Source organism: Rhodococcus sp. WY5 (assembly GCF_018588185.1).
GTDB classification, from domain to species: Bacteria; Actinomycetota; Actinomycetes; order Mycobacteriales; family Mycobacteriaceae; genus Rhodococcus_F; species Rhodococcus_F qingshengii.
Window position 1 is genome coordinate 4,715,311 of the sequence record NZ_JAAMPR010000001.1, and the last position, 57,671, is coordinate 4,772,981.

The following is a 57,671-nucleotide window of genomic DNA, read 5'->3' on the forward strand; positions in this document are numbered from 1 at the left end:
AACGAATCGACTGCCCGTCGTCGATCACCGGCACGGCTTCCCGTGAGCCGGAGTCACGACTGCTGGTGATCTCCTGCCATTGAGCGGTGAAGTTCGGAGTCCCCGACCACAACGCCCCATCCACCCGCGTCGCCATGTCCTGTGCTCCCGCGAACGCGGCCTGTCCCCCGTACGATCCGAGGCTCTCGCCGAAAACGACAAGCTTGGGGCGCTTGTCGAGCGGCAGATCGATCCACTTCGCATAGACAGAGTTGAACAGCGCCCGGCCTGCGGCCATCGGGGTTTCGCGATCGGCGATGAATGCCAAAGGGCTGGGAAGGAACGAGTACTGCATCGCCGCGATGGCGGTGTCGCCGCCCTGGACGTATTCGAAAGCGGACGCCACGTCGTCGTTCACCCAGCCGCGGCCGGTGGTGGTCACTACTGCCAGGACGGCACGGTCGAAGCCGCCGGTGCGCTCGAGTTCGTTGACGACCCGCTGCGCGACACCGTCGACGGAATCCGACGACTCACGGCCGGCGTACACGCGGATGGGTTGCTTCGCGTCCCGGCCGGTCAGCGCGGAAATCCGCACCGCAGACGGCCCGCTACCCATGAAAGTGCGACCCTCCTTGCCCAGCGAATCCCATGCCTCCGCAGACATGGGTGAACCACTGCGTTCGGCGATCAGAGGCTGGCCGATACCATCGGGCGTGTCGTTGTCCGCGCCGGAGAAACTCCAGTTCGCAAAAGCGATGAGCCCGTTGTAGAGGGCACCGTTGACGACGAAGATCGCCAACGCGAAGACGACGACCAAGCTCGCGACTTTCGCTGCTTCCTTGGGAACAAACCGCAGAGCAACGGCAGCGAGTCCTCTGGTGAGATGCCGCAGACCGCGACCCGCCTCCAGCAAGATCAACCACACCACTAGCGAAACCAGCAGCACCAGAAGATAGTTCGCCCGGTTCACGCGAGGCGCCTCGACCAGATCACGGACGATCTGCTGCCACCACGAACCCAAGATCAGAAAAAGAGGCACCAATATCACTGCCAGTACGGCGAGTACGGCCCAACCGATCCGCTTGGTCCGGTCCGACCATGTCGGTTCGACTCCGCATTTGCGGATCATCCACGCCACGCTCACACCGATGCCGTACCCGGTGGCGACGGAAATACCGGTTGCCACGCCCTGCAGGTACCACGCGCGCGGTAAGAGGGACGGGCTCATCGAGAGGACGAAAAACACCAGACCGAACGACAACCCGACCGAGTGCAGCGTTTTGCCGTAGCGCCGCACACCTTCCCACACACGTTTCATGCCCGAATCGTAAGTGCGCCAGAAAGATGAAATGCGCCTCTCATCCCTTTCGAATGAGGCGCGAACTACGTCGGTGGAAAGTGTTCGCTATTCCGCGTCATGCACCGAAAAGCTTCGGCCCAACGGCAATCACGGGCGAACACCGGTGGTGCCTTGACAGATTTCGCACACGCGATTCCGCGTACACTGTGTGGGGTCAATCCACTCAGCACGTACAAATTCGGCGCGATTCTCATGGCGGCAAAACGAGGAAACCTACCGATCGAACTGAGCAGTTTCGTCGGTCGTCGGTCCGAGGCCAAAGAAGTCCGACGCCTGCTGTCGGACTAGCGGCTTGTGACCCTTACGGGCCTGGGTGGGGTCGGCAAAACCCGCTTGGCGCTCCGTGCCGCCGATGATTCCTCCCGTGCGTTCCCCGGGGGCGTCTGGTTCGTCGACTTCAGCGAACTGCGGGAGCCGGCACTTCTCGATCAGACGATTCTTGCCGCACTCGGAGTACAAGACCGATCTACGCGGTCACCGCGATCGGTACTGATCGGCCGTCTCGTCGACGAACGTGTCCTGCTTGTTCTGGACAATTGCGAACACCTCATCGGCTGGGTTGCCGACACCGCCGCCGAACTTCTCCGGTGCTGTGCCCGATTGGCACTTCTGGCGACCAGCCGAGAACCGCTCGACATTCCCGGCGAGATGGTATTACGGGTACCGCCTCTGCGATTTCCCAACGAGGCGCCGTCGCCAACCGACACCCGCGATGGTGATGCGATGATGCTGTTCGAGCAGCGGGCACGTTCCTCCGTGACGGACTTCCGCATCACCAGCGAGAACAGCGCGGCTGTGGAGAAGATCGTCCGCCGGTTGGAAGGACTACCGCTGCCGATCGAGTTGGCGGCTGCCCGACTGAGGGCGATGTCGGTCGATCAGATCCTGCAAAAACTCGACGACCGCTTCCAACTGCTGACGCGGGGCAGCCGGAACGCTCCAGCGCGTCAACAAACGCTTGCACAGAGTATCGACTGGAGCTTCGATCTGTGTACGCCGCCGGAGAAGTCGTTGTGGGCGAACTCGAGCGTATTTGCGGGTAGCTTCGATCTCGGGTCCGTCGAAGGAATTCTCGCCGACGAAGCACAGAACGACGACTTGGGCGATCTCGTGATGTCCCTTGTCGACAAGTCGATCCTCATCCGTGAACAAAACGGCTCGTACGTCCGCTACCGCCTACTCGAGACTCTTCGCGACTACGGGCGTGAACTGGTGTCAGTCGACGAGTGGGTCTCGCTGCAGCGCAGGCACAGTGAGTGGTTCAGGCAACTCGTCTTCCGCGCCGGAGTCGACTGGACGGGGCCGCACCAAATCGATTGGATGACGCGGATCGACCGCGACTTACCCAACGTGCGCACCGCGTTGGAATTCGGTCTGACCGAACCCGACTCGGTCGAAGCCACATTGCGTACCGCAAGTGCCTTGCATGATTACTGGCTTGCACGTGGTCGATTCAACGAAGGTCGCTACTGGTTGGGTCGCGCCCTGGCCGAGGTGCCCGAACTGACCGAGGGCACTCTCGGTGAGGCGGTAGTCGAGGCCGCCGCGACAGGCGCACTGCTGGCAGCCCTCCAACGAGATATCGCTTCGGCGACAAGCATTGCCGAAGAGGCTCGGCGACAGGCCGAGATGCAGCGGAACGACGACGGTCGCATACTGGCGCGGTACACGCTCGGATTCGTCGCGGTCGCCGACGGCGATCTCGTGCGCGGCGCCGAGTACCTGGAGCAGGCTGTCGCAGCATTCCGGGCAAACGACGACATCGCCCGTCTGGTACCCGCGCTCTACTGGTTCGCCTTCGTCGTCGACGCACTCGGCGAAACCGACCGGGCTGCAAGCATTTACGAGGAGGAGTTGGCCCTCACCGAATCGCGCGGCGAAATCTTGTGGCGGTCGATGACGATGTCGGACTACGGATCCGCCCTGTGGCGTCATGGCAACCACGCTCGCGGTATCGAGCTACTCGAAGATTCTCTCCGATTGCTGCGAGGGCTGGGTAACCAGTTCGGATGTGCATGGTGCCTCGAGGAAATCGCGTGGACGCTTGTCGACCGGGACGCAAAGCTGGCAGCCACACTGATGGGAGCTGCCGACACGCTGTTCACCGCCACGGGCAGCCCGATGGACACCTTCAGGAGCATGGTCCCGTACCACGAAAACAGCGTAACCGAGGCTCGTAACCGGATCGGAGACAGGGTTTTTCAAACAGCATTCGATCATGGACGAGCTCTGACTCTCGACGACGCAGCGGCCCGCGCGCTGAGAGAGCAACCGCCAGGTGGATCACCGAAATCGGCGGCTGACGAAGTGCTGACTCCGCGGGAGCAGCAGGTGGCCGAACTCGTCGCACAGGGCCTGACCAATCGAGCAATCGCGGACAAGCTGGTCATTTCTCAGCGCACTGTCGACGGCCACGTCGATCACATACTGAACAAACTGGGGTACGGCTCGCGCACCAGGATTGCGGCCTGGGTGCTCCAGCACACAAACGACTTCCGCAACCCTTCGACCTCGTGACGGTCGGTGTCTTCGATCGATCGCGGCGCGGCGGGTAACCCGGCCGAATCCTGTCGCAAGAATCCGGCCGTCGAAAGTTTTCTCAGCCTTCGTGATCAGCGAGAGTCCAGTGTCCCGCACCGCGCAGTTCGAGTTGTCGATTGTGAAAAACGTCGAGGGTGCTGCGATGCCCGACGCTGACAATGATGCTGTCGGGCAGTTCACGGCGAAGGATGTCGTAGAGCGTGTACTCGAGGCCTTCGTCGATTCCGGATGTCGCCTCGTCGAGAAATGCGGTTCGCGGTCGGATCAGGAGGACTCGGGCGAACGCCAACCGTTGTTGTTCGCCCGGCGACAGAATTCGAGTCCAATCAGCCGGCTCGTCGAGCCGACCGATCAAATGTGCGAGATGCACCTCGGCGAGCGCGTCGTGGAGCCTGCGGTCGTCGAAGTTCGAACGCCCAGTGTTCGGCTGACCTGAGGGCAACTGGTCCGGATATGCCAAACCCGCGCGCAGAGAACCCAATGGTAGGTATGGCCGTTGTGAGAGGAACAGGACGTCTCCGACCGGGGTGATCACGGAACCGTTTGTGTACGGCCACAACTGCGCGATGCTGCGGAGCAGCGTGGTTTTGCCGCTACCCGACGGACCCTTCACCAGCAGTGCATCGCCGGGCCCCAGTGACATGTCGAGTTCGGAGATCAACGCCTCACCAACCGGCGTGCGCACGTCGAGTCCCCGAACAACCAAATGACTGCCAGCGGAGAACGCGTCGAGCACGGGAAGTGCGCGGGCACGTCGATTGGCATCGGCGAGCCCGGTCAAACGGATCAGTGTGGCCCGGAAACTTGCAAAATCGGCATAGGACTCTCGAAAGAACGACAACGAATTGTGCACCTGGCCGAATGCTTGAGCAGTTTGCATCACGTCGCCGAAAGTGATCTGCCCGCTGAACAATCGAGATCCCTGGACCAGAAACGGAAACACCACCGCTGTCTGATCCACTGCCAGATTGAAGCCACTGAACTTGAGCGTCCGGAAGACGATCGCCCACATATTGCGGATCACTGCAGCAAAACGTAGTCCGAGCGTGCGTCGTTCGACGTTCTCTCCGCGATAGAAGGCGATGCTTTCGCCGTACTCCCGTAGTCGAACCAACGCGTACCGGAAGCTGGCGCCGAGTTTCTCGTTCAAGAAGTTCAGCATGATCAAAGGCCGGCCGATCCAGAATGCGAGTGCCGTGGTCACCAACACGTAGATGTAGACGAGAAAGATCATCGCTCGCGGAATCTCGGCACCGAAAACAGTCAAGGGACCGGACAGATCCCACAGGATCTTGGTGAAGCTGACGATCGAGACCATTGCGGCGACGGCGCCCATGGACAACGTGCGGGACGACGTCGCGAATGCGGTGATGTCTGCCTGAATACGTTGGTCCGGATTGTCGACCGGGTTCTCCAGGAAGTTTCCGCGATAGTAGGCGCGGCCGTCGAGCCAATCGTCGGTCAATGTGTCATTGAGCCAACTGCGCCAATTGATATCGAGTGTTTGGCCTACCAGGTAGACGACGAGTGAGCTAGCGACGTGGACTGCGGCCAATATCGCGAACACTCGCAGGTAGTGCCAGAAAGCGGTTTCGTCAAGGTTCTGAATGGCGTCGTAGAAATCCTTGTACCAGTACGAGAACAACACCGTCACGCGGACACCGAATATCGTGAGCAGCAGCAGTAACGCGAGAATCGACAGCGGAATGACGGTGCGCCGGGGATCGAAGTAGGGCCAAGCCATTCGCCGAAACTGGTTGCCCCAGACGGTATACCGAGCAAGCAGCAGCGCGGTGACGACGAGAACCACTACCGTGATCGCATATGCCTCTGCCAACCACAGTGCGCTGTCCGTTACCGCGCTACCCCAATTCACCGTAGCCTCCGCCCTGGAGGGGAACTGACGATCACATATCGGTCGACAGCATTCGGTTCGCGATCCGCAATCCCGAGTCTTCCGCGGCATCCAATGCACGTGATTGCTCTGCCGTTATCCTGTCGCACACCCAATCCCAGTGCATCGTCACCACAGCGCCGGGGACGGGCATCGCCGCAAGCGCGTTGCCCTCGACCCTCCACCGCACTCTCTGCGTTGCCGGTCGGCCGCGTGCGAGTTGCTCACCGTCGAACTCGAGCGGGGACGAAACCACCAATGCATGCTCCTCGCCGACGTCCTCGACCACTCCCCATCTGATCCGGCAGTTCTGGAGGACGGACAGTGGGACCGCACCGCGCTTCCGAAGAAGCTTGACCCACGGATACACCAGAAATACGTGAAAGCTGTGGTGCGCGAGCGCGCGGTCCATATCCCCGAGGACGGGGAGGAACCCGGTGTTCTCGCGTTCACCGAATGCCCCCCTCAAGTGCTGTAACAACTTCCCCGAATCGAGAGAGTCGAGGAGATCACCTCCCACCCAATAGGCTTCGATCACTCGCGAATCCAGGGGGTCGTCGATGCCCGCTCCTACAGCCAATGCCTCGAGGTACGGCCACGCACCGTCGAATTGACGAGCGTGATCACGGTCGCCGCTGCCCGAGTTGCCGCTGGCCAGACGAAGCAGCACTGAAGGATCGTCGGGTCCGCAGTAACCCAACTCGTTCGGCGGATACGCGTAGCGGGCAAACAATGCCGGCCCGTTCATACCGACGGCAGTCATCAGCAGATCCGAGGAAGTTGTTCACCTGCCGGCAAATCCACTACCCGATTGCCTCCCAATGCCGTACGCGCCACCACCATTGTGCGATGTTCGGCCACGCACTCCCCGATCACGGCGGCTCCCACACTCAGTGGATTGCCGTGCATCGCTTCCAGAACCAGGGCGGCATCTTCGCGTGGAACGAAAGCGATCAACTTGCCCTCGTTTGCGACGTACAACGGATCCAAGCCGAGTAGCCCACAGGCGTCGCGCACGTCAGCGGGAATCGGCAGATCTCGCTCCACCAGCGCAACCCCGATGTTCGACGCCTGAGCGATCTCGTTGAGGGTCGCGGCGACTCCGCCCCGCGTAGGGTCGCGCAGGACGTGGATGTCGACGCCGGTGGCAATCACGTCGGCCACCACGCCGTTCAGGGCCGCACAATCACTGCGCACTTCGGTCCCGAATTCGAGACCTTCGCGACAACTCATCACGGCCACGCCGTGAACGCCGATGTCGCCGCTGACGATCACGACGTCACCCACTTGTGCGCGAGTGGGGCTGATGTCCACCCCGTCTGCGACAATCCCGATTCCTGCGGTGTTGATGAAGACTCCGTCGCCGTGACCGGCATCGACGACCTTGGTATCACCTGTCACCAGCCGAACGCCGGCAACGTGCGCGGCCTCACCGAGCGCCTTCGCGATTCCCGCGATGTCGGTCAGTGCCGTCCCTTCTTCCAGAATGAATGCCGTCGACATCACCAATGGCTGCGCTCCCACCATCGCCAGGTCGTTCACCGTTCCGTTGACAGCGAGATCGCCGATCGTTCCGCCGGGAAACACCATGGGTTTGACGACATACGAGTCGGTCGAGAACGCGAGCCGCACCCCGCCGACGTCGAATACGGCCGAGTCACCGAGTTCTGCATCGGCAGCGCTTCCGAACGAGGGCAGGAACAGGTGCTCGATGAGCTCGGCGGACATCGCTCCTCCACCGCCGTGCCCCATGACGATGTTCGGCGAATCACGCAGCGGCAGTGGGCAGACCCACGCCGACAAGTCCACTACAGCGGTCTCCTCAGCCGGCATGACCCGCCTCCTGAAGTTCCAGGCGCCGGTACAGGTAGTACGCGGCGCACGCCCCCTCGGACGACACCATCGTGGCACCGAGCGGATTCCGCGGAGTGCATTCCTTCCCGAAGGCACTGCACTCGTGTGGCTTGATCAAACCTTGCAACACTTCTCCGGAACGGCAGACGCTCGACTCGTCGGTATGGATATCGGTCACCGAAAAACGCTCTTCGGCATCAAAATACGCATACTTCGGTGCCAGCTGCCAACCGCTGTCCGGGATCGATCCGATGCCGCGCCACGTCCGGTCCGACACGGCGAACACATCCTCGAGCATCGCTTTCGCTGCGGTGTTGCCCTGCGCGGTGACGGCACGGGCGTAAGCATTTTCGACCTCGTATCGACCCGATTCCAACTGCAGCACCGTCTTTCTGATGCCCTCCAGCAGATCCAGCGGCTCGAATCCGGTGACGACGATCGGGACCTTGTACTTCTCGGCCAGCGCCGGGTACTCCGACGTTCCCATCACACTGCATACATGCCCGGCCGCCAGAAATGCCTGCACGCGGCACTCTGGCGAATCCATGATCGCGGCCATCGCCGGCGGGACCAGAACGTGCGAGACGAGTAGCGAGAAGTTCTCGATACCCAGGCGATTGGCCTGATAGACGGTCATGGCGTTGGCCGGCGCGGTGGTCTCGAATCCGATCCCGAAGAACACCACTTGCCGGTCCGGATTCTCCTTGGCGATAGTCAGTGCATCCAACGGTGAGTACACCACCCGCACGTCACCGCCGGCGCTCTTGATGCGGAACAGATCCGACGAACTCCCCGGAACTCGCAACATGTCCCCGAAGGAGCAGAAAATGACATCGGGTCTTGCCGCGATTTCGAGAGCTTTGTCGATGATCTCGAGCGGGGTGACACAGACCGGGCATCCGGGTCCGTGGATCATCTCGATCTGTTGGGGAAGTAATTGATCGATGCCGTGTCTGATGATCGAATGTGTCTGACCACCACACACTTCCATGATCGCCCATCGCCGTGTGGCCAGCGCACGGATCTGATCCAGCAGTTTGCCGGCCAGTTCCGGATCGGAGAACTCGTCCAGATATTTCATGATTCCGTCTCCTTCGGTTCGATCCCCGCGGCCCGGGCAGCCCTTTCGAACCCGTCACCGAATTCCTCTTCGAGTACGCCGAGGTGCTCGAATTCCGCCAGCGTGCTGCGAGCGGATTCCTCGTCGAGTCGCTGGATGGCAAATCCGACGTGCACCACGACGTACTCGCCGACTTGGGCGCCCGGAATGTACTCGAGGCACACTTCTTTTCGGACGCCACCGAAGTTCACCACCGACATCGTCGTTCCGTCGCGTTCCTCCAGGGACTCGATACGTCCCGGTACGGCTAGGCACATGACACAACTCCTGACCTCATGACGAACTCCCCACCAGCACTTGGCCGTAGGCGAGACCGCCGTCGTTCGGCGGCAACTCCAGTCCTGTCAACGGCGTGAATCCAGCGTCTGAGAGCAGAGCACACGCCCGAACGAGCAGTAGAGGGTTCTGAAAGACACCTCCGGTGAGTACTACCTCGTCCACTCCCGCCAGTTCCCGGCCACGAATTGCCCACTCGAGCACCAGGTGCGCTACGGATTCGTGGAAACGGGCGCCGATCACTTCAGCGGGCAACTTCTCCCGGAGATCGCGGACAACAGCCCGAATGACCGACCGCGGATCTGCTGTCCACGAATCGTCGTCCGACTGCGTCCAATCGAAGGTGTACCGCGAACCGGCGCTGTCGACTCCCCTCGACACCCCCTCCAACTCGATGGCGGCCTGCGCTTCGTAGTCGACCCTCTGTCGGACCCCGGTCAGCGAGGAGACTGCGTCGAACAACCGTCCCATGCTGGAGGTGTCAACGCACCCGAAACCGGTTTCCATCTGGTGAAGTAGGACCGACTGCTCTCGGGGCGGACAGGCTGCCACGGGCGCGAGGTCGGATTCCCAGTCCAACCCGGCATGCCACAGGTGGGCGAGCGCCATTCGGTACGGCCGTTCCACTCCGGCATCGCCCCCGGGCAGCAGTACGTATCCAAGATGCGCGAGACGGCGATAACCCTTGTACGTCGCCAGCAGTAGTTCCCCTCCCCACACTGCGCCGTCCGCCCCGTAGCCGGTGCCGTCGAACGCTATTCCGAGAACTGGTTCGCTCCCGTCCCGGCCGTTCTCCCCCATCACGGAAGCCACATGTGCGTGGTGATGCCCGACGATGCGCACCGGTCGGTCACCACTACGACTGCGAGCCCACGAGGACGAGCGATACCGCGGATGCTCGTCACAGGCGATCTGGTGCGGCACCACCCCCGTGATCGATTCGAAGTGACTCTCCGACGCAGCAAAACTGTCGATGACAGCGAGGTCGCCCATGTCTCCGATGTGCTGACTCGGCCACACATATCCGTCCTCGGCAAGACAGAAGGTGTTCTTCAGGTCGGCCCCGACCGCCAAGGTAGGCGGTACGTCGAACGGCGCGGTGACAGGCAGCGGAGCATATCCGCGCGAGCGACGAAGCAACTGTCTTCCACTGCCGACTATTCGCATCACCGAGTCGTCACACGGCACCAAGATCGGACGGTTGTGGGTCAATACCCCGTCGGCCAGGTCACCCAATCGTTCGAGATCGTTGTCGGAGTACAGAATCGGCTCACCGCCGATGTTCGCCGATGTCATGACCAACACCGCTGGGCCCGCCTCTTCTCCGGCCAAACCCAGAAGAAGATGCTGAATCGGGTTGTAGGCCAGCATGATTCCGATATCCGGAATGCCGGGGGCAATCAAGGGGGAAAGCGCGTATCCAGACGCTTTGGCAACCAGCATAATCGGGCGCTCGCGCGAGGACATGGCATCAGCCTCGGCATCACCGACCACACCCAACTCTCTGGCTTCTGGCACATCGCGCACCATCACCGCCAACGGCTTGCTTGCTCGATGCTTGCGTTCACGCAACTCGTGAACCGCGCGGTCGTCGCGGGCATCACAAGCCAGGTGAAATCCTCCGATTCCCTTGACAGCAAGAATCTTCCCGTCTCGCAGTAGGGATCGGGCTCGTAGCAGTGCACCCTCACCGGTCACGGCGGGCGCGTCCCCTTCCACGAACGATAGCGTTGGACCGCACTGCGGGCAGGCAATCGGTTGCGCATGAAACCGGCGGTCGGCGGGATCCACGTACTCCGCCGCACAGTTCGCGCACAACGGGAATCGCTTCATCGTCGTAGCGGCCCGGTCGTAGGGTAGCGATTCGATGATCGTGAATCGCGGACCGCAGTTGGTGCAGGTGATGAATGGATGACGATATCGCCGATCGCTCGGATCAGTCAGTTCCCGGAGGCAGTCGTCGCAGATCCCGACATCCGCCGGCGCCAAGGTTCGCCCGACCGACCCCGCATCCGTCTCGACTATGCGAAACCCCTCACGACCAACCGGCCGCGAGTCCTCGCGCTCTACCGACTCCACCCGTGCCAGCGGTGGGGGGCGGTTTCGCACCCGAGCGACAAATGCATCGATTGTCTCTCCGTCGCCTTCGACGTCGATCACGACACCGAGAGCAGAATTTCCCACCGAACCCGACAGTCCCAGTTCGGTGGCGGTCGCATGGACGAACGGCCGGAAGCCCACCCCCTGGACTACGCCACGAACGATGACACGGCAGGCGATCTTCATGTCCCGACCTCACCGTTACCAGTATCGGAGTCGACTACCTCACCGTCGTGGCCACCACGGCCCATCAGTTCGAGGCCGGCCCGAGCGTGGCGAGCTCCCTGCTCGTCGACCTTCTCGACTGCAAAGCCCATGTGGATCACCACCCAGTCACCTGCCGTGACGGTGCCTTCGTCGAGCATTCCGATGTTGACCTTGCGTGGTGCCCCCTCCACGTCGACGAGAGCGAGTTGACCTCCGTATCCGTCCAGTAGTTCGCGTACCCGTCCCGGAATCCCCAGACACATGACTCACACCTCCGGCCCCAGTGTGGTGGCATCACAGTCCACGTCGATGGACCGGACGAGTGCCAGCACCGCAGAAGCGGCTTGCCTTACCGAATCACGCATCTCCGCACTCAATCCGATTCCGTCGCCGATCGATTTCGCATGTGCCCCCACCACGAACGTCCGCGGGAGTGTTCCGCCGAGGGCCTGCAGGCTGGCAAACACCGAACTCGGATGCATCGAGTGCGCGTCGAAACCTCCTTGCGGGCCTTCACTTTCGGGTTCCACTTCGATGATCGCGAGCTTGCCCGGGACTCCGGTCGCCGGTAAGGCATCGATCAGGACCAGGGCGTCCCACGACTCCAACAAGTCGTACGCCAGATGCACGCCCCGAATCCCGTAGTCGACCAGGTGAGCTCCCGATGGGAGATTCTCATGCTGCAGCGCCCGAACAACTTCGGGGCCGAATCCGTCGTCTTCGAGAAAAAGGTTTCCGACACCTGCAATCAGCACGCGCACAGCGCTTTACATCTTTCGCATTCGCAGATAGCGCTGGATGTCCGGCATCGACACCACCAGGACGATCGCGGCTGCGATCGCGGTGGCGCCGAGAAGTGCCGTCGACAGCAATCCCATGCTCCTCATGGCGAGTTCTCCTCTCGATAGCTGTGAAGTTCGATAGCTGTGAGTACGTCACGCGCTGTCGCGCGGCATCGGCTCTATCTCGTCCGGCGCGAAGTACAGGTAGCGGCCGTACCAGTTGTGCAGATCGGCGGCCGGATCGTCCAACAGTGTCACCCCAACATGAATGTCGCCGTCCACGTCTTCATGAATGGTGGCGACGTGGGCGATCCGGCCGTCGAAGAACAGGTCCTGAGCATCAGCGCGGCGTGAGGGGTGGAGCCGAACTGTACTTCCACCAGAGACACGGACGCCGTTGATCAGAACTGCGTCGGTGCGTGGTTGGACACTGGTGTCGGCTTCCGGGGTCCACCAGTCCACACCGTCAGGCACCTCGGGTATCAGATCAGAACCGGCGTGCGGATTTCGCAGCACACCGTGCAGGCCGGCTAGATCGTCGTCCGTCAATCGCTCACATCGGTCGATGATGTCGGCAGCTCTGGAGTCGGTAGCTCGCGCCCGCGCCTTTTCCTCGTCGGTCATGGCAAGGATTCTCAGGGTGAGAATTTCGTCGATCTCGGTCGAGTCGAAGAGAGATCCCTCGCTCTGCGGCGCAATCTCGGGAAAGTCGTACAGGATGATCGGTGACACCAGAACGGTGGGAGATGTGCCAGGGTGAGTGGGGTCCTCGGTCCCCGCAAGCACCGGATAACAGCGATTTTGCCGCAACTGCTCCGAGTGATCTGCTTCTTCGAACAACGACAGGAACCTCGAGCCTGTGCAGTTCACAATGACGTGAGTCCCCAGCATCGATTGCGCGGTGGCCGTGCCCTTGTCCCGTGCGTCGACGCTCGTGGCGTTCATGATCGTCACGGAAATCACCGTGCGTCCGTCCCCGGCGGAGGCGCTCACTGCCAAGAGGCCATTCACCGGAAGCCGTGTCCGAACGATCCGTCCGACCACCCTGCCCCGAGAGTCCGACAAAGTCTCTCCTTCGACAACTCCGGCCGCACAGAAGGTTTCTTCGACGCCGGCCTCGAGTTCGTCCAGACCCCACGGACCCAACACGATCTCGGACTCGGTGGCTTCGTCCCACGAGATCGACTCCCGCTCGCCGACTACCAACCGATCGACCGGGATCCACGCCCCGCCGGCGCCGAGTCGTTCAACCGTCCGCGACTGGTGGTGCAGAAATCTCACAGTCGCAGAAACTTCGACGCCGTTCCGCTCGAATTCGCCGAGCAGACATTGCGCGGACATCGACGGTTCCTCGCCGACTCCGACCTCGGCGGCGCCGGGCGGTCCGAGAACCCCGAACTGCCAACGGGATTGATTCTTCGCCGAGCCGGCCCGGTAGGGATAGAGAAGATATCCCTCGTACAGGACGGCGTCGGCCACGGCCCGAACGTCGTGATCCATCCCCGTTCGAGTCATCGCGGCACCTGGCTCGCCGTCAGCAACTGCCGCACGGCTGAATCGAGGTCCGTGAGGCCGTGCGCTGCCTTGAACCGCACGAGATCGGCAATCGTCTCATGGTCGAGGCGTACCCAACCAGACGCCGGATAATGCGCAGCCATCAGCTGTTTCCACACGTCGACCGGCAATTCGTAGGCAGCAGATCTGTCCCACGGGATCTGCTGCACGGAGAAACCACGCGGTCCGTCGGTGAATACCGTGCCGCTCAGTAGAACCACGATCGGAATCGTTCCGTCTCCGAGTGCGTGCATGTACTTCGACGCCGTCACCGAGAAGTCGTACGTACACGCCATGGGCAAGGCCGCGACCGTTGTTCCGGTGAATCCTTGAACGACCGTGGAACATTCCATCCACAGGAAGGTGCGCAGCGTACTCGACCAACGCTCCCGCGGACCGAAGAGATCGCGCAGACCTTCGCCTTCGGCGTCGGAGTACGGTCGGCGGTGTGGTTCGATTCGTACCTGCGCGCGCAGAGCCACCGCACGGACGGTCGTGCCGGTGGATTCCGACATTCTCAATCTCACCGTCAGATTCGGCGTAACCGCGTACGGTTCCACCTCCATGTTGTCGATCGAGAAGTCGAGAACAGTCATGCCGACCTGCTTCGCGCCTCGACGCGCCCGAAGAACTCGTCCACTGCGCGTGCGGCATCCTGGCCACCGTCGAATCCGCGCCACACGGTGCGCAATCGTCCCACCAGTTCGTAACAGGCGTCGATGGGAACAACGAAGCATCTCGGCGATTGTCCTGACGTGGGCACCGACACGATCAACGCCTCGACGTCGGCCCGCATCTGCGTGAGCCCCGGATTCTCCTCGAGCACAGTCTCGAACGAGTCGATGGGCAACTCGGATTCGGTAGCTCCGGCCGGTCCCGGATAGAAGACTATGTACTTGTCGAGGAGTGAGTTGCGGAAGAAGAATGCCAGGCCGACGGGGATTTCCAGAGACTCCCACCGGCCAGGGCCGAGGTCGAAGTCCGGAAACTCGAGGTACCGATCGGGAACCGCTTTGTATCGAAGGTCCGCGTCGACCGGTGCAAAGAGTAGATAGCACGGTCGGCACACGCACATCAGGCTCCGGACCTGTACGTCCACGACGTGCTGGTGTTCGTCGCCTATGCCCGCCGCACACATCTCACACCTCGGTCCGGTCGGAACGACACGCGACGAGGCGATTCGTGTGAGCACCTCTCCCACAGTGACTTTCATGACGGGGCTGCGTTCACGGCTAGGTCACCGGTATCACAGACTCGTCAGCAAGCGCGACCGAGAGCACTCCGTCGCGAATCAGCACCGGCACAGGCGCCAGGTGCTCGGAGCCGGTGCCCACCCGCGCTCCCGCCCCGTACACACTGAAGTGGGCAGAGCACGTCGGACAGGTGAGGACAGCGGCGTCTCGGGCAGGACGGCCCATCATGCGTTCGAGCACAGCCCCCGCCATCGAGTGCTCACACACCGGGCAATGGTCGCGATACGCGTACAGATCGTCACCGGAGCGGCAGACCAACAGATCGGTGCCCGACACGCGGAAGCCCGCGACCTCTCCCACCTCGACTTCGGCGAATTCGGGGACCTCCACCCAGTGCGTACCTCCCCCGTCGGCGTGAACGTGCGAGAACAGGGACTCGACCGAAATCACACCCGACTTCAGCTCGTGCGAATCCGGTGTTTCGACGTCGATTCCGGTGGTCTCGGGTGCCGCCGCCTGCACCGCGTCCTGGACCGCGGTTTCGAGGGTCACCGAGGACGAAGGGCAACTGTTACAGCTTCCGAGAAGCCGTAGTCGCACCACGCCGTCCGCCACCTCGATCAGTTCGACGTCGCCTCCGTGCGAACCGAGGTACGGACGCACGCTGTCGAGCGCAGTGCGGACGCGGGTCTCCACGTCGTGCGGGTGAAGTCCGTGCACCAGTAGCAGGCTGGACACCAGATCGTCGCGAACCATCGCATCCATCGTGGCCGGATCTGCCAGAGCGACGGTGCGTTCGAGTGCTGCGCCGTACAACTGCACGACCTCACGCACCAGTTGCTCGGCGCGATCTCTCGCCACCGGGCCTGCGCCGGCGTTGGCCTGCAACAACGTCTCGATGCGCTCACCTGCTCCGCGCCAGTAGTCGGCCGATTGCTCCATCGATCACTCCCCGGTCACGGACTGCGTCGGAGAGTGCAACTTCTCCAGGGTCTTGCCACCGCCGAGATACATGTGAACACCACACGGCAGGCAGGGATCGAAACTACGCACGGTCCGCATGATGTCGATGCCCTTGAAGTGGTCTCGATCGTTCTCCTCGAAGATCGGCTGACCCTGCACGGCATCCTCGTACGGACCGGGGGTTCCGTAGCTGTCGCGCGGGCTCGCATTCCACGGTGTCGGTGGGTACGGGTGATAGTTCGCGATTTTTCCGTCACGAATCACCATGTGGTGTGAGAGAACTCCGCGGACGGCTTCGGTGAATCCGCAACCGATACCCTCGTCCGGGACCTCGAACGACTCCCACGTCTTGGTCCGGCCGGCCCGGATCTCGACAAGCGCCTTCTCGGCGAAATGAAGGGCAGCCGCGGCTGCGTATGCCTGGAAATACGTTCGCGCGCGGTTTCTTTCGAGGGTATTGCTGCCATGTTCGGGAATCTTCCACTCGAGCGAGACAGGACCCTTCAGTGCTGTTTTCGGAAGATTGATCTTCACACTGTGTCCGGTCGACTCCAGGTATCCGATGTCGACCAGGCCGGCCAGAGCGGTGCTCCACAGACGAGCCAATGCTCCCCCGCCCGTGTCCAGAGCAAGGTTGTCTTTTCCGTCGAACCATCGCGGTGACATGACCCAGCTGTACTTGTCCTCGAGGTTCCGCTTCTGCGGGTGGGGGTTGGTGTGCTGATTCCACGGGTGCCTGCGATCGACCGGGTTACCCAGCGGATCGGTTTTGACGAACATCTCCTGATCACTCCAGTCCTCGTAATACGAGGAGCCCAGCATGATTCGGATACCGAGGTTGATGTCCACCAGATCCGTGGTGACCAACTTTCCGTCGACAACCACACCGGGAGTGACAAACATCTTCCGGCCCCAGTCGGTCATGTCCTTGTAGGAGAAATTGCAGTACTCGGGGTCTTGGAACGATCCCCAACAACCCAGCAGGGTCCGCCGCAGGCCAACCTTTTCGTAACCAGGCATCGCCTGGTAGAAGAAGTCGAACAGGTCGTCGTGCATCGGCACGACCTTCTTCATGAATTCGACGTACCGCATCAGCCGCGACATGTAGTCCGTCATCAGTTCGATCGTCGCGACGGTGCCGACGCCGCCGGGATAGAGCGTCGACGGGTGAACGTGCCTGCCCTCCATCAAGCAGAACATTTCGCGAGTCGAACGCGAGACTTGCAACGCTTCGCGATAGAACTCACCCGTGAACGGATTGAGAGTCCGCATGATGTCCGCGATCGTGCGATACCCGTGCTGCTCCTCGTGCGGGCAGCGCGTGTTCTCTGCCTGCGCCAGCACACCGGGATTCGTCTCGGAGACCATCTTCTCGCAGTAGTCGACGGCGACAAGATTCTCTTGAAAGATGTTGTGGTCGAACATGTACTCGGCGGCCTCGCCGAGATTGACGATCCACTCGCCCAGATGCGGCGGCTTGACGCCGTACGCCATGTTCTGTGCGTAGCACGAGCATGTGGCGTGATTGTCACCGCAGATGCCGCAGATACGACTGGTGATGAAATGCGCGTCGCGCGGGTCCTTCCCCTTCATGAACAGGGAATACCCGCGAAAGATCGACGACGTGCTGTGACACTCCACCACTTCGCGATTGGCGAAGTCGATCTTGGTGTAGATACCCAGACTGCCGACGATTCGGGTGATGGGGTCCCACGCCATCTCGACAAGACCGTCGCGGTCTGCAGTCGAGGTGGGTTCGGGAACGATGGCCGTCATTGCAGTGCCTCCCAGAGACGTTGCTCACGAACTGATTTGAATGTATCCGGTCGGTCACCACGTACGCGTCGCACCGGTGAGTAATTTCGACCCGCGCTCGCGCCAGTGCGGTTCCTTGTCCAACGTGTTTCCGGTGATCCGGCGGAGACTGTGGATCACGGACCCGTACATTCCCACCGCATTGGTGGAGAGTTTGCCGCCAGGTGGTTCATCCATGAACGGCATGAACTTGTCGGGGAATCCCGGCATCGTGCACCCGATGCAGATCCCGCCGACATTAGGACACCCGCCGACTCCGTTGATCCAACCACGTTTGGGGACATTGCATTTCACGACCGGTCCCCAACATCCGAGTTTGACGATGCACTTCGGTGACCCGTACTCCGTCGCGAACTCACCCTGCTCGTAGTACCCACCACGGTCACAGCCCTCGTGTACGGTGGCACCGAAAAGCCACTGCGGGCGCAGGGATTCGTCCAAGGGAATCATCGGCGCCTGATCAGTGGCCATGTACAGAAGGTAGGTCAGGGTCTCGGAGAGGTTGTCCGGCTGAATGGGACACCCGGGAACGCAGACGATCGGGATGCCCGCCTTCGATTTCCAGGTCCACCCGAGATAGTCCGGCACGCCCATCGCACCGGTCGGATTGCCGGCCATCGCATGTATGCCGCCGTAGGTCGCGCACGTACCGACCGCAACTACCGCAGTGGCTTTCGGTGCCAGCTTGTCGAGCCATTCGCTCGTGGTGACCGGTTGGCCGGTTTCGCGATTGTTCCCGAAGCCGCACCAATACCCCTCGTCGTGAAGTTTCTCGTTCGGTATCGATCCTTCGACGACAAGAACAAAGGGTTCCAGTTCTCCGCGGTCGGCTTTCCAAAACCACTCCAGGAAATCGTCAGCGCCACCCTGCGGTCCGCATTCGAAGTCGATGAGCGGCCAATGAACCGCTACCTGCGGCAGGCCGGGCAAGGCGCCGAGCGCGATCTCCTCGATACTGGGTTGCGTGGCTGCAGTGAGCGCCACCGAATCTCCGTCGCAACTGAGACCGGCATTGATCCACAGCACGTGGATCAGAGTTTCTTCCGCTTTGGCCGCTGCGCTTGCGGGGGTAGCTGCGCTTTCGGAGGCAGGTTCCGCCGTGGTGCCAGCAGTCGATTTTTGTGTGTCCATGTCAGCCGCTTTCACGGGTGCACTTGCGCCTTGACTCTCAGCGCCGCGACTGGCCTGACACGCTATGGCCTCAAGACTCTGTGGCCTCGAATTGCCGCGGCACCGAAACGCTGACGCCACCGGAGTCGAACCTCGGCCCACTTGCGTGGCACCCACTCATTTCATTAACTACCCGAGCAGATCAGTTGTCAACGGCCACCGGAGAAATCGCCGAACGACTACCGATCCACTCGTACCACTCGTCCATGCCCTCACCTGCCGTGGCAGACAAAACAACAACGCGCACAGCAGGATTGAGTATTCTCGCCTGCTCGACGCAGGCATCGACGTCGAACTCGACGTACGGGAGCAAGTCGATCTTGTTGATCACCACGAGGTCCGCGACAGCGAAGATGTGTGGGTACTTTTTCGGTTTGTCTGCCCCCTCCGGCGTAGAAATTAGGACAACCTTGCCTTCCTCGCCGAGGTCGAAGAGCGCGGGGCACACCAGGTTTCCGACGTTTTCGATCAGAAGCAGCGATTCTTCAGCGGGATCCAAGGCGCGCAGTGCGCGGTCGATCATCGCGGCATCGAGGTGACATCCGGCCCCGGTATTCACCTGCACCACCGACGCGCCGGTCTCTCGGATCCGCTCGGCGTCGAGCCGGGTTTCCTGGTCACCTTCGATCACGGCTATCGGTCGCTGACATCCGAGCTCCCGGATAGTTCGCGCCAGCAATGTCGTCTTCCCCGCGCCGGGGGAACTCATGATGTTGAGCGCCGTGATTCGGCGGTTCCGCATCCACTGACGATTGTGAACCGCAATGCCGTCGTTCTTGGCGAGCACCTGCTGCTCGAGAATCACGGTGTGGTCGGGGTGGCCGCGCTCATGGTCATGCTCGTGACCGTGCCCATGATCGTCGTGTTCCTGCTCGTGTTCTCCGTCTGCGACAACCGACACCCGAGGTCCTGTGGTGTCCCCGCACCCACACGTCGCGCACATGCTCAGCTCACTTCCATCGACAGGATCCGTAACTCTCGGCCGGCAAGCACCTCGACATCAGCACTGCCGCATTCACACAGCAAGAACATGTCGGGCGGCGAGAACATCACGCCGCAGCTTTTGCATCGCGCGCTGGTTGCAATCTCATCGATGTGCAAGCTGGCACCTTCGGCGTGAGTACCCGCGGTGACGACGTCGAAGCAGAACAGCAGAGAGTGTGGAACCACCGCGCAGAGTTGCCCTACTTCAAGCCGCACGCTCGATACTCGTCGCTCGCCGGCACGCTCACACACGGCTTCGACCACACTCTGCGCAATGGACAGCTCGTGCACGGTGAAACCCACGATTCGTGATCCGGAAACCTCCCTTCCACGATAAGCACCAACGGTCGCTGTGCGTAACCCGTACACGAAAACAGGCTGCGATCCGCAACTAATTGCGGATCGCAGCCTGTGACAGCGTTATTCGTGTGACGAACGCCGGCGAGAAGGATTACGGGTTCGGAACCGGCACCTTCGTCGTCGTGGTCGTCGACGTCACTGTCGTAGTCGGGGGCGCCGTCGTTGCATCCGTTCCCGCTACCGGTGTGGTCGGAACTGTCGACGTCGGCGTCACTGCCGCCGAACCCGTCGGAGTGGCAACCGCTCCCGATGTGACCGACGCCGATCCTGCCGCAGGCACCTGTGACGTGGTTGCGGGCGCTCCAGCAGATCCCGTGGAGCCAGTGGTCCCGGCCGGTGCCTGACCGGTTCCGGTGCCTTCAGCCACCGCGGCGTCGCCCTCAGCATTGCCGTCAGCCATGTAGGCATCGACAGCAGCACTGATCTGTTCCGGGGTCGGCTTCGCAGTTGTGTCGACGGGCTTTCCTTCCTTCGCCTGCTGGGCGAGGTAGGTGAGCCAGGCCGCTGCGTACTCAGCTGAAGTCAACGGCTTGCCGTTGGCCGCATCCGCATCTCGCCAGTAATCGAAGTGGTGTCCGACGTCTGGAGCGAGTGTCTGCTGGTAGGGGTCGCTCAAGATCACGGGAATCGTGTTCTGGTTGGTAGCAATCAGACCGACAATCTCCTTGAAAAGCTTCTGCGGCAGATATGCCAGCGGAGACACCTTGTCGGTGGACACCGTCTCGCCCTCGGCTACCGGCGCCGGCGCGGGTGTTTTTCCGGGCTTGTACTCCGGATCCGAGACCTTGAGCATCACCTGAAGGAATGTCTCGTCACTCTGCATCCAGTTGGGATTGGACGAAATGTCTGCGAACGCCTCGAAGACGATCTGGCCGAACACCACCGCGACGTCTTGACCGGTGGCCGGGTTCAGACCCTGCGCTTCGAGTTGGTCGATGTTCAACTGCCGACCGACATTTGCCGCCAAGATCAACAGAGAGATGTTGCTGGGAGCCGAGCAGGTGAAGTCACCGTCCGAGCAGAAGGACGCGACCTTGCCGTTCAGCTTGCCGAAACCTCCGGCAGTGCCGGGGAGTACACCTTCGCCAGGTGTCGCGGAGGTGCCGTTCTGGTACTTCGTATTGAAGTTATCCGGGTTCGTGAACGGATTCGTGGCACCGAGGAACGTGCCGTCGCCCGCTTCACGGCCTGCATCCGCCAGCATGACCACACCGACAACCTTGTCCGGGTCGACCCCGAACTCGTTGTTCTCCTGCGTACCGATGTCCATCGCGACGCGACGCACCACATCGGCGCCTTCGCTGTACCCGACGATCGAGAACTGAGTCTTCGGGCATTCCTTGGCGATGGCACTCATCACGGACTGCGTATTTGCAGCGCCGGCAGCGACGGCATCCTCGTAGGACGCCATGTTGGCCGGGTACGCGATGTACACAGCCGCGTACGAGCCGGGCTTGTTCGCGTTGACGGAGCCTGCCGGGTTGATCACCTGGTCGACGCGTTCACTCTTGTAGTCACCGGACAGGGCGGCCGGCAGCGGCTTCCCGTCGGCTCCCAGCAACATCTTCACCGTCGAAGCGTCCGGTGTGTCGTGTCGACCGGCAACCGCGATGCTGACCATGTCGTGACACTCGGTGACCGACGACGTCAATTGTGTCTCGATCGTGCGTGACTCCGGAGAGTCCACAGCGACCGCAACCGCGACCAGTGCGGCCACGCCGAGCGCTGCGGGCGCTACTGCACCCGCCAGTATTCGATGTCGCGAAAAGAACCCACGAACCGGCATATCTTCTCCCCAATCAACTTTTGGAAAACGTACGACCGACCCCCGGGGCGTCACGCAACGTCATTCGAGTAGTCGTCCAGTACGAGAGGAGCGTTACAACGGGTAACGATTTTCCGTGGCGACTCGGGAGGGAATCGGGAGCGCAAACGCCTCATTTCCGCTGCATAACACCGACGTGCACCTACTCCGCGTCGAAGATAATGACCTGTCGGATTGCTTTTCCGTCGGCGAGTTCGTCCATACCCGAATTGATGTCGGCCAATTCGATTCGCGAGGAAATGAGCTTCTCGACCGGCAGCTTCCCGTCGCGCCACAACTGCGCGTAGATCGGGATGTCGCGGGACGGGACCGCAGATCCCAGGTAGCTGCCGATAATGGTCCGCGCTTCGGCGACCAGTCCGAGAGGTGAGATCGACGAGCGCGCGTCAGGCGCCGGCAACCCGACCGTGACGGTCGTGCCACCCGCTGCCGTCGCAGCCACCGCTGTCTCGAAGGCCCGAGCATTTCCCGCGGCCTCGACGACGATGTCTGCGCGAACGCCACTCTCGGACAGGCCGGACGGTGTGAAGACCTCGGTCGCGCCCAGTTCCAGCGCCTGAGCCAGCTTGGATTCCAGCGCGTCGACACCGATGACGTTCTCGACCCCGAGTGCCCTCGCCGTCAGGATTGCGGCCATCCCGACGCCACCCAAGCCGACCACCATCACGGTGTCTGCCGGGCGAGGCTTCGCCGCGTTGAGGAGCGCTCCCCCACCGGTCAACACCGCACAACCGAGTACGGCTGCAATTTCGGCCGGGATGTCGTCGTCGACGGGAACAACCGACTTGGCGTTGACCACAGCATGCGTCGCGAAACCCGAAACACCGAGATGATGTTTGACGTTCTCGCCGGAGCGCCGCAGTCGATGCGCGCCACCGAGCAAACTGCCGTCGTTGTTGGCAGCGCTACCCACCGTGCAAGGCATCCGGCCGTCAGTGGCGCATCCCGCACATTCACCGCACCGTGGAAGAAAAGTCATCACGACGCGGGTGCCCACCGACAACGAATCAACTCCGTCGCCGAGTTCGATGATTCGACCTGCCGCCTCATGGCCCAACAACATCGGCACGGGTCGTACCCGATTGCCGTCGACCACGGAGAGGTCGGAGTGACAAAGCCCGGCAGCTTCGATCTTGACCAGGATCTCACCCGGGCCCGGGGATTCGAGGTCGAGTTCCGAAATCGAAATCGGAGTCGACTCTGCGAAGGGACGCTTCCGGCCGATCTCTTCGAGCACTGCACCACGGATCTTCAACTGCACACCCCGATTTCGATAGTTCGAACTACTTGCCCACGATCCCGCGTACCGACGCGGGGAGGTCACGAACCCGCTTGTACGGACCCACGACGGCGGCTGCAAACGGCCTCGTCAAGAGCACCTGCGCCACCTCGAGCACCTCTTCGGAGGTGACTGCGTCGATGGTTGCGAGCGTCTGCGCAACACTGCGATGGTTGCCGTAGTTCAGTTCGCTGCGACCGATACGGTTCATGCGTGAGCCTGAATCTTCCAGTGCCAGAACCAATCCGCCGCGCAGCGATCCCTTGGCGCGGGCGATCTCGGCATCGGTGATTCCGTCCGTCGCCACGTTCGCGAGTACCTCGCGGATCACCGTGGCAACCTCCCCGAGGTTCTCCGGCTGGCAACCTGCATACACGGAGAACGCTCCGGTGTCCGCGAAGGTGTCGACGCCCGAATAGACGGAGTACGCAAGCCCGCGCTTCTCCCGAATCTCTTGGAAAAGACGAGAACTCAGCCCACCGCCCACTGCGGCGTTGAGCACCGACAGCGCCCAGCGATGGCCCTCGTGCCGGCCGAACGCGCGTACCCCGAGCGCAAGGTGGACCTGCTCGCTGTCGCGGTGGGTCAAGCTCAGTTCAGGCATCGTGCGCAACCGCAGAGTGCCTTCGCGCCGCGGCGCCGGCTTGACCCCGCGCTCGAGATGTCCGGCAAATGCACGGCGAGCGAGCGTCACTACCTGCTTGTGGTCGACGTTTCCCGCTACGGCCAGCACCATCCGCTGCGGTGTGTAACGCCGAACATGGAAGGAATGCAACTGATTGCGCGACATCGACTCGATCGATTCGACGCTACCGATGATCGGACGGCCGACAGGATGATCGCCGAACAACGCGGTCAGGAACGCGTCGCCGAGCAAGTCTTCCGGATCGTCGTCACGCATCGCGATCTCTTCGAGCACTACTTGCCGCTCGACATCGACGTCCGCGGTTCTGCAACGCCCTCGCAGCACGACGTCGGCGACAAGGTCAACCGCCATCGGAAGGTCGTCGTCGATCACGTGCGCGTAGAAACAGGTGTGTTCCTTCGACGTGAATGCATTGAGTTCGCCGCCCACACCATCCATGACCTGCGCGATGTCCAACGCCGTCCGTGACGGCGTCGACTTGAACAGCAGGTGCTCGAGAAAATGCGCGGCACCGGCCACACTCGGCTGCTCGTCGCGCGAGCCGACTCCGACCCACACACCGACGGAGGCGGAACGCACACCGGGAATGAACTCGGTGACGACGCGCAGGCCGCCGGGAAGGACCGTGCGCTGTACTCCGGATTCGGGAGTCGCATCGATCGGAGATTTCAGCACAGCGCTGCGGCTGCGCGTGGTGTTGGGAGTGGTCTTTGCCATGAAAAGGTTCAGCAGTCCTCGGTGCAAGTGGTCAATCAGGTATCTACAGGCTCTGTGTCTACAGACAGTACAGATGCGGCCCCGCACGGAAATCCGCGCGGGGCCGCATCAGAGTACGAAGTGAGATCTACTCGGAAGCAGCCTCGTCGGCGGCCGGAGCGGCAGCCTCGTCGTTGCCCTCTTCGACCGGGATCAGCGAGATCTTGCCACGTGCGTCGATGTCAGCGATCTCGACGCGAATCTTGGATCCGACGTTGACCACGTCTTCGACCTTGGCAATGCGCTTACCGCTGCCCAGCTTCGAGATGTGCACCAGTCCGTCGCGTCCCGGCAGGAGCGAAACGAAGGCACCGAAGGCGGTGGTCTTGACGACCGTGCCCAGGAACCGCTCGCCGACCTTGGGGAGCTGCGGGTTGGCAATGGCGTTGATCATGTCGATCGCGGCCTGTGCAGACGGTCCATCGGTGGCGCCGACGAACACGGTGCCGTCGTCTTCGATGGAGATGTTGGCACCGGTCTGCTCGGTGATGGAGTTGATCATCTTGCCCTTGGGGCCGATGACCTCACCGATCTTGTCGACGGGGACCTTGATGGCCGTCACGCGGGGAGCGAACGGGCTCATCTCGTCCGGGGTGTCGATGGCTTCCGCCATGACCTCGAGGATCGTGGTCCGTGCGTCCTTCGCCTGCGAGAGTGCACCGGCGAGGACCTGCGACGGGATGCCGTCGAGCTTCGTGTCCAGCTGCAGGGCCGTGACGAAGTCCTTGGTACCTGCGACCTTGAAGTCCATGTCGCCGAAGGCGTCTTCGGCGCCGAGGATGTCGGTCAGCGCGACGTAGCGGGTTTCGCCGTCGACCTGGTCGGAGACCAGACCCATGGCGATACCGGCAACCGGAGCGCGAAGCGGCACACCGGCGTTGAGCAGTGCGAGCGTGGACGCGCACACCGAGCCCATCGAGGTGGAACCGTTGGAGCTCAGAGCCTCGGAGACCTGGCGAATCGCGTAAGGGAACTCTTCGACGCTGGGCAGAACCGGCATGAGAGCGCGCTCGGCGAGTGCACCGTGACCGATTTCGCGACGCTTCGGCGAACCGACGCGGCCCGTCTCACCGGTGGAGTACGGCGGGAAGTTGTAATGATGCATGTAGCGCTTGGTGGTCTCGGGACCGAGCGAGTCGACCTGCTGAGCCATCTTCACCATGTCGAGAGTGGTGACACCCAGGATCTGGGTCTCGCCACGCTCGAACAGTGCGGAGCCGTGTGCGCGCGGGATGATCGCGACCTCGGCGGACAGCGAACGGATGTCCGTGACGCCGCGGCCGTCGATGCGGAACTGATCGCGCAGGATGCGCTGGCGAACCAGCTTCTTGGTGAGCGAGCGGAACGCTGCTCCCAGTTCCTTCTCGCGGCCTTCGAAGTTGGGTGCAACCTGCTCGAGAACCTCGACCTTGACCTCGTCGGTCTTGTCGTCGCGTTCCTGCTTGCCGGCGATTGTCAGTGCGGCATTGAGCTTTTCGGACGCAGCAGCCTCGACGGCAGCAAAAACGTCGTCCTGGTACGCCGGGAAGACCGGGTAGTCACCCGTGGGCTTTGCAGCCTTGGATGCAAGTGCTGCCTGTGCAGCGCACAGGCGTGCGATGAACGGCTTGGCGGCCTCGAGGCCCTCGGCGACAATGGCCTCGGTCGGTGCCTGAGCGCCGTCGGCGATCTTCGCGATGACGTTGTCGGTGGCCTCGGCCTCGACCATCATGATCGCGACGTCGGCGTCGTCACCGCTACCGGAAACGACGCGGCCGGCGACGACCATGTCGAAGACGGCGTTCTCGAGCTGATCGACCGTCGGGAATGCAACCCACTGGCCGGTCTTGTTCTCGTCCGAGACGATGAGTGCAACGCGCACGCCACCGACGGGTCCGGAGAACGGCAGGCCCGCGATCTGCGTCGACGCGGAAGCGGCGTTGATGGCCACGACGTCGTACAGATCCTGCGGGTTGAGGCTCATGACCGTGACGACGACCTGGATCTCGTTACGGAGACCGTCGACGAAGGACGGGCGCAGCGGCCGGTCGATGAGGCGGCAAGTCAGGATCGCGTCGGTGGAGGGGCGTCCCTCACGACGGAAGAACGAACCGGGGATGCGGCCCGCTGCGTACATACGCTCTTCGACGTCCACCGTCAGGGGGAAGAAGTCGAAGTGCTCCTTGGGGTGCTTGCTGGCGCTCGTGGCGGACAGCAGCATGGTCTCGTCGTCCAGGTAAGCAACGACGGCGCCGGCGGCCTGCTGAGCAAGGCGTCCGGTCTCGAAACGGATGGTGCGGGTACCGAAGGACCCGTTGTCGATCACGGCGGTGGATTCGAACACGCCTTCGTCGACCTCTACTACGGAATTCTCTGTCATTCTTTTCTCTTCACTTCCCTCTCGTCTTCGCCGTACCCGCGCGGGCGTTTCCACCCTCCTGGTGGAAACTGCGCACCGAGGGACGTCCCCCTCTTGAATTGCAGACGCTCCTTGCGATGCGAGCGATTTCTGCTTCGGGACGTCACGACGTTCGGGCGGCCGTCGATCGAAGTCCGCCGGAGCTTTCGGGCACTTGCCCGGTCCGGAGAACCACTACCGACAACCGACACCACGTTCTCTGGTGCATACGGTGTGCTGGCTGCGTACTGCACAACTGCGCCTAGACAACTGTGCATAGCGCCGACAGCGGAAACTGCCTTGCGGCAGCTAACGCCGAAAGCCAGCGAAGCCAAGTATATGCGTGGCTTCGCCGGCTGACGGAGTGTTCGGCAAACCGAAGCATGCCGTGTTGCTTTCGATCAGCGTCGTGAGAAAAATCTAGCGACGCAGGCCGAGACGCTCGATGAGCGTGCGGTAGCGAGCGACGTCGGTCTTTGCCACGTACTTCAGCAGACGACGACGGCGACCGACCATCAAGAGCAGTCCACGACGCGAGTGGTGGTCATGCTTGTGGGTCTTGAGGTGCTCGGTGAGATCGGTGATGCGCTTGGTGAGCATTGCCACCTGAGCTTCAGGCGATCCCGTGTCGGTCTCGTGCAAGCCGTACTCGCCGAGAACGGCCTTCTTTTCTTCCGTGGTCAATGCCACTTGATTCACTCCTGTGATGACGTTTGCGTGAAAGGAACTAGATCGGGCGCGGCCACCGCAAACCGCAGCACGCACCGAGAGAAGATCCTACCAGCAGCAATGAGGCGCTCTCGCCCACCTGGAGCGAATGTGGCGGCCGCCACTGACACAGGAGGAACTCAACCGACGCTACGTTCTGCATCCTCACTCAGAATCCGGCGTGCGCGTTCGACATCTCGGTTCATCGCCGTGATGAGCGACTCGATCGAGTCGAACTTCTCCATACCGCGAATCCGCGAAACCAGGTCGACCGCGACGTGTTGTCCGTACAGGTCTGCTTCGGTGTCGAGAACGTATGCCTCGACGGTTCGGGTCCGGCCGGAGAAGGTCGGATTGGTACCCACAGACACCGCGGCTTGGTATCGGCGACCGGGAACGACGGTTCCGAGTTCCTCGCCGGCACCGAGCACCGTGAACCACGCCGCGTACACGCCGTCGGCCGGAATCGCCGAAAACATCGGCGGTGCAACGTTGGCCGTCGGGAACCCCAACTCGCGTCCACGCTTGTCACCGTGGACGACCACACCTTCGACACGATGTGGACGGCCCAGAGCTTCGGTAGCCGCTTCCATGTCGCCTGCGTCGACGCACGAGCGGATGTAGGTCGACGAGAACGTCACCGCATGCTCGGCGAGCAGCTGGACGCCGTCGACGGCAAAGCCGAAGCGAGCGCCCATTTCACGAAGAAGATCGACATTGCCGAGCGCCTTCTTGCCGAAGGTGAAGTTGTCCCCCACCACGACCTCGGCGACATGTAGACGTTCGACGAGAATCTCGTGGACGTAGCGCTCCGGCGTCAGCTTCATGAAATCAGCGGTGAACGGCATCACGCAGAACACGTCGATGCCCAGATCCTGAGCCAATTCCGCACGCCGTTGCAGCGTCGTCAACTGGGCTGGATGACTACCCGGCCGCACAACCTCCATGGGATGCGGGTCGAACGTCATCAACACGCTCGGAACACCACGTTTGCGGGCAGCGGTAACCGCTCTCGCTATCAATTGGGCATGCCCACGATGCACACCGTCGAACACACCGATAGTGAGCACACAACGACCCCAATCGGCCGGAACTTCGTCGAGACCACGCCATCTCAGCACGATTGGCAGCCTACGGGTCCACCGGCGGCGGGTCACGTTCGGACCCGCCCAGCGAATCACCGCTGTGCTGCCGCTCACGTACGGAAGTTCCGGATTTCGTAGCCTAAGCTAAGCGTTGTGGCAGCTCACAAGACCGGAACCTCGGAAGCATCATCGACGTCGGATGGCGACAGCACTTCGGCGCACGACGCGGCAATCGACACGCTCGCACTCTCGTCGGTGGCCCAGGACTACCTCAAGGTCATCTGGACTATCCAGGAGTGGTCCCACGAGCGGGTTTCCACCAAGCTCCTGTCCGAGAAAATGAGCGTCTCGGCCTCGACGGTCTCCGAGGCGATCCGCAAACTCTCGGACCAGGGCCTGGTCGATCACGCCCGCTACGGATCCATCGCCCTGACCGACAGCGGCCGCGCCGCCGCCGTCTCCATGGTCCGGCGCCACCGGTTGATCGAGACCTATCTGGTTCAGGAACTCGGATACGGCTGGGACGAAGTCCACGACGAGGCCGAAGTCCTCGAACACGCCGTTTCCGATCTGATGATCTCTCGGATGGACGCCAAACTGGGCTTCCCCGAACGTGACCCGCACGGTGATCCCATTCCCGCCACCGACGGTTCGGTGCCGACACCCCCGGCCCGCCAGCTCAGCGACTTCGCCAACGGTGAGCGGGGCCGCGTTGCCCGGATCTCCGATTCCGATCCCGAAATGCTCCGGTACTTCGATTCCGTCGGCGTCAGTCTCGATGTCGAGATCACCGTCGAGGAGCGCCGCGATTTCGCCGGGACAGTGTCCGTTCGACTCGGCGACAGCCCCAACACCATCGACTTGGGAAGTCCAGTCGCTCAAGCAATTTGGCTCGTCTAGCCGAGGTAGTCAAAGCGGCAGTCGGTATCGGCGTTCCACGGGCCGGACGCCGTCGGTCCGGGTCCAGTCGGCGAGCCTCTCGTCGACGTACACCCACCCTCGACGCTCGTACAGTGCGATCGCCGGCAGAGCGTCGTCGACGACGTCGAGCACCAGTTCCAACCGACTCTCGGCTGGGAAATCCGTCACGGCATCGAGTAGCGCATCGCTGAGGCCGTTTCCACGTGAGCCAGGATGAACGAACAATCGCGACACGGCTATCGATCCCGCGGTTGTGGGCGCACCTGCGACCTCGCTGTCGACGGCCACATGACCGACAACACGACCGTCGCTCTCACCGACCCACGCCTTCACCACCGTGGGCGAACTGAGCCAGCGGTGCGGGTTCTGCGGCCACGTGTTCGGATATCCGTCGCACTCGTGGACCTGTGCCAGCGCATCGACGCAACCGTCGAGGTCGCCGTCGACACGCTCGCGGACGATCACCCGCGAAGCGTCGCCGGTCGCACGACCATCACCGAACTGGCGCGTCGACCCTTCTCCTGCAGAAGCGCAATCGTGTGACCGGTGGGATCGATCGCCGCACAGATCCCCTTCATCCCGATCGGCTCGAGCCAGCGCCCCTGGCTGATCGCCTCGGCTTCCTCCGCCGTGATCTGCCGATGCGGAAAAGCCGTCTGCGCGGCCTGATCGATGTCGAGGCTCACACCCGGCTGATCCGCGAGATCTTCGAGCGTGCGCGCATGTTCGAGAGTGAACGGCCCGACGCGGGTGCGGCGCAATGCCGTCAAATGACCGCCGACGCCCAATTCACGACCGAGGTCGCGGGCAAGCGAGCGGATGTACGTACCGGACGAGCACTCCACGTCGACGTCCAGATCGACGAAGCCACCCGGGACATCTCGCCGAGCCAGAACCTCGAAAGTCGACACCGTTACCGGACGCGGCGCCAGCTCGACGGTTTCTCCCGCACGCACCAGAGCATGTGCGCGCTGACCGTCCACCTTGATAGCGCTCACGCTTGCCGGGATCTGCTTGATGTCCCCGGTCAGCGTGGCCACGATCGCCGCGATCTCCGCGTCCGTCACCTGCGAAGCGTCTGCGGAGGTCAGGACCTCCCCCTCGGCATCGTCCGTGTCCGTCGCTGCCCCGAGGCGAATGGTCGCCGAGTACGCCTTGGTTGTCAGCGCCAGGAGTCCGAGCAACTTGGTCGCACGCTCGACGCCGAGAACGAGAACACCGGTCGCCATGGGATCCAGCGTCCCGGCGTGTCCCACCTTCCGGGTGTTCAACAACTTGCGGCACCGAGCGACCACGTCGTGGCTGGTGATACCCGCCTCTTTGTCGACAATCAGAATTCCGGCGCCGACAAGACCGGAGGAAGGCTTTTCACGAGCTGACACGTGTGCCGATTCTGCCAGTCGCGCTCACTGCACCGAAATTGCCGTCAGGATGAGTCCGTCCGACACCAACCACCTGCCGTCGAAAGAGGTGAGCGGCGGACCGGACGTCGCCTCACCGGGGACCAGCAGACGCGAGTTGAAAGTGCCGGACGTTTCCGACTCCGCCTCGAACGTGATGTGGGCGTCCTCGAAACCCAACCAGCGCCCGGTGAGCGGAAACCACGCCTTGTACGTGGCTTCCTTCGCGCAGAAGAGCACTCGATCCCAGTGCACCGGACCGCCGGTTTCCTGAGTGTCCAACCACGTTCGTTCCGCCTCGATGCTGACCGCGGGCAATACCCCGTCCGGCAGCGGGCCGTGCGGTTCGGCGTCGATACCGAGTGAGCGGACCTGCATGGAGTACGCCAGGACAGCGCCGCGGTAGCCGTCGCAATGGGCGAGGCTCCCGACCACTCCCTGCGGCCAGAGTGGAGCACCACGCTCGCCGCGCATGACAGCGGCAGACGGAACACCGAGCTTGCCCATCGCCTGACGCGCAAGGTGCCGGGTGGTCACGAACTCGCGACGACGTTTCTCGACCGCGCGGCCGATCAACGCCTCCTCACTGGGGTGCGGAACCAGACCGGGCGGATCCACGAAGGCCTCGGCCGTCGCAACTCCACCGGGAAGAATCTGTTCGATCACGTCGCGATACCTCTCAGCGTGCGGCGCGCATGCGCTCGACTTCGGCTTCCTGCTCCGGCGTGACCTTGAAGTGGCCACCCCACTTGTTGAGCGTTCCCGGCGGGTACTCCGGAACGGGAAGAATCTGACGCAACAACTTCTCCGGCAGTCCACGCCGACGCCACTCGCGCGGGTATCCGAGTGAGACTTCCTCGAAGCGGACGCCGTCGTAGTACGTGGTTCGAGGGATGTGCAGGTGCCCGTACACCGAGCACACCGCGTTGTACTTCACGTGCCAGTCGGCGGTAGCGGTGGTTCCGCACCACAGTGCGAACTCCGGATACATGAGTACGTCCGTCGGCTGCCGGACCATCGGGAAATGGTTCACGAGAACGGTTCTTGTTCCTTCGGGAAGCGCATCCAACCGCGCCTGGGTGTACTCGATCCTCGCCCGGCACCATGCGTCGCGCGTCGCATACGGCTGCGGTGACAGTAGGAACTCGTCGGTGGCGACGACGTTCTTGTCACGCGCGATCTCGAGCCCGTGTTCCTTGTCTCGCGCACCTTCCGGCAGGAAGGAGTAGTCGTAGAGAAGAAACATCGGGACGACCGTGACCGGTCCCTCGTCTCCCTCCCACACCGGGAACGGGTCCTCGGGTGTGATGACGTCGAGTTCGCGGCACATGTTGACCAGGTACTCGTAGCGCGGCGCTCCGTGAATCTGAACCGGATCCTTGGCGGTCGTCCACAGTTCGTGGTTGCCCGGAATCCAGATGACCTTTGCGAATCGGCTGCGAAGGAGCTTCAACGCCCACCGAATGTCGTCAGTTTTCTCGGAAACATCTCCGGCGAGAATGAGCCAGTCGTCAGGCGAATCCGGAAACAGTTCCTCCGTCATCGGCTTGTTGCCGTTGTGACCGACATGAATGTCGCTCACCGCCATCAGCTTTGCTGCCACGATCCCTCTGCTTCCTCAGTTGAACTTCCGCGCTTCGCCGTCGCCGGACCTGTCACGGCCCACTTGCCGGAAAACGCTCGCCACGACACCGCGACCATCCGAAGTACTACGAACACGGTAAGCCCTGCCCAAATTCCGGCCAGCCCCCAGTCGTAGGCGAGAGAGAGCCAGATCGCGGGCAGAAACCCGAGAACGGCGCACAGCATGGTCGCGTTGCGCAGAAACACCACGTCCCCGGCGCCGAGTAGAACACCGTCGAGTGCGAAGACGATTCCCGCCACCGGCATGATCGCGACGAAGAACCACCATGCAATCGACATCTGACCGAGCACCTCGGCGTCGGACGTGAAGAGTCCGGGGATCACGGAGTGGCCGGCGGCGAAGAAGATCGCGAGCACCACGGCAAATACCGTCGACCATGCGGTGATCCGCCAGGTCATCTTTTTCGCCGCGGCTGCGAATCCACCGCCGAGCGCCGCTCCGATCAGCGTCTGAGCTGCGATCGCCAAGGAATCGAGAAGGAGCGAAACCAGGTTCCACAGTTGGAGGACGACTTGGTGCGCTCCGACTACAGCCGCACCGAACCTCGACGCCACTGCAGCCGCGGAAACGAAACACGCTTGGAATGCGAGGCTGCGCAGAATCAGGTCACGGCCCATCAGCATCTGCGCCCGCATGATCGCAAAATGTGGTCGAGCCGAAACCGGTTCACGAAAGAGCGCCCAGGCGAACAGCACACCCGAAACACTCTGGCCCACCAGATTCGCAACAGCTGATCCTTCGAGTTCCAGACGCGGAGCACCGAGCAAGCCGTGCACCAGAATCGGACACAACACCGCCGAAATACCCAGGCCGACAAGGACGAACCGCAGCGGTCGCACCGTGTTCTGAACCCCGCGCATCCAGCCGTTGCCGGCCAGGGCCACCAGGATGAGCGGAACACCCAACACCGCTATCCGGAGCCAACTTTCCGCAGCCGCGGCGATGTCGGGAGTCCCGGCCACCGCCGAAGTCAGCGGGCCGGCGATCACCTGCACGATCACGACCAAGGCCAAGCCGATCGCGGCCGCCAGCCAGGTCGCCTGAACACCCTCGCCCACCGCGTCGCGCTCGCGGCCCGCCCCGTGAAGCCGTGCGGCCCGCGCCGTGGTGCCGTACGACAAGAAGGTCAGCTGCGTACTCACCAACGACAGGATCAGACCACCGACTGCCAATCCGGCCAGCGGAAGCGCCCCGAGTCGGCCGACCACGGCGATGTCGAACAACAGATAGAGGGGTTCGGCCGCCAGTACCCCGAGTGCCGGAAACGCCAGGGAAAAGATTCGACGCCCAGTGACGTCGAAATCAGCTGCCGAAGATCCCGCCGAGGTGGCGTCAGATTCGCTCAATGCCGCGGATTCAGCCGAGTGCCGCGACGAGCGCGGCAACAATCTCGTCGCTGGAAGTGGTCGACGTATATCCGGCCGACAGCCGGTGCCCGCCGCCACCAAGACTTTCAGCGACCGCCGACACGTCGATCGCCGACTTTGCACGCAACGAGATCGACCAGCTTCCGGAAACCGACTCCTTGAGTACTGCGGCAACTTCGGCTTCCGAAGTGGTTCGCACGATATCGACGACGCTCTCGATCTCCTCGGAGCGAAGATCGCCGATGTCACTGCGTCGGATGACCGCGTACACCAGCCCACGGCCGTCCGCGGCTTCCGGGACCAGCACCGCGGACCCGAGTACCGAAGCCAGCATCGGCAACCACCCGAACGGATGGGTGTCGAGCAGCTTTCGCGCAATCGCGTCGCCGTCGATGCCGGTCGCCAGCAAACGCGCCGCGAGCACGTGCGGAAGCGGACCTCCCCACCGGAAGGAGCCGGTGTCGGTGACCAGTCCGGCATAGAGACAGTGCGCGATATCGCGATCGATCGCGACTCCCCACGCATCGAAGAATCGTGCGATGAGCGCCGTCGTCGAAGCCGCGGCTTCGTCGACGACGTTGATACTTCCGAATTCGGAATTGGAGCGATGGTGATCAAGGACGATCGTGCGATTCGCGCCGGCGAGTCGACTCGACAACTCACCGAGACGGCCCTCGCTGCCGACATCCACCGTCACCAGTACATCGACACTTTCCCGAACATCAGTGGGCGCCACGAGCAAGTGGAGACCGGGGAAATCGCGCATCGACTCGGGCAGCGCCGACGGCCGACTGAACGCGACCTGCACCGAAATGCCCCGACGCTCGAGAACGAGACCGAGCGCAAGTCCGCTGCCGATCGTGTCCGCATCCGGCTGCACATGGCAGAGAATTGTCACCGTGTGTGCCGATTCGAGAACCTCGGCCACCTGAGCGAACTTCGCCTCGCAGGGGTCGACGTCCGAAAGTGCGGTGATCGTCATTCTCGGTGCGCGTCAGTCGGCTTCACGAACATCTGGCGACGCCTCGTCTTCGTCCGAAGCCACTCGCGGCTCCTTGTACGGATCTGCATCTCCGGCCGGCTGTGCATTCTCACGCGCCTTGGCGACCTCGTCGTCGGCGGCCTTGGCACGGGCCAGCAGTTCTTCCATATGACGCGCGGTGTCGGGAACGGTATCGGCGACAAACGTCAGAGTCGGTGTGAAGCGAACTCCGGTTCCGGCACCGACCTTCGAGCGCAGAACACCCTTGGCCTTCTCGAGACCTGCGGCGGCGGCTTCCACATCGGGTGCGGAATCGACCTTCTCGCCCATGACTGTGTAGTACACCGTCGCGTCGTGCAGATCGTTGGTGACCTTGGTGTCCGTGATGGTCACGAATGCGAGTCGCGGATCCTTGATCTCGTGATCGATCGCGGTCGCGACGATGGTTCCGATACGCTTTGCCAACTTGCGTGCCCGGGCTGGATCTACCATGACTGTCAGTCTCCTCTACCTGGCCACTCGAATCGAGGTGACTCGATCGATCAAAGTTCTGGTTAACAAGAATTATTACCGACAACAGTCTCGTCCATCGGCTACCCGGCAACCAAATCACCATCGGTAGAGGTCTTCGACCACGAGCCACCGCCGCCAGGGCCGTCGTCGATCTCCACAGTTGTCGCATGCGTCGAGCGTGAGCACAAACACCGCCACCGTTGGTCCCGAAGCCACCGAATCCCTTGCCGACGAACTCGATTCGGTACGCCGTCTGGAAGCGTGGCTCATCGACACCGCCCGATGACGCTCAGTCTTCCGGGCCGAAGATTCGCCTTCGCACAGCCAGCAACTGAATCTCCGGACGCTCGGCGACCGCCCGCTCACAATGATCGAGAACGTCGTGCAGGTGATCGACGGACGAACTGACCACACCGACGCCCACGAGCGCACGACGCAGGCGTCCCTGCTCCCCCGCCTCCGCTGCACTCACACCGAATCGACGGAGTTCCGTCAGGATCGGCGACAGCATCGAACGCTTTTCCTTGAGTGAGTGGACATCGCCGAAAAGGATGTCGAACTCCAGTGCCCCTACAAACATTTTCCCCCTAGACAGAGCCGAATGGACTCTCTCGGACTTGTATGTTCAAGTCCGAGAGAGTCCATGTCAGCTAGTACTCACGTGCGTCCGCCCCAACGCCCGTGTCGACATAATCAGTCGCGCGGCTTCTCGCGAAGCTCGTAGCACTCGAGAACGTCACCGATCTTGATATCGGAATAGGTAACGGTCAAACCACATTCGTAGCCTTCGCGAACCTCGGTAGCGTCTTCCTTCTCCCGCTTGAGCGAGGAGATGGTGACCGTCTCGGCGATGACCTTGCTGTCGCGGATGAGACGTGCCTTGGCGTTGCGACGGATGCTGCCTGAGGTGACCAAGCAACCGGCAATGTTGCCGATCTTGGACGAACGGAACATGGCGCGGATCTCTGCCTTGCCCAGCTCGACCTCTTCGTACACCGGCTTGAGCAGACCCTTGAGTGCCTTCTCGACCTCGTCGATGGCCTGGTAGATCACCGAGTAGTAGCGAATGTCGACGCCCTCGCGGTTCGCCAGCTCCGTTGCCTTGCCTTCGGCGCGGACGTTGAAGCCGATGATGATCGCGTTGGACGCAGCAGCCAGGTTGACGTTGGTCTCCGTGATGCCACCGACACCGCGGTCGATGACGCGCAACTGCACCTCGTCGTCGATCGGAATTCCGAGGAGAGCCTCTTCGAGGGCCTCCACGGTTCCCGAGTTGTCACCCTTGAGGATCAAGTTCAGCTGTGAATGTTCCTTCAGAGCTGCATCGAGATCGTCGAGGCTGATGCGCTTACGACTCTTCGCTGCAAGCGCGTTGCGCTTACGTGCGTTGCGACGGTCCGCGATCTGACGAGCGATACGGTCCTCGTCGACCACGAGCAGGTTGTCGCCTGCACCGGGGACCGACGTGAAGCCGATGACCTGCACCGGACGTGAAGGCAGTGCCTCGTGGACGTCCTGACCGTGCTCGTCCACCATGCGGCGGACGCGGCCGTAAGCATCGCCGGCAACGATCGAGTCGCCGACCCGCAGCGTTCCGCGCTGAATGAGCACGGTAGCGACGGGGCCGCGGCCACGGTCGAGGTGCGCCTCGATGGCAACACCCTGAGCGTCCATGTCCGGGTTGGCGCGCAGATCCAGGGAAGCGTCGGCCGTCAACAGCACTGCTTCGAGCAGTGCGTCGATGTTGAGACCCTGCTTCGCCGAGATGTCGACGAACATGGTGTCTCCGCCGTACTCCTCGGCCACCAGTCCGTACTCGGTGAGCTGCTGCCGGATCTTGTCCGGGTTCGCGCCTTCCTTGTCGATCTTGTTCACCGCGACCACGATCGGCACGTCGGCCGCCTGGGCGTGGTTGATCGCTTCCACCGTCTGCGGCATGACGCCGTCGTCGGCTGCGACAACAAGGATCGCGAGGTCGGTGGCCTTGGCACCACGAGCACGCATGGCCGTGAAGGCCTCGTGACCCGGGGTGTCGATGAACGTCACGAGACGCTCGTTGCCCTCGAGCTCGGTCAGCACCTGGTAGGCACCGATGTGCTGCGTGATGCCGCCGGCTTCGCCCTCACGGACATTCGCCTTACGGATCACGTCGAGCAGACGGGTCTTACCGTGGTCGACGTGGCCCATGACGGTGACCACAGGCGGACGGGACTCAAGGTCCTCTTCTCCGCCGGCGTCCTCGCCGTAGGTGAGGTCGAAGCTGTCGAGCAGCTCGCGGTCCTCGTCCTCCGGGCTGACGACCTGCACGACGTAGTTCATTTCGCCGCCGAGCAGCTCCAGCGTCTCGTCGTTGACCGACTGAGTTGCCGTGACCATCTCACCGAGGTTGAACAACGCCTGCACGAGTGCTGCGGGGTTCGCATCGATCTTGTCCGCGAAGTCCGACAGCGATGCGCCGCGAGCGAGACGGATGGTCTCACCGTTGCCGCGTGGCAGCCTGACGCCGCCGACTGCGGGAGCCTGCATGCTTTCGTACTCGGCGCGCTTCGCCCGCTTCGACTTACGTCCACGGCGAACTGCTCCCCCGGGACGACCGAATGCACCTGCCGCTGCGCCGCGCTGACCGGGACGGCCACCGCCGCCGGGACGACCGCGGAATCCACCGGCCGGAGCTGCTCCACCGGGAGCACCTGCACCAGCACCGGCGCCGGGAGCGCCGCCGCCGCGGTATCCACCGCCGCCGCCGCCCGGACGACCACCGGGAGCGCCACCGGGACGACCCGGACGTCCGCCGCCACCGGGCGCGGGACGAGCGGAACGAGCAGGCATTGCACCCGGGTTCGGGCGAGGAGGCATGGAGCCGGGGCTGGGACGGGGTCCGCCCTGACCTGCAGGCGGACGGGGTCCACCCTGGCCGGGAGCCGGACGGGGACTGCCCTGACCCGGAGCCGGACGAGGTCCACCCTGACCGGGAGCCGGACGGGGACCGCCCTGACCCGGAGCCGGACGAGAACCGCCCTGACCTGCGCCCGGACGCGGTGCGCCGGGAGCCGGACGAGGTGCCGGACGCTCGGCGGGTGCCGAGGAGTACGGGTTGTTACCGACGCGAGGTGCCTTCGGTCCCGGACGCGGTCCGCCGGGCTTCGCGCCGGTGGACGGTGCGGCCGGAGCCGGTGCCGACGCTGCGGGAGCAGCCGGAGCCGGACGTGCCGGCTGTGCTGGTTTCGGAGCGTTGAACGTCGGTGTGGGGACCGGCGCTGACGGTGCTGCCGGAGCAGCGGCTGCGGGAGCCGCGGGGGCTGCCGGGGCCGGAGCTGCGGGAGCAGCCGGTGCGGGTGCGGCCGGCTTGGGGCCGGGACGCGGTGCGCCAGGCTTTGCAGCCGACGGCGACGGTGCGCCGGGCTTTGCCGCGGGGCGAGCCGCCGGAGCGGCTGCGCCGGTCTCGGACTTGGTTTCTGCTCCGCCTGCCGACGGGAATGACTCCCGCAGACGACGGGCGACGGGCGCCTCCACTGTGGATGACGCAGACTTCACGAACTCGCCTTGCTCCTTGAGCGTTGCGAGTAGTTCCTTGCTGGTGACACCGAGTTCTTTAGCCAACTCGTGCACGCGGGCCTTGCCTGCCACTGCTCTCCTCACTGATGAGGTCGAGCAGGAGGCATCCCACAGATGTGGGTCCCGCACGACCTCGGGTTATCGCCGATGGACGTTCATCGTTGGTGCTTCACGGTGTGCTCATGAGTGCTTGTGCCTGTTCTTCTCGAGAGGTACTGCTTTTGTGTGAACTGCGTCGACCAGCTGGTCGACAGCGGACGTGTCCAGATTTCCGGACACTCGCAGTGCTCTGCTGAATGCTCGGCGCCGCTCTGCCAGGCTCAGACAACTCGGATCCAGGTGCAGCCATGCACCTCGACCGGGGAGTCTTCGCGATACGTCGGGGACGAGCGGGGAACCCTCCGGCCCCTGCTCACCAACCACGACCCTCAACAGATCGACAGCCGACCCTTGTTCCCTGCATCCCACACACGTTCTGACCGGCGAACCGGGTTTCACGCGCGCAGAATCCGAGGACTCACGTCGAACCATTGTCCACTCTACCGCCGAACCGTCTCGATCACTGCATTCCACTGTTATCCGTTGGACGTGGCGGGCCGGTCGGACGCGTCGCCAACGGGTGCCGCATCGCTACGAATGTCGATACGCCAACCCGTCAACCGCGCAGCCAGGCGGGCATTTTGACCCTCTTTTCCGATGGCCAACGAAAGCTGGAAATCGGGCACGATGACACGGGCCGCACGAGCCTCGGGATCGACGACAGTGACGGAGACCACTTTCGACGGGGAAAGTGCGTTGCCCACAAACGTCGCGGGATCTTCGTCGAAGTCGATGATGTCGATCTTCTCCCCCGCGAGTTCGCTCATGACGTTGCGGACGCGCTGACCCATCGGGCCGATGCATGCACCCTTTGCGTTGAGCCCCTGCACACGTGAGGCGACGGCGATCTTGGAACGATGCCCCGCTTCGCGCGCGACGTTGATGATCTCGACGCTGCCGTCCGCAATCTCTGGAACCTCGAGTGCGAACAACTTGCGAACCAGGTTCGGGTGGGTCCGCGAGAGGGTGATCTGTGGGCCGCGGGCTCCGCGAGCAACCCCGACGACGTAGCACTTGATGCGCTCACCGTGCTCGTAGTTCTCGCCGGGAACCTGTTCTGCAGGCGGCAACAATCCTTCGGCGCCATTGGATTCGCTGCCGATTCGGACGACGACCATTCCGCGGGAATTCGCACGCGTGTCACGCTGAATGACACCGCCGACGATTTCACCCTCATGGGTCGAGAACTCACCGAAACTGCGCTCGTGCTCGGCGTCGCGCAGACGCTGCAGGATGACCTGGCGTGCGGTGGTCGCCGCGATGCGTCCAAATCCCTCGGGAGTGTCGTCCCACTCCTCACCGATCATGTTGCCGTCGGCATCGGTGTCGTGCGCCATCACTCGCACCGAACCGGTCTTGATGTTGACATCGATCCGAGCGTTCTGCTTGTGCCCCTCGGTGTGGCGGTACGCCGTCAGCAGCGCGGTCTGGATCGTGGCGATCACAGTTTCGATCGAGACACCTTTTTCGGCTTCGATCGCTCGCAACGCTGCAATGTCGATATTCACTTGTCGAACCCTTCTTCGTTTTCTACGTCTTCTAATTCTGCTTCGTCGTCTTCGACACTGTCCACGCCCGAGTCCTCGGTGAGGTCAACCGCATCCGAAGGAACTGCGCGCCCCTCCGGGATGCCGCCCGCGAGTTCCAACTCCGCCTCACTGGGCTTCGAGAACTCCACCTGAACTACAGCCTTCTGAACGTCGCCCAGTGCAATCTCGCGCACGGTCAGTCCGCCACGGCCACCGATGACAACTGCCACGGAATCGTCGTTCATCGTTCCGATACGGCCCACCACAGTCTCGCCGGCCAGATCGATTCGCGCTTTACGTCCGCGAGCCCGACGCCAGTGACGATCGAGCGTCAGTGGGCGGTCAATTCCCGGGGAGGTCACCTCGAGGGTGTACGGCGTTTCACCGATTTCCTCGAGGGTGTCGAAAAGTTCCGAAACGAGTCTGCTGATCTCCGCGGCGGCATCGAGCTCGATCCCGGCATCGCTGTCGACCATGATGCGCACCGCGCTGTGCTTGCCCGCACTGGTCACGACAACGTCGTCGACGTCGTAACCCTGGGCGTGCACGAGTTCGGAGATCAGCTCGATCACCCTCTCCCTGGATGGCACCGGCATCTCGCGAACTCCTCATTTCAGTTGTCGTCGATTGTCCGACTTGTGTCGACTGTCGACGTGGGCGGCTGCGAGCATGAAAAGACACCAGGTGCCACATGCTGCAAGCATCCAAGAGTACCGCTCATTGCGCGTCTCCGTGACCAGAGTGCCCGACGCACGTCACACTTGAACACGTGCCGCGGATTCGAACGATCGGCCGACCACCTGGCACGATGGACTGGTGCTGACGCCCATGACTACTACCCCACTCTCCCGGCGGAGTGCGCTCAAGATGACGGGAACAGCAGCGTTGGGCGCTGCTGCCTTCTCGTTGTCCGCCTGCACCGACAACGGCACAGCGGAGGCGGCTGCAGAAGTCGACCAGCTGACGGCCCAGGCCGATCGAGCCCGCTCCGACGCGGCAGCAGCAACCGCCGCCATCGCTCTTGCGCCGGACAAGTCGGCATCACTGACCACGATCAGCGCCGAACGCACAGCGCATGCACTCGAACTCGACGCCGAGATTGCGCGAGCAGCGGGCAGCGGCGCCGCTACGACCACAGCGCCCCCGTCGACCTCGGTCGCAAACGCTCCTACGGGCGTCGAAACCTTGAGTACCTCGCTGGCCGATTCGGCGCGCAGTGCCGCGGATCTCGCTCGGACGATGTCCGGCTATCGCGCGGGCCTGCTCGGTTCGATCAGCGCGTCGTGCTCGACTCAGGTTGCGGTGTTGCTTCCGTGATCACTTCGCACACCCGTCGATCCGAGAGTTCTGCCTTGCTGACCGCAATCGAATCAGAGAATGCTGCGATCTTCGCTTACGGAGTGGTTGCCGCGTTTTCGAATCCTGCCCGTGTCAACGAGGTTGCCACGCACACAGCAGCGCACCGCGCACGACGTGATGCGCTGGTTGCCCTGTCGACCGACGCGGGCGTGACCCCGCCGACAGCCGCGGCAGCTTACGAGATCCCGTTTCCGGTGACGGACGCCGTTACCGCGGCACAACTGGCAGCACAGATCGAATCCGACACCGCCGTGACCTACCGGGCATTCGTCGAACAGGTCGATACCGACCAACTCCGCACGTTCGGAATCGACGGCCTGACCGATGCGGCTATCCGCGGCGCCGGATGGCGGTCCGCGCTGGGAACCGCTCCGGCCACCTCAGCGTTCCCGGGGGACCCGGCTTCGTAACTGCTGTGCGCCTTTATTAACCGCCGGAGGTTAATAAAGGCGCACAGCAGTGCTCAGGCCTTGCGATGCGAGGGCACGAACCACGCCGCGACAACCGCAACCAATACGAAGCAACCGCCGACGCGCAGTGCAGGTGTCAGCGCATCTCCGTAACCGAGGGGCGTGAGGGCACCGCCGGCGGCAAGGAAGACCGCAGTGAGAACCGCGATTCCCAGTGCAACACCGATCTCACGAAGCGTCGAGTTGGTCGAACTGGCCGTTCCGTGATCAGGCTCGTCCATGTCGACGAGTACCGCCGTCGAGCTCGGCGCGAAGGTCAAGCCCATGCCGATTCCCGCCATCAGTAGAGCCGGAACCAGCGACTCGTACGTCACGTCGGGACCGATCAACGCTGCCAACCAGAACAATGCTCCGGCCTGGAGCAACAGACCGGTCAGCAGAAGCGAACGGAGCCCGACCTTCGGCGCCAGAAAACCGGCGAGAGGCGCGAAGATCATCGGCGCTGCCGTCCACGGAAGCGTCCGCAGGCCTGCTTGGAACGGGCTGTAGCCCATCACGATCTGGAGGTACTGCGAGAGCAGGAACACCGCCCCGAAGATTCCGATCGAGAAGGTCAAGCCGATGACGTTCGCCATCGAGAAGCTGCGTGAGCGGAACAGACGTAGGGGCATGACCGGATGCGAGGTCTTCATCTCGCGAAGCAGGAACAGTGCCAACGCGACTGCGGAACCGACCAACGACGCAACTACTCCAAGCGATCCCCAGCCGTCGTCGTTGCCGTGAACGATCCCCCACACCGCCAGGAACACACCGAGTCCGGCGAGTGCGACACCGGGAAGGTCGAGAGGTTGTGTGCGACCGGTCGATTCACGCAACGCATACATCGCGAGAGGAACAGCGACGATCGCAACCGGCACGTTGATCCAGAAAATGCCCTGCCACGAGAACCCGTCGACTACCGCCCCACCGACCACCGGACCCATCGCGATCCCCAGGCCGGAGACGCCACCCCACACGCCGATTGCCATGGCACGCTTGGCTTCCGGTACCGCTGCCACGAGGAGAGTGAGTGAGAGCGGCATGATCGCGGCAGCGCCGGCGCCCTGAAAGGCTCGGGCCGCGATGAGCAGGCTTGGTGTCGTCGACAACGCCGAAGCAATCGACGCCGCCGTGAACAGCCCGATCCCGAATACGAACATCTTGCGGCGCCCCCACCGATCGCCGAGCGTCGTCGCCGAAAGCATCAGCGTCGCAAAGCAGAGCGTGTACGCATTCATGAACCACTGAAGTTGCCCGACGGACGCATTCAGCTCCTTCTCGATCACCGGCAGCGCGCTCGTCATCACGAGGTTGTCGAGGGTGGCCATGAACATGGGCAGAGAGGCAGCAACCATCGCTATCGCGATCGGAACCTTACGTCCTCCACTGCTTTCCGACCCGGATGCGGCGTCCGATCCGGACTTCGTCAAAACGGTCATCGTGATTCCTCGAGTGAAGGTGCCTTAAGGCATCGGATGATTACTTAAGTCGAAACTAAGCTATCCGGTGATAACGTGTCAACATGTCGATCGGTGCAGCTGAACCACGTACCCGCAGGATGAGCGCACCGGAACGTCGCGCGTTGGTCCTTGCCGCGGCAACGCGAGCTTTCGCAAAGGGTGGATACTCGGGGACCAGTACGGACGCCGTCGCCAAGGAAGCCGGTGTCTCGCAGCCCTACGTCGTGCGTATGTTCGGAACCAAGGCAGATTTGTTCCACGCAGTGTTCACGCGCGCGCTCGACGAAATCGTCCGCACCTTCAACGACAAATTGGATACGGTCACGATCGATCCGAGCAATCCGCAGTTCTGGGCCGAACTCGGATCCGCCTACGGCGAGCTGGTTCTCGACCGAGATCTACTGCTTGTCATGTTGCACGGCTTCGCCACCAGCACCGATGATGTCGCCGCCGTCTCCCGGAACGCCATGTCCGGCATCTACACCTTGCTGCGCGAGCGCACCGGTTGCACACCCGAGCAAGCGCGTTTGTTCATCGCGAACGGGATGCTGATCAACAATCTGCTCGCAATGATGGCGCCCGAACACGCCGAAGAAGATCCAGCCCTCGGCGAGCTCTGGGGCAGCGTCTTCAGCGACTCGACTGCGATCACGCTAACCGGCGACGAATCCTCGAGCGAAACCGACACCGATTCCTGACCGGTCACTGGGAAAAACTACACACATGTGACTGAGGACACCCTACAGTCGATCCGACATGTCTCCGGGAAACCCAGACGAAAAGGACCGACGTTGGATCTCGCACAACGCCTCGACGCGCTCGAACAGATCGAGGAAATCAAGAAGCTCAAGCACGGCTACTGGCGAGCATGTGATGCCAAGGATCCAGTTGGGTTCCGCAACAGCTTCATCCGTTCCGGAGCGTCGATCGACTACGGCCGCCTCGGCGCCTTCGACGACGCGGGGCCGATGGCGGACATCTTCGAGAAGATCGCTCTTCGCAAGGTCGACGGCCGGTACGCGGTCCTCGACATGCATCACGGATTGCATCCCGACATCACACTGACCTCGGAGACGTCGGCGGTGGGGCGATGGGCTCTGCAGTTCCGCCAGATCGACACCGTCGGGCGCACCGAGAAGTTGATGACCGGCGAATCGACGACAAGTACGTGATCGAGGACGGTACGTGGAAAATGAGTCAATGCCATTTCACGGAGACGTGGTCGATCACCACTCCCCTGTCCCCGGACGCTGACATCGTCGAGGGTTCGTTGGGTGGGCCGCGATGACGACGAACGGAAAAGTTGCGCTCGTAACCGGTGCCAGCCGGAGCGTCGGCAAGGGCATTGCCCTCGCGCTGGGAAGCGACGGATGGACGGTGTACGTGACGGCACGAGGAACCGTCGGCGCCGACGGCCCACTCGATCGCACCGCAGCCGAGATCACCGAGCGCGGTGGTCACGGCATTGCCGTGCAGTGCGATCACGGCGACGATCAGCAGATCGTCAACCTGTTTGCCCGCATCGCCGAAGAGCGGTCAGGCCGCCTCGATCTTTTGGTCAACAACGTCTGGGCAAACCCGGCGGGTTATGCAGGCTTCGCCGATCCGTTCTGGAAGAGGCCGATCGACGATTGGGATTCGCTGATCGGAATCGGACTGCGCGCCCACTACGTTGCTTCGGTGGAAGCGGCGAAGTTGATGGTTCCCCGGGGCAGTGGAGTGATCGGCAACATCTCGTCGTTCGGGACCCGCGGGTACCTGCACTCTGTCCTGTACGGGATGTCGAAGGCAGGTTTGGACAAGATGGCCGCGGACATGGCTGTCGAATTGAAGGGGACCGGCGTCACCGCACTTTCCTTCTGGCTCGGGTTGATCCGCAACGAGCGGATGGAGGCGAGTGGGATCGAGAGCTTCGAAGGCTTCTCACTGGCCGAGGCCGAAACCCCGGAATTCGTCGGCCAAGTCATCACTGCATTGGCCAACGATCCAGAAGTGAACGCGCGCAGCGGTCACACACTGATCACCGCCGAGACGGCCGTCGAGTACGGAATCACCGACGCCAACGGGAAACAACCGGCGTCACACCGCAGTGCCTTCGGTGGCGGCCCGCTTTTCTGATTCATCAGTAGCAGTGGTCGCGTCGCGTGCCGGCACAGCACGCGGCGCTGCCACTCGCGCCTTCAGGGCAAGCCAGGCACACCCGATGACGACGACACCGCCGGCCACGATCGAGGGTGACAACGTCTCACCGAGTATCAGCGCCGACCAGGCAATGCTGAGCACCGGTTGAACCAACTGTGTTTGGCTCACAGTGGAAATGGGACCGATCGCCAGACCCCGGTACCAAGGAAAGAACCCGAGAAACATACTCACGCATCCCAGGTAGGCAAACGAAAGCCACGAATTCACATCGGCAGAGACCGGAGCCTGGGCCATGGACGCCACCGTCAACGCAATCGTGACCGGCAGTCCGAGAATCAATGCCCAGGCAATCGTCTGCCACGACCCGATCTCGCGGGCCAGCAACGCACCTTCCGAATATGCCAGCGCTGCACACACAACCGCGGCGAACAGAAGAAGATCAGCGAGATGAAACGAGCCGAGTCCGCCGTTTGCAATCGCCACGAACCCTACGACCGATACCGCGCCGGCGGCGCTTGCCCACCAGAATCCCTTACTGGGACGCTCTTTTCCTCGGACGACCGCAAATACCGCGGTCGCAGCGGGAAGTAGCCCGATCACGACTGCCGCGTGACTCGCCGGCGATGTCTGCAACGCAAACGTGGTGAACAGTGAAAACCCCAGTACCGCACCAACAGTCACGAGTGCGATGCGCAACCACTGCCGAAGCGTCGGAAGCGTCGCGCGAGTAACCGACAGCATCACAATCGCAAGGGCCCCGGCAACGACGGCGCGGCCCGCACCGACGAACAGGGGGTCGAGATCCGCGACGGCGACCCTCGTGAGCGGAACGGTGAACGAGAACGCCAGCACACCGAGCAAGCCCCACCACAAACCGGATCGAGACGATGGCATCGGTAGCGGTTCCTGCGGCGCGACGATAGCGCTACTCTTCATACTCATGTTTTACGATAGCAGTAGCACGCCAACCAGCGAAACTGGTATTTCAGGTGCGCACCCGTGTGCAGGAGATAGAAATTGCTCCGAGCAGTCCGACGAGCGCGAAAGCGTAGAAGCCCCACGGCACGGCGTAACCCGCACCCAGGAGGACTCCGCCCAGGATCGGGCCACAGATCGCACCGACCCGGCCGACACCTGCCGACCATCCGAGCGCGGTCGCGCGAATCTGAGGTGGGTGATTGGCGCTCGTGAAGGCGTAGACCAGTACCTGCGCGCTGAATACGAAGCATCCGGCGAGGAAGACCATCACGTAGATTCCGAACGACACCTTCACACTCAGAAGCGCCAGGAACAGTGCAGCTCCGGCGAACCACACGATGGCTGCAGTCCGCGGGCCGATCTTGTTCGCGACGCCCCCGGCGATCAACAGCCCGACGACGGCGCCGGCATTGAGGATCAGAAGGAACGTCAACGACGCCCCGAGGTTGTAACCGGCCTCACGCATGATCGTCGGAAGCCATGTGTTCAATCCGTAGACGAGCAGCAAGCCCATGAAACTGGTGATCCAGATGGCGATGCTGTTGCGCAAGAACTTCGAAGAGAACAGTGCGCGAACGGGATTGGCGGCTTCGGCGCACTCAACTTCGGACGTGGGCGCAATCTCGAGTTCGACTCCGTAACGGGCAGCGATTTCCTCGGCTTCGGCACGCTTTCCGTGAGCGAGAAGGTACGACGGGGATTCCGGCAGATACCGCAACATGAGTGGAATCAGGGCGACGGCAGGAAGTGCGCCCACAACGAACATCGCTCGCCAACCGAAAGGTTCGATCACGACGAGCGCCAGCGCTGCGGTGGCAACGGCGCCGACGTGGTAGCCGGTCATCAGCATGGTCGACGCAGATCCACCGCCTTGTTTCTTCGAGAATTCGTTGACCAGAGCCAATGCCGTCGGTAGGGCGCCACCCAGCCCCACACCGGCAAGGAAGCGCAGCAGCCCGAAGATGAACGGATTGGGCGCAATTGCGCACAACAGAGTCAGAATCGAGAATGCGGCAACGGCGTACAGCAGCGCGCGGCGTCGACCGATGACGTCGGTGAGAGTGCCGATGACGAGGGCGCCGATGGTCATGCCGATGAGCCCGAAGGTCGAGATCATCGTAATCGTGCCGGTACTCAAACCCCACGCGTCGTAGTCGAGAAGCGAAGGAATGACCGCGCCGAGTACGACCAGGTCGAATCCGTCCAGAAGCACAGCGATCCAACACAACGGTGCTACCCACATTGCGGCACGCGCCCCAGGCGAACCGGTGATTGAACTCGACTGCGTATGTGCGGTCATCGGATCCTCGACATTCACTGCTTGTGGGCGTTCGCGACCGGTTGGGATCCAGTAGTTCGGATCGAAACGTGTTCGCATTGCGAACGCCTATTCATAATGAGCACATCGATTGTGTACGGAGTCACAACGCCATGTCAAACGTCGCGGTAATCTCGAGGAATGGCACTCTCCGAAAATGAGCGTGAACAGTTCCTGGCCGAACCCCACATCGGGGCGCTGTCCGTGGCGGACGGCACCGAGCGCGGTCCGTTGACCGTCCCGATCTGGTACCTGTACTCACCCGGTGGCAAACCATGGATCCTCACGGGCAAGGATTCGCGAAAGGCACGACTCATCGAGTCGGCCGGGCATTTCTCGTTGATGGCCGAAAGGCTCGATCCGACAATCCGTTACGTCAGCGTCAGCGGATCCGTCGACAAGATCGTTCCGGGCACCGACGAGATGCTGGTCGAAGTCTCGCGGCGTTACCTGGCTCCGGACAAGGTCGACGGGTATCTCGAATTCGCGCGATCGCAGTTGGGCGAACAGGTAGCGATCTACATGAATCCGCAGCACTGGCTGTCTGCGGATCTCGGGGCGATCTGACAATTCTCAGAAAAGCGAAGGCTCGGCGCGCCGGAGTGGCGCGCCGAGCCTGACCTGCATGTGGAGGGCTCTATGTCAGCTCTCGGTGAAGAAACGCACCCGATTGAGTCGATGACCGCTCGCCTCGAAGCCGAACAATGCGATGGCCGGTTCCCCGCACACGATGACGCTCGCCGTCACGGTGCGACCGGCAACCAGCATCTTGCTCTTCGTCACGCCGGTGAGCAGAGCGTTGACATCAGCGTTGGACAACTGCGTCCCCGCCGGAAGCTCGACGGGTGCCGGCGGCGTTCGGCCGACAGCGGCCGCATCGAGGAACCGCGACGCTGCCTTCTTGCCTTTGTCTCCGACGCCGAAGATGCCGCGCGAGAACCCGAGCGCCCCGCCGATCCCCTGGTTCGAGAGCAACTGCGGCGTCAACTTCGCGGCCGCCTTCACCCCCGCCACACCAGCAGTCGCGAGCTGGCTCAACATCGTCGCCAATTCCCAATGCGCGTAGAGGGTTCCGATCCGCAAGGAATCGGGCTCCCCCACCAAGTCGTAGCGCAAGTGCATCGGAACGTCGAGAACGACTCCGGTCGACATCTCGGTAGCGAGGCTCAGATCGCGCCACACCGTCCGGCCGCACACGATGTCGCGCTCGACATGGAAGGTGATCGAATTGGGGGCGATGAACGTGTCGTAGAAACTCTCGATCGCCGCCTGACCGTTGTGCGGACGTGAACCTACAGGGTCGTTGACCTGTCCGTCGCCGGCAAACAGGGCCACCCAGGTCGAGCGGTCATGCGCGCCGACGGCTTTCGGGGATCCCTCCACGACGGCCATCAACTGCTCGCGCGTCACCGGCGCGGTCATGCGCGCATCTCGTATGCACCGTCGTACGCCTTGACCTGCTGCCACACCCGGTCGAAGCGTTCACTGTCGACAACAGGCTTCCGCACCGCGGCCAGGGCCCACTTCTGCTGCTCGGGTGTCGACGACGGCTTTCCGTGCAGCGCGATCGCGTATCCCGAGAAGTCACGAATCTGGAAGTCGAAGATCTGATCGACAACGTCGGCGTCGAGCCCGCTGATCTCGGCCTGTTCGAGAATCAGATGACCGTAGACGACGAGAGAGAACAGGTGCCCGACGTTGAGCATGAAATCGAGATCCTTCTGCTGCTGCGCGTCCGGCGCTGCAGCAGTGAGCAATTCGGTGAGCGCGATCGCCTGCTCGTAAAAACGGGCGACGTTCGGAATCGAAGAGTGCTTCTCGTAGACGGGCTTCCACTCGTGGAACTGAATCTTCGCAGCGCCGCGGGTAGGCCCCTGGTTCCAGAAGAACTCGTCGTCGGCGGCGTCGTCGCGCGTGACGATCTCCGGGAACTGCGCCGAGTTGAACAGATAGTTCGGCAAGAACTTGAGAATCAGGCCGACGTTGACGTGGACGGTGCCCTCGAGCTTGGGCAGCGTGCCGATCATCTGCGCTGCCTCGCGGAAGTACGTTGACTTCTCGTATCCCTTGGCTGCGATCACATCGTGCAGCAACCCGACCACCTTCTCACCTTCGGAGGTGACCTTGGCCTTGGTCATGGGATTGAACAGCAGGTAGCGACGGTCCTCGAGGCTGGCGCTGCGGAAGTAGTCGACCGCCCGCGCACTGAACTGCTTCATCGCGATCAGACGTGAGTACGCGTCGACGAAGGCGGCGCGAACGTGGGCAAAATCCGTGACGGGATTGCCGTACAGAATTCGATTCTGCGCGTGAGTGATTGCCTCGAAGAACGCATGCTCGGTGATGCCGATGGAGCCGGTGCAGAGGTTGAACTTTCCGACGTTGACCGTGTTGAGCGCGGCCTCGAATGCGGCGACGCCGGTGTGCAGAATGTCTTCCTCGCGCACCGGGTAATCGTCGAGGCGGAAATTGCTGACATACATCTGCCCGCGCAGGACGTTGTCCACGAGCTGATAGTTCGGATGTGCACTGTCGGCGACAAAGAACACGTAGCCTTCGGGGCCCTCGACGTCGGTACGACGCCCGAACACAGACACCATTCCGGCTACGTTGCCGTTTCCGATGTAGTACTTCTCGCCGCTCGCGCGGAAGGCGACGTCGCCGTCGGTGGGAGTGAGGAGCATGTCGGTGGAGTACACGTCGGCGCCGTGGTCGCGCTCGGACAGCCCGAACGCCATGACACCACCGTCGGCAAGTTCCTGCGCTGCACGCTTCTTCGCAGCGTCGTTGTCACTCATCCAGATCGGTCCGAGTCCGAGGATCGTGACCTGCCAGGCGTACCAGTAAGCGAGTCCGTAAAAACCGAAGATCTCACTCAAGGCCGCGTTGCGGGCACCGTCCCAACGACGGTTCTCGTCACCGTCGGCGAATGCCGCCGGAGTCTGGAACGTCGCGAACAACTTCTCCTTGCCGACGAATTCGAGAAAGTCGGAGACCCACACGGCGTCGAGGTCGTCCTGAAGCAGTTGCTTCTTACCGCGGCTCTCGAACCATTCGATGGTGGCTCGCAGCAAACGGCGGGTCTCCGGATCGAACTGAGCGGGGTCGTAAGTATGGGGGTTGAAGAGCAATCCATCGGTGCCAGACACGTCATTACCTTTCGTCGATGACGCTAAACTACCAGCGGGTAACTTTCCGCGGTGCGATTCATGGAAGACCTGCGATTCTTCGCGAATGCCACAGGTCCATCGGATTCCACGTGCCCGCCCGAGCACGGGTGATCGGGTAGCACGCCAACCCGAGCAACAACGCAGACATGTGGCCGATGGCGGTGAAATTGGTGGCGAAAATCAGAGGTACACCGTAGAAGAGCAACAGCCCCGCGAGATAGACGTATCGCCACGGATCGACGATGCGGTACACCAGAATCCCCATGATGCCGGCCAGACCGTAGCTCACACCCACGTCGAGAGTGTTGACCGCCGACTCCGCCACGTATCCGTGCCGAATACCTTCGTACAGAACACCTTCGCTGATGTACGTGGCTCCGACGTGGGCGATGACGACAACACACAGCCACCGCCACGTCCCGAGCCAACGCTCAGCCGTTGCATGAAAGATGGTGAAGAGAACCAGGTATCCCAACCAACCGCCACCTTCGAGCCAGAAGGCACTCGAGAACAGGACTCGCAGCGGGTCTTCGGCCAGGTGATGCAGATTGGTCGAGCGCTTGCCGAGAAAACGCTCCTCGACATTGTCGGGCAGATGCCGAAGGAAGAGCGTGGTGAACAGCAGGGCCAGCAACCAGACGTAGGTACCGGGAGCACTGCGCACCCATCGCCATGCCGCCTTTGCTGCCCCCAGCATCCTCACCGCTTCGAGTCTGCGCTCACTCGTTCACTACTGCAACGGCAAACCCGTCCCATCCCTTCGAACCCACGGTTTGAATGGCGGTGCCGTCGAGTTTCGGCTCGGCCGCGATCATCTCCAACACCGCTCGACTCGCTTTGACGCGCTCGTCGTCGATATCCGGGTTGGACACATGTCCCCCACGCACCACGTTGTCCACGATGATGACGGTTCCGGGATGCGAAAGGGCCAACGCCCACCGCACGTACTCGGTGTTGTTCTCCTTGTCGGCGTCGATGAAGACCAAGTCGAAAGGTCCCAACTCTTCTTTCGCGATCAACGGGAGACTGTCGAGCGCAGCGCCGACGCGGATGTCGACACGGTCAGCCAGTTCGGCACGCTCGATATTCGCCCGAGCGACATCCGCATGGGTGGGATCGAATTCCAGCGTGATGACCTGGCCCGAGGGACCGACCGCGCGAGCGAGCCAGATCGTGCTGTATCCGCCGAGCGTTCCGATCTCGAGAACATTGCGCGCCAAGCACATTCGCGCCAGAAGGTTGAGGAGCTTGCCCTGGTTCGGCGCCACGTCGATGGGCGGGAGACCTGCCTCGGAATTGGCGGCGAGTGCCGCGTCGAGAACCGGATCTTCACCTACCAACGTGGAAACGAGATAGCCGTCGACTTCTGCCCAATCCGGTTCGCGTTCCATAGCCACGATTGTGGCAGAAAAGAAGGGCCGCCGCAGACACCTCGGAAGGTGACTGCGGCGGCCCGGACAGCTATTCGAATCAGCCGCGAACTGCGGCGATGATCTCCTCGATCGCTGAATTGGCGTCGATCTCACGGCTCTCGCCGGTGAAGCGGTCGCGAATCTCGACCTTGCCGTCGGCCCAACCACGGCCGACGACAACGATCAGCGGAACACCGATCAGCTCGGAGTCCTTGAACTTCACGCCCGGCGATGCCTTGCGGTCGTCGAGGATCACTTCGAGTCCCGCGCGGTCGAGCTGCGCGGCGAGGCCTTCGGCGCCTTCGCGAGCGGTCTCGTCCTTGTTCGCAATGACGAGGTAAACGTCGGCCGGTGAGACCTCAGCGGGCCAACGCAGACCCTTCTCGTCATGGTGCTGCTCGGCAATGACGGCCACCAGACGCGAGACGCCGACGCCGTACGAACCCATGGTCGGGCGGACGGGCTTGCCGTTCTCGGCGAGGACGTCGACGGTGAAGACGTCGGTGTACTTGCGGCCGAGTTGGAAGACGTGCCCGATCTCGATACCGCGAGCCGAGACCAGCGTGCCGGCTCCATCGGGAGAGGCGTCGCCGTCACGAACCTCGGCGGCTTCGATGGTTCCGTCAGGGGTGAAGTCGCGACCGGCAACGAGGCCGACCACGTGCTTGCCGTCTTCGTCGGCGCCGGTGATCCAGCTGGTGCCGTCGACGACGCGCGGGTCGACAAGGTAGCGAACTCCGTTGGCCTGCAGCGCCTTCGGGCCGATATAACCCTTGGCCAGGAACGGGTTGTTCTTGAAGTCGGTCTCGGTGATCATCACGAACTCGGCCGGCTCCAGCGAAGCCTCTAGGCGCTTTTCGTCGACCTCACGGTCGCCGGGGATGCCGATGCCGAGAAGTTCCCATTCGCCGCCGGGCAGGCGGGTCTTGACCATGATGTTCTTGAGAGTGTCGGCGGCGGTCACGGTACGGCCGAGATCAGCGCCGTTCGCCCAGTCCACCAGGGTGTCGATGGTGGGTGTGTTCGCGGTGTCGTACACCTTGGCTTCGGGCAGCCCGTCAAACGGAATCGAGTCGGGAACAACAGTCTTGACGGCCTCGACGTTGGCGGCGTAGCCGGATTCGAGGCAGCGCACGTAGGTGTCTTCGCCGATCTCGCTCTCGGCAAGGAACTCCTCGGACGCGCTGCCGCCCATCGCACCGGAGGTCGCCGAGACGATGACGTACTTGACGCCCAGACGCGTGAAGATCTTCTCGTAGGCACCGCGATGCGCCTGGTACGACTCCGTCAGGCCTTCGTCGGTCAGGTCGAAGGAGTAGGAATCCTTCATGAGGAACTCGCGGCCACGCAGAATGCCGGCACGCGGACGCTCTTCGTCGCGGTACTTGGTCTGCACCTGGTACAGGGTGACCGGGAAGTCCTTGTAGGAGTTGTACTCACCCTTGACCGTCAGAGCAAAGAGCTCCTCGTGGGTCGGGCCGAGCATGTAGTCGTTGCCCTTGCGGTCCTTGAGGCGGAACAGGTTGGGGCCGTACTCGGTCCAGCGGTTCGACGCTTCGTAGGGATCGCGCGGGAGCAGCGCAGGCAGCAGGATTTCCTGTCCGCCAATTGCATTCATTTCTTCACGGACGACACGCTCTACCTCGCGCAGCACCCGCAATCCCAGCGGCAACCACGAGTAGACGCCTGGAGCGATACGACGCACGTAGCCGGCACGAACCAGCAGTTTGTGGCTGGCAACTTCGGCGTCCGAGGGATCGTCACGCAGGGTACGCAGGAACAGGTGGGACAGACGGGTAATCACGAGGTGTAAGGATAGTCGCCGCAGTCGGCCGAGCGGGCCTCGGTACGGTTACAGCGTGCTTGTACTGCTGCCTCCCTCAGAAACCAAGTCCGACGGCGGCAAGGATGCGCCCCTCGATCTGGCCGAACTGTCGATGCCCCAGTTGACCGAAACGCGCGAATTGCTGGTTCAGACGCTGGTCGATCTGGCCGCTGACGTCGAGGCGTCGTGCGAAGCGCTCGGGCTCGGCCCGACGCAAGCAGACGAAGTGGAGCGCAATGCCAAGCTGTGGGTGTCCGCGACGCGGCCCGCACTACAGCGCTACACCGGCGTGCTCTTCGACGCCCTCGACGCAAAGTCGTTCACCCGCGCCCAGAAGGCGAAGGCGCTCGATCGGATCGCCATTGGTTCCGCTCTGTTCGGTGCTGTCCGCGCAGGAGATCTGATCCCCGCCTACCGCCTCTCTGGCGGGTCCAAGCTGCCGGGGATGGGGACGCTGCGCTCGCTGTGGAAGCCGGAGCTGCCGAAGGCCCTGGCCGCCGAAGCCGACGGCCTTGTCATCGATCTACGATCCGGCACCTACCAAGACCTCGGACCGGTTCCAGACGCACTGATCGCAACGGTCCTCACCGAGAAGCCGGACGGCACCCGGACGGTGGTCAGTCACTTCAACAAGCACCACAAGGGTCTGCTCGCCCGTGCGCTGGTGGTCTCGCGCGCCGAACCGACCGATATCAAGGGTGTCGCGCGGGTGGCGTCGAAGGCCGGCCTGCGGGTGGAAATCGCGTCGGAGCGTGAACTGATCATCCTGACGGATTGATGGCTTCGTCTGTCAAGTGCCACAGAAGGTTTGGAATGTTTCGCTGAAAGACTGCGGAGCCGCCTCGGTGTAGTCGGTCCACTCGTCGCGTCGGTCGAATGGATGCGTGACAACCTCGAGCAGCTTCTCGAAGGGAACGAGGTCGCCGTCGGTCGCGGCGCGCAGGGCAGCATCGAGGTGATGATTACGCGGAAGGTACAGCGGGTTGACGCGATCCATCGCGCTCGCGGTCTCCGCGGCCCCACGCCCCTGCTCCGTCAGGGCCCTGTGCCACCGCTGCAACCAAGACGCGATGTGGTCCCGTGGCACGAGGTCGTCGAGGGGCGCCGAATTTCCACGCAATTCGTCGGCGAGTGCGCGGAAACTGCCCGTCCAATCAGCACCGTGTTCCGCCAACAACGTCAGCAGATCGTCGACGAGCGCCCGATCGACAAACGGCTGGGCCAGACCGAGCTTTTCCGCGAAACCGGCCGCATAGTGTCCCTCGTAGCGCTCGTCGAAGGTCTCGAGAACTGCCGACGCCGCGGAAATCGCATTGTCGGGTGCGGAATCGATCAGCGGCAACAGTGTTTCTGCCAAGCGCGCCAGATTCCACTTCAGTACAGCGGGCTGATTGCCGAACGCATAGCGGCCCCCGTGGTCGATCGAGCTGAACACTGCCGCCGGATCGAATGCGTCGAGGAAGGCGCACGGACCGTAATCGATGGTCTCTCCCGAAATTGTCGTGTTGTCGGTGTTCATGACCCCGTGCACGAAACCGATGAGCATCCACCTCGCCACCAGTGACGCCTGCGCCTCGACGACCGCCTCGAGGAACCTCAGATAGCGATTGTGTGTACCCGTTGACGGAAGTTCGGTCAGCTCCGGGTAGTGCCGGGCGATCGCGTAGTCGGTGAGCGGCTGCAAGACCTCGCCCTGCCGGGCCGCGAACTCGAAGGTCCCAACGCGTAGGTGACTCGACGCGATCCGTGCAAGCACGGCACCGGGTTCTGCGCCGTTGCGGCGAACGTCCCGTCCCGTCGCCACGACAGACAGCGCGCGCGTAGTGGGGACACCGAGGGCATTCATCGCCTCACTGACCAGATATTCACGCAGCATCGGCCCGACAACCGCGTACCCGTCGCCGCCCCGAGAGAACGGTGTGCGCCCGGAGCCTTTCAGATGCAAGTCCACTCGCTGCCCGTCACTGCTGACGAGTTCTCCGAGCAACAACGCCCGACCATCCCCGAGAATCGGTGCGTACCCACCGAACTGATGACCCGCATACGCCATCGCCACCGGCGTGGCCCCGACCGGCACCGTCGAGCCGGACAGGACGCCGATCCCGTCCACACTTCGCAGCGCTGCTACGTCCAATCTCAACGACGCAGCCAGCTGCTCGTTCACCACGAGCAACTGCGGGTCAGGGGCGGCAGCACCTTGCCACGGCACCGTCAGAGCGCCGAGTTCGTCGGCGAACGTGCTCTCGAGGCAGGCCACGATGGTGACCGTGTCTGCTGTGGATTCCTGGAATGCGGCCATCACACGAGAGTAGTCACCGTGCGACAACCTATCGATCAGCCCTGATCGATGTACGACTCGAGCTGATCGCGTTCGCTCTTGAGCTCGTCGATGCGGCTCTTCACCACGTCGCCGATACTGACGATGCCGAGGAGGTTGCCGTCCTCGATCACCGGCAGATGCCGGATTCGACGCTCGGTCATGATCGCGGCAATGCTGTCCACTGCGTCTGCCGGAACACACGTGTACATCAGAGCGGTCATGACCTCGGAAACCTGGATCCCGAGAAGGTCCGGGCCACGCTCGTGCAGGCGTCGAACGACATCGCGTTCGGAGATGATGCCGACCACCGCGTCGTCGTCGACCACCACCATGGCTCCGATGTTGTGGCGGGCAAGATCGCACAGCAGCCCGTTGACCGTCGTGTGGGCGTCGATCGTG

54 protein-coding genes and 1 pseudogene (2 of these 55 only partly in view) are annotated in these 57,671 nt (G+C 62.6%); 9 read left to right on the top strand and 46 right to left on the bottom strand.

The features are described from left to right. Positions 1-1,297: the 5' portion of an alpha/beta-hydrolase family protein gene (locus G4D79_RS21720; protein WP_214514370.1), read on the bottom strand. It extends 368 nt beyond the left edge of the window; the window shows 1,297 of its 1,665 coding nt (coding positions 1-1,297); the start codon lies at positions 1,295-1,297; its stop codon lies off the left edge, out of view. Between the two features lie 336 nt (positions 1,298-1,633). Here G4D79_RS21720 and G4D79_RS35280 point away from each other — a divergent pair, with 336 nt between their 5' ends. Continuing rightward, positions 1,634-3,856 (top strand): LuxR C-terminal-related transcriptional regulator, encoded by a 2,223-nt coding sequence (locus G4D79_RS35280; RefSeq protein WP_308252603.1) that lies wholly within the window; start codon positions 1,634-1,636, stop codon positions 3,854-3,856. A gap of 82 nt (positions 3,857-3,938) precedes the next feature. On the opposite strand, the gene G4D79_RS21730 is transcribed toward G4D79_RS35280, so the two are convergent. From G4D79_RS21730 to G4D79_RS21835, 23 genes are all read right to left on the bottom strand, one after another. Next, on the bottom strand, positions 3,939-5,756 hold the full coding sequence (locus G4D79_RS21730; protein WP_214514371.1) for an ABC transporter ATP-binding protein/permease: 1,818 nt from the start codon (positions 5,754-5,756) through the stop codon (positions 3,939-3,941). A gap of 31 nt (positions 5,757-5,787) precedes the next feature. Next, the gene (locus G4D79_RS21735; protein ID WP_063316545.1) at positions 5,788-6,537 is read right to left on the bottom strand and encodes a DUF6390 family protein; all 750 of its coding nucleotides are present in this window, start codon (positions 6,535-6,537) and stop codon (positions 5,788-5,790) included. Then, on the bottom strand, positions 6,537-7,607 hold the full coding sequence (hypE, locus tag G4D79_RS21740; protein ID WP_214514372.1) for a hydrogenase expression/formation protein HypE: 1,071 nt from the start codon (positions 7,605-7,607) through the stop codon (positions 6,537-6,539). Before hypE ends, G4D79_RS21735 begins: the two co-directional genes overlap by 1 nt. Further along, the gene (hypD, locus tag G4D79_RS21745) at positions 7,597-8,709 is read right to left on the bottom strand and encodes a hydrogenase formation protein HypD (protein ID WP_042450712.1); all 1,113 of its coding nucleotides are present in this window, start codon (positions 8,707-8,709) and stop codon (positions 7,597-7,599) included. Before hypD ends, hypE begins: the two co-directional genes overlap by 11 nt. Then, the gene (locus G4D79_RS21750) at positions 8,706-9,005 is read right to left on the bottom strand and encodes a HypC/HybG/HupF family hydrogenase formation chaperone (RefSeq protein ID WP_003942168.1); all 300 of its coding nucleotides are present in this window, start codon (positions 9,003-9,005) and stop codon (positions 8,706-8,708) included. Before G4D79_RS21750 ends, hypD begins: the two co-directional genes overlap by 4 nt. Before the next feature lie 16 nt (positions 9,006-9,021). Then, on the bottom strand, positions 9,022-11,310 hold the full coding sequence (gene hypF / locus G4D79_RS21755; RefSeq protein ID WP_214514373.1) for a carbamoyltransferase HypF: 2,289 nt from the start codon (positions 11,308-11,310) through the stop codon (positions 9,022-9,024). After that, positions 11,307-11,594, bottom strand: a complete 288-nt coding sequence (locus G4D79_RS21760; protein ID WP_007735086.1) for a HypC/HybG/HupF family hydrogenase formation chaperone — start codon at positions 11,592-11,594, stop codon at positions 11,307-11,309. The genes hypF and G4D79_RS21760 overlap by 4 nt, the downstream gene beginning before the upstream one ends. Before the next feature lie 3 nt (positions 11,595-11,597). Beyond that, positions 11,598-12,092, bottom strand: a complete 495-nt coding sequence (locus G4D79_RS21765) for a hydrogenase maturation protease (protein WP_081557756.1) — start codon at positions 12,090-12,092, stop codon at positions 11,598-11,600. 6 nt (positions 12,093-12,098) lie between these two features. Next, the gene (locus G4D79_RS35410; RefSeq protein ID WP_003942178.1) at positions 12,099-12,218 is read right to left on the bottom strand and encodes a hypothetical protein; all 120 of its coding nucleotides are present in this window, start codon (positions 12,216-12,218) and stop codon (positions 12,099-12,101) included. Positions 12,219-12,266: 48 nt separating this feature from the next. After that, a complete protein-coding gene (locus G4D79_RS21770; RefSeq protein WP_064444499.1) occupies positions 12,267-13,628 on the bottom strand; it encodes a hypothetical protein in 1,362 nt (453 codons plus the stop codon). After that, on the bottom strand, positions 13,625-14,263 hold the full coding sequence (locus G4D79_RS21775; RefSeq protein ID WP_007735081.1) for a DUF6084 family protein: 639 nt from the start codon (positions 14,261-14,263) through the stop codon (positions 13,625-13,627). The genes G4D79_RS21770 and G4D79_RS21775 overlap by 4 nt, the downstream gene beginning before the upstream one ends. Further along, positions 14,260-14,880 (bottom strand): DUF5947 family protein, encoded by a 621-nt coding sequence (locus G4D79_RS21780; protein WP_168798986.1) that lies wholly within the window; start codon positions 14,878-14,880, stop codon positions 14,260-14,262. Before G4D79_RS21780 ends, G4D79_RS21775 begins: the two co-directional genes overlap by 4 nt. A 19-nt stretch (positions 14,881-14,899) precedes the next feature. Further along, positions 14,900-15,802 (bottom strand): NifU family protein, encoded by a 903-nt coding sequence (locus tag G4D79_RS21785; protein ID WP_030535602.1) that lies wholly within the window; start codon positions 15,800-15,802, stop codon positions 14,900-14,902. Positions 15,803-15,805: 3 nt separating this feature from the next. Further along, the gene (locus G4D79_RS21790) at positions 15,806-17,599 is read right to left on the bottom strand and encodes a nickel-dependent hydrogenase large subunit (protein ID WP_007735075.1); all 1,794 of its coding nucleotides are present in this window, start codon (positions 17,597-17,599) and stop codon (positions 15,806-15,808) included. 54 nt (positions 17,600-17,653) lie between these two features. Next, complete coding sequence (locus G4D79_RS21795) at positions 17,654-18,769, bottom strand: hydrogenase expression protein HypE (RefSeq protein ID WP_042922651.1); 1,116 nt, start codon at positions 18,767-18,769, stop codon at positions 17,654-17,656. A gap of 181 nt (positions 18,770-18,950) precedes the next feature. Next, the gene (hypB, locus tag G4D79_RS21800) at positions 18,951-19,751 is read right to left on the bottom strand and encodes a hydrogenase nickel incorporation protein HypB (protein ID WP_214514374.1); all 801 of its coding nucleotides are present in this window, start codon (positions 19,749-19,751) and stop codon (positions 18,951-18,953) included. A 2-nt stretch (positions 19,752-19,753) separates the two neighbouring features. Next, on the bottom strand, positions 19,754-20,083 hold the full coding sequence (hypA, locus tag G4D79_RS21805) for a hydrogenase maturation nickel metallochaperone HypA (protein WP_073512368.1): 330 nt from the start codon (positions 20,081-20,083) through the stop codon (positions 19,754-19,756). 160 nt (positions 20,084-20,243) lie between these two features. Then, positions 20,244-21,938, bottom strand: coding sequence for a cutinase family protein (locus tag G4D79_RS21810; protein WP_007735070.1), 1,695 nt, complete (start codon positions 21,936-21,938; stop codon positions 20,244-20,246). Positions 21,939-22,119: 181 nt separating this feature from the next. Further along, positions 22,120-23,232, bottom strand: a complete 1,113-nt coding sequence (locus G4D79_RS21815) for an alcohol dehydrogenase catalytic domain-containing protein (protein WP_007735068.1) — start codon at positions 23,230-23,232, stop codon at positions 22,120-22,122. Between the two features lie 28 nt (positions 23,233-23,260). Then, entirely contained in the window at positions 23,261-24,619 is a 1,359-nt protein-coding gene (locus G4D79_RS21820) for a pitrilysin family protein (RefSeq protein ID WP_003942169.1), read from the bottom strand. A 127-nt stretch (positions 24,620-24,746) separates the two neighbouring features. Further along, positions 24,747-27,017 carry a polyribonucleotide nucleotidyltransferase gene (locus G4D79_RS21825; protein WP_050655152.1) on the bottom strand — a complete coding sequence of 757 codons (2,271 nt, stop codon included), beginning with the start codon at positions 27,015-27,017 and terminating at the stop codon, positions 24,747-24,749. A 438-nt stretch (positions 27,018-27,455) separates the two neighbouring features. After that, the gene (gene rpsO / locus G4D79_RS21830; protein WP_007735061.1) at positions 27,456-27,725 is read right to left on the bottom strand and encodes a 30S ribosomal protein S15; all 270 of its coding nucleotides are present in this window, start codon (positions 27,723-27,725) and stop codon (positions 27,456-27,458) included. 158 nt (positions 27,726-27,883) lie between these two features. After that, complete coding sequence (locus G4D79_RS21835; RefSeq protein ID WP_003942148.1) at positions 27,884-28,864, bottom strand: bifunctional riboflavin kinase/FAD synthetase; 981 nt, start codon at positions 28,862-28,864, stop codon at positions 27,884-27,886. A gap of 117 nt (positions 28,865-28,981) precedes the next feature. Here G4D79_RS21835 and G4D79_RS21840 point away from each other — a divergent pair, with 117 nt between their 5' ends. Continuing rightward, complete coding sequence (locus G4D79_RS21840; protein ID WP_030535607.1) at positions 28,982-29,728, top strand: metal-dependent transcriptional regulator; 747 nt, start codon at positions 28,982-28,984, stop codon at positions 29,726-29,728. Positions 29,729-29,737: 9 nt separating this feature from the next. Here G4D79_RS21840 and G4D79_RS21845 read toward each other — a convergent pair whose 3' ends face one another. From G4D79_RS21845 to rimP, 12 genes are all read right to left on the bottom strand, one after another. Then, entirely contained in the window at positions 29,738-30,214 is a 477-nt protein-coding gene (locus G4D79_RS21845; RefSeq protein WP_116056830.1) for a GNAT family N-acetyltransferase, read from the bottom strand. Beyond that, a complete protein-coding gene (gene truB / locus G4D79_RS21850) occupies positions 30,211-31,131 on the bottom strand; it encodes a tRNA pseudouridine(55) synthase TruB (protein ID WP_020907442.1) in 921 nt (306 codons plus the stop codon). The genes G4D79_RS21845 and truB overlap by 4 nt, the downstream gene beginning before the upstream one ends. A 24-nt stretch (positions 31,132-31,155) precedes the next feature. Next, the gene (locus G4D79_RS21855; protein WP_003942126.1) at positions 31,156-31,815 is read right to left on the bottom strand and encodes a 4'-phosphopantetheinyl transferase; all 660 of its coding nucleotides are present in this window, start codon (positions 31,813-31,815) and stop codon (positions 31,156-31,158) included. A 13-nt stretch (positions 31,816-31,828) separates the two neighbouring features. Beyond that, positions 31,829-32,752 (bottom strand): metallophosphoesterase, encoded by a 924-nt coding sequence (locus tag G4D79_RS21860; protein WP_007735051.1) that lies wholly within the window; start codon positions 32,750-32,752, stop codon positions 31,829-31,831. Further along, positions 32,737-34,140 (bottom strand): MATE family efflux transporter, encoded by a 1,404-nt coding sequence (locus G4D79_RS21865; protein ID WP_063316735.1) that lies wholly within the window; start codon positions 34,138-34,140, stop codon positions 32,737-32,739. Before G4D79_RS21865 ends, G4D79_RS21860 begins: the two co-directional genes overlap by 16 nt. A 10-nt stretch (positions 34,141-34,150) precedes the next feature. Further along, complete coding sequence (locus tag G4D79_RS21870; protein ID WP_007735049.1) at positions 34,151-35,143, bottom strand: bifunctional oligoribonuclease/PAP phosphatase NrnA; 993 nt, start codon at positions 35,141-35,143, stop codon at positions 34,151-34,153. A gap of 12 nt (positions 35,144-35,155) precedes the next feature. After that, the gene (gene rbfA / locus G4D79_RS21875) at positions 35,156-35,635 is read right to left on the bottom strand and encodes a 30S ribosome-binding factor RbfA (RefSeq protein WP_003942248.1); all 480 of its coding nucleotides are present in this window, start codon (positions 35,633-35,635) and stop codon (positions 35,156-35,158) included. Positions 35,636-35,945: 310 nt separating this feature from the next. Further along, the gene (locus G4D79_RS21880) at positions 35,946-36,236 is read right to left on the bottom strand and encodes a DUF503 domain-containing protein (protein ID WP_003942205.1); all 291 of its coding nucleotides are present in this window, start codon (positions 36,234-36,236) and stop codon (positions 35,946-35,948) included. Positions 36,237-36,349: 113 nt separating this feature from the next. Beyond that, a complete protein-coding gene (gene infB, locus G4D79_RS21885; protein WP_214514375.1) occupies positions 36,350-39,283 on the bottom strand; it encodes a translation initiation factor IF-2 in 2,934 nt (977 codons plus the stop codon). Positions 39,284-39,391: 108 nt separating this feature from the next. Continuing rightward, the gene (locus tag G4D79_RS21890) at positions 39,392-39,742 is read right to left on the bottom strand and encodes a YlxR family protein (protein ID WP_019748063.1); all 351 of its coding nucleotides are present in this window, start codon (positions 39,740-39,742) and stop codon (positions 39,392-39,394) included. 44 nt (positions 39,743-39,786) lie between these two features. Continuing rightward, entirely contained in the window at positions 39,787-40,818 is a 1,032-nt protein-coding gene (gene nusA, locus G4D79_RS21895) for a transcription termination factor NusA (RefSeq protein ID WP_003942738.1), read from the bottom strand. Then, entirely contained in the window at positions 40,815-41,435 is a 621-nt protein-coding gene (gene rimP, locus G4D79_RS21900; RefSeq protein ID WP_050655155.1) for a ribosome maturation factor RimP, read from the bottom strand. The genes nusA and rimP overlap by 4 nt, the downstream gene beginning before the upstream one ends. Positions 41,436-41,706: 271 nt before the next feature. On the opposite strand from rimP, the gene G4D79_RS21905 reads away from it, so the two are divergent. Beyond that, the gene (locus tag G4D79_RS21905) at positions 41,707-42,156 is read left to right on the top strand and encodes a hypothetical protein (protein ID WP_042450877.1); all 450 of its coding nucleotides are present in this window, start codon (positions 41,707-41,709) and stop codon (positions 42,154-42,156) included. Next, positions 42,153-42,608 (top strand): ferritin-like domain-containing protein, encoded by a 456-nt coding sequence (locus tag G4D79_RS21910; RefSeq protein WP_080726667.1) that lies wholly within the window; start codon positions 42,153-42,155, stop codon positions 42,606-42,608. Before G4D79_RS21905 ends, G4D79_RS21910 begins: the two co-directional genes overlap by 4 nt. A gap of 53 nt (positions 42,609-42,661) precedes the next feature. Here the strand turns inward: G4D79_RS21910 and G4D79_RS21915 are convergent, their stop codons facing one another. Beyond that, the gene (locus tag G4D79_RS21915; protein ID WP_214514376.1) at positions 42,662-44,086 is read right to left on the bottom strand and encodes an MFS transporter; all 1,425 of its coding nucleotides are present in this window, start codon (positions 44,084-44,086) and stop codon (positions 42,662-42,664) included. A gap of 83 nt (positions 44,087-44,169) precedes the next feature. Here G4D79_RS21915 and G4D79_RS21920 point away from each other — a divergent pair, with 83 nt between their 5' ends. The 3 genes and pseudogenes from G4D79_RS21920 to G4D79_RS21930 all read left to right on the top strand — a co-directional run bounded on the left by G4D79_RS21920 (position 44,170) and on the right by G4D79_RS21930 (position 46,225). Continuing rightward, positions 44,170-44,805 carry a TetR/AcrR family transcriptional regulator gene (locus tag G4D79_RS21920; RefSeq protein WP_003942694.1) on the top strand — a complete coding sequence of 212 codons (636 nt, stop codon included), beginning with the start codon at positions 44,170-44,172 and terminating at the stop codon, positions 44,803-44,805. Positions 44,806-44,898: 93 nt separating this feature from the next. Beyond that, positions 44,899-45,395, top strand: a pseudogene (locus G4D79_RS21925) (nuclear transport factor 2 family protein). Further along, a complete protein-coding gene (locus G4D79_RS21930) occupies positions 45,392-46,225 on the top strand; it encodes an SDR family NAD(P)-dependent oxidoreductase (protein WP_214514377.1) in 834 nt (277 codons plus the stop codon). Before G4D79_RS21925 ends, G4D79_RS21930 begins: the two are co-directional and overlap by 4 nt. Here the strand turns inward: G4D79_RS21930 and G4D79_RS21935 are convergent. Both G4D79_RS21935 and G4D79_RS21940 read right to left on the bottom strand, forming a co-directional pair. Next, on the bottom strand, positions 46,187-47,143 hold the full coding sequence (locus tag G4D79_RS21935; protein ID WP_007735024.1) for a DMT family transporter: 957 nt from the start codon (positions 47,141-47,143) through the stop codon (positions 46,187-46,189). The two genes, G4D79_RS21930 and G4D79_RS21935, sit on opposite strands and share 39 nt — an antisense overlap. 91 nt (positions 47,144-47,234) lie before the next feature. Further along, positions 47,235-48,527, bottom strand: a complete 1,293-nt coding sequence (locus G4D79_RS21940; protein ID WP_374223445.1) for an MFS transporter — start codon at positions 48,525-48,527, stop codon at positions 47,235-47,237. Between the two features lie 159 nt (positions 48,528-48,686). Here G4D79_RS21940 and G4D79_RS21945 point away from each other — a divergent pair, with 159 nt between their 5' ends. After that, entirely contained in the window at positions 48,687-49,112 is a 426-nt protein-coding gene (locus G4D79_RS21945; RefSeq protein WP_003942732.1) for a pyridoxamine 5'-phosphate oxidase family protein, read from the top strand. 75 nt (positions 49,113-49,187) lie between these two features. Here G4D79_RS21945 and G4D79_RS21950 read toward each other — a convergent pair whose 3' ends face one another. The 5 genes from G4D79_RS21950 to G4D79_RS21970 all read right to left on the bottom strand — a co-directional run bounded on the left by G4D79_RS21950 (position 49,188) and on the right by G4D79_RS21970 (position 54,931). Then, the gene (locus tag G4D79_RS21950) at positions 49,188-49,967 is read right to left on the bottom strand and encodes a nuclear transport factor 2 family protein (protein WP_214514378.1); all 780 of its coding nucleotides are present in this window, start codon (positions 49,965-49,967) and stop codon (positions 49,188-49,190) included. Next, positions 49,964-51,694: an acyl-CoA dehydrogenase family protein gene (locus tag G4D79_RS21955; protein ID WP_007735018.1), complete on the bottom strand. Its 1,731-nt coding sequence runs from the start codon at positions 51,692-51,694 to the stop codon at positions 49,964-49,966. The genes G4D79_RS21950 and G4D79_RS21955 overlap by 4 nt, the downstream gene beginning before the upstream one ends. Before the next feature lie 58 nt (positions 51,695-51,752). Continuing rightward, entirely contained in the window at positions 51,753-52,412 is a 660-nt protein-coding gene (locus G4D79_RS21960) for a rhomboid-like protein (protein WP_021343988.1), read from the bottom strand. Between the two features lie 22 nt (positions 52,413-52,434). Continuing rightward, complete coding sequence (locus tag G4D79_RS21965) at positions 52,435-53,106, bottom strand: O-methyltransferase (protein WP_042450748.1); 672 nt, start codon at positions 53,104-53,106, stop codon at positions 52,435-52,437. Positions 53,107-53,185: 79 nt separating this feature from the next. Next, complete coding sequence (locus G4D79_RS21970) at positions 53,186-54,931, bottom strand: proline--tRNA ligase (protein WP_042450750.1); 1,746 nt, start codon at positions 54,929-54,931, stop codon at positions 53,186-53,188. 55 nt (positions 54,932-54,986) lie between these two features. Here G4D79_RS21970 and yaaA point away from each other — a divergent pair, with 55 nt between their 5' ends. Beyond that, positions 54,987-55,730 carry a peroxide stress protein YaaA gene (yaaA, locus tag G4D79_RS21975; RefSeq protein WP_007735009.1) on the top strand — a complete coding sequence of 248 codons (744 nt, stop codon included), beginning with the start codon at positions 54,987-54,989 and terminating at the stop codon, positions 55,728-55,730. Positions 55,731-55,742: 12 nt separating this feature from the next. Here yaaA and G4D79_RS21980 read toward each other — a convergent pair whose 3' ends face one another. Together G4D79_RS21980 and G4D79_RS21985 are read right to left on the bottom strand one after the other, a co-directional pair. After that, positions 55,743-57,251 carry a YdiU family protein gene (locus G4D79_RS21980; RefSeq protein WP_214514379.1) on the bottom strand — a complete coding sequence of 503 codons (1,509 nt, stop codon included), beginning with the start codon at positions 57,249-57,251 and terminating at the stop codon, positions 55,743-55,745. Positions 57,252-57,286: 35 nt separating this feature from the next. Further along, on the bottom strand, positions 57,287-57,671 hold the 3' portion of the coding sequence (locus G4D79_RS21985; RefSeq protein ID WP_007735005.1) for a CBS domain-containing protein. It continues 44 nt past the right edge of the window; only the last 385 of its 429 coding nucleotides appear in the window; the start codon falls outside the window, past its right edge; its stop codon occupies positions 57,287-57,289.

Bases quoted from the DNA above. Each gene is read 5' to 3' on its own strand.
- G4D79_RS21980 (WP_214514379.1), bottom strand. From the start codon at position 57,251: ATGGCCGCATTCCAGGAATCCACAGCAGACACGGTCACCATCGTGGCC.
- hypB (WP_214514374.1), bottom strand. From the start codon at position 19,751: ATGTGCGCGACGTGTGGGTGCGGGGACACCACAGGACCTCGGGTGTCG.
- G4D79_RS21905 (WP_042450877.1), top strand. From the start codon at position 41,707: ATGACGGGAACAGCAGCGTTGGGCGCTGCTGCCTTCTCGTTGTCCGCC.
- G4D79_RS21760 (WP_007735086.1), bottom strand. From the start codon at position 11,594: ATGTGTCTGGGGATTCCGGGACGGGTACGCGAACTACTGGACGGATAC.
- G4D79_RS21825 (WP_050655152.1), bottom strand. From the start codon at position 27,017: ATGACAGAGAATTCCGTAGTAGAGGTCGACGAAGGCGTGTTCGAATCC.
- hypF (WP_214514373.1), bottom strand. From the start codon at position 11,310: ATGAAGATCGCCTGCCGTGTCATCGTTCGTGGCGTAGTCCAGGGGGTG.
- G4D79_RS21950 (WP_214514378.1), bottom strand. From the start codon at position 49,967: ATGACCGCGCCGGTGACGCGCGAGCAGTTGATGGCCGTCGTGGAGGGA.
- G4D79_RS21935 (WP_007735024.1), bottom strand. From the start codon at position 47,143: ATGCCATCGTCTCGATCCGGTTTGTGGTGGGGCTTGCTCGGTGTGCTG.
- G4D79_RS21795 (WP_042922651.1), bottom strand. From the start codon at position 18,769: ATGGACACACAAAAATCGACTGCTGGCACCACGGCGGAACCTGCCTCC.
- G4D79_RS21940 (WP_374223445.1), bottom strand. From the start codon at position 48,527: ATGACCGCACATACGCAGTCGAGTTCAATCACCGGTTCGCCTGGGGCG.
- G4D79_RS21915 (WP_214514376.1), bottom strand. From the start codon at position 44,086: ATGACCGTTTTGACGAAGTCCGGATCGGACGCCGCATCCGGGTCGGAA.
- G4D79_RS21780 (WP_168798986.1), bottom strand. From the start codon at position 14,880: ATGAAAGTCACTGTGGGAGAGGTGCTCACACGAATCGCCTCGTCGCGT.
- G4D79_RS21810 (WP_007735070.1), bottom strand. From the start codon at position 21,938: ATGCCGGTTCGTGGGTTCTTTTCGCGACATCGAATACTGGCGGGTGCA.
- G4D79_RS21785 (WP_030535602.1), bottom strand. From the start codon at position 15,802: ATGGAGCAATCGGCCGACTACTGGCGCGGAGCAGGTGAGCGCATCGAG.
- G4D79_RS21920 (WP_003942694.1), top strand. From the start codon at position 44,170: ATGTCGATCGGTGCAGCTGAACCACGTACCCGCAGGATGAGCGCACCG.
- G4D79_RS21965 (WP_042450748.1), bottom strand. From the start codon at position 53,106: ATGGAACGCGAACCGGATTGGGCAGAAGTCGACGGCTATCTCGTTTCC.
- G4D79_RS21790 (WP_007735075.1), bottom strand. From the start codon at position 17,599: ATGACGGCCATCGTTCCCGAACCCACCTCGACTGCAGACCGCGACGGT.
- G4D79_RS21750 (WP_003942168.1), bottom strand. From the start codon at position 9,005: ATGTGCCTAGCCGTACCGGGACGTATCGAGTCCCTGGAGGAACGCGAC.
- rimP (WP_050655155.1), bottom strand. From the start codon at position 41,435: ATGCCGGTGCCATCCAGGGAGAGGGTGATCGAGCTGATCTCCGAACTC.
- G4D79_RS21870 (WP_007735049.1), bottom strand. From the start codon at position 35,143: ATGACGATCACCGCACTTTCGGACGTCGACCCCTGCGAGGCGAAGTTC.
- G4D79_RS21880 (WP_003942205.1), bottom strand. From the start codon at position 36,236: ATGTTTGTAGGGGCACTGGAGTTCGACATCCTTTTCGGCGATGTCCAC.
- G4D79_RS21775 (WP_007735081.1), bottom strand. From the start codon at position 14,263: ATGACTGTTCTCGACTTCTCGATCGACAACATGGAGGTGGAACCGTAC.
- G4D79_RS21890 (WP_019748063.1), bottom strand. From the start codon at position 39,742: ATGGTTCGACGTGAGTCCTCGGATTCTGCGCGCGTGAAACCCGGTTCG.
- hypD (WP_042450712.1), bottom strand. From the start codon at position 8,709: ATGAAATATCTGGACGAGTTCTCCGATCCGGAACTGGCCGGCAAACTG.
- G4D79_RS21820 (WP_003942169.1), bottom strand. From the start codon at position 24,619: ATGGCAAAGACCACTCCCAACACCACGCGCAGCCGCAGCGCTGTGCTG.
- G4D79_RS21960 (WP_021343988.1), bottom strand. From the start codon at position 52,412: ATGCTGGGGGCAGCAAAGGCGGCATGGCGATGGGTGCGCAGTGCTCCC.
- G4D79_RS21735 (WP_063316545.1), bottom strand. From the start codon at position 6,537: ATGACTGCCGTCGGTATGAACGGGCCGGCATTGTTTGCCCGCTACGCG.
- G4D79_RS21930 (WP_214514377.1), top strand. From the start codon at position 45,392: ATGACGACGAACGGAAAAGTTGCGCTCGTAACCGGTGCCAGCCGGAGC.
- rbfA (WP_003942248.1), bottom strand. From the start codon at position 35,635: ATGGTAGATCCAGCCCGGGCACGCAAGTTGGCAAAGCGTATCGGAACC.
- G4D79_RS21945 (WP_003942732.1), top strand. From the start codon at position 48,687: ATGGCACTCTCCGAAAATGAGCGTGAACAGTTCCTGGCCGAACCCCAC.
- G4D79_RS21770 (WP_064444499.1), bottom strand. From the start codon at position 13,628: ATGACTCGAACGGGGATGGATCACGACGTTCGGGCCGTGGCCGACGCC.
- hypE (WP_214514372.1), bottom strand. From the start codon at position 7,607: ATGCCGGCTGAGGAGACCGCTGTAGTGGACTTGTCGGCGTGGGTCTGC.
- G4D79_RS35410 (WP_003942178.1), bottom strand. From the start codon at position 12,218: ATGAGGAGCATGGGATTGCTGTCGACGGCACTTCTCGGCGCCACCGCG.